General features: G+C 65.9%; 54 protein-coding genes, 6 tRNA genes and 2 pseudogenes (2 of these 62 running past the window's edge). 19 read left to right on the top strand and 43 right to left on the bottom strand.

Annotated features, from left to right (window positions below; genetic code table 11):
- On the top strand, positions 1–972 hold the 3' portion of the coding sequence (gene rnd, locus WDC87_RS01080) for a ribonuclease D (RefSeq protein WP_252744382.1). Its footprint begins 108 nt before the window's first position; 972 of the gene's 1,080 nt are visible here — the last part of the coding sequence; its start codon lies beyond the left edge, outside the window; the stop codon is at positions 970–972.
- Positions 973–1,104: 132 nt separating this feature from the next.
- Here the strand turns inward: rnd and WDC87_RS01075 are convergent, their stop codons facing one another.
- Positions 1,105–3,435: a TonB-dependent receptor gene (locus WDC87_RS01075; protein WP_252744381.1), complete on the bottom strand. Its 2,331-nt coding sequence runs from the start codon at positions 3,433–3,435 to the stop codon at positions 1,105–1,107.
- 518 nt (positions 3,436–3,953) lie between these two features.
- On the opposite strand from WDC87_RS01075, the gene WDC87_RS01070 reads away from it, so the two are divergent.
- A tRNA-Ala gene (locus tag WDC87_RS01070) sits at positions 3,954–4,029 on the top strand.
- Positions 4,030–4,091: 62 nt separating this feature from the next.
- Here the strand turns inward: WDC87_RS01070 and WDC87_RS01065 are convergent.
- Positions 4,092–4,262 carry a hypothetical protein gene (locus WDC87_RS01065; protein WP_162838143.1) on the bottom strand — a complete coding sequence of 57 codons (171 nt, stop codon included), beginning with the start codon at positions 4,260–4,262 and terminating at the stop codon, positions 4,092–4,094.
- Between the two features lie 159 nt (positions 4,263–4,421).
- Between WDC87_RS01065 and WDC87_RS01060 the strand changes: the two genes are divergently transcribed.
- Positions 4,422–4,907, top strand: a complete 486-nt coding sequence (locus WDC87_RS01060; protein WP_072169140.1) for a hypothetical protein — start codon at positions 4,422–4,424, stop codon at positions 4,905–4,907.
- A gap of 6 nt (positions 4,908–4,913) precedes the next feature.
- On the opposite strand, the gene WDC87_RS01055 is transcribed toward WDC87_RS01060, so the two are convergent.
- The gene (locus WDC87_RS01055; RefSeq protein ID WP_072169139.1) at positions 4,914–5,675 is read right to left on the bottom strand and encodes an SDR family oxidoreductase; all 762 of its coding nucleotides are present in this window, start codon (positions 5,673–5,675) and stop codon (positions 4,914–4,916) included.
- A gap of 132 nt (positions 5,676–5,807) precedes the next feature.
- Between WDC87_RS01055 and WDC87_RS01050 the strand changes: the two genes are divergently transcribed.
- Positions 5,808–6,650 (top strand): methylated-DNA--[protein]-cysteine S-methyltransferase, encoded by an 843-nt coding sequence (locus tag WDC87_RS01050; RefSeq protein WP_072169138.1) that lies wholly within the window; start codon positions 5,808–5,810, stop codon positions 6,648–6,650.
- 44 nt (positions 6,651–6,694) lie between these two features.
- Here WDC87_RS01050 and WDC87_RS01045 read toward each other — a convergent pair whose 3' ends face one another.
- Entirely contained in the window at positions 6,695–7,720 is a 1,026-nt protein-coding gene (locus tag WDC87_RS01045) for an NADP-dependent oxidoreductase (RefSeq protein ID WP_252744380.1), read from the bottom strand.
- 365 nt (positions 7,721–8,085) lie between these two features.
- On the opposite strand from WDC87_RS01045, the gene WDC87_RS01040 reads away from it, so the two are divergent.
- The 7 genes from WDC87_RS01040 (at position 8,086) to dxs (ending at position 14,567) form a co-directional block, all read left to right on the top strand.
- Positions 8,086–8,161 (top strand) — tRNA-Phe (locus WDC87_RS01040).
- A gap of 71 nt (positions 8,162–8,232) precedes the next feature.
- Positions 8,233–8,308, top strand: a tRNA-Phe gene (locus tag WDC87_RS01035).
- Between the two features lie 159 nt (positions 8,309–8,467).
- The gene (locus tag WDC87_RS01030; RefSeq protein ID WP_005417806.1) at positions 8,468–9,019 is read left to right on the top strand and encodes a lipocalin family protein; all 552 of its coding nucleotides are present in this window, start codon (positions 8,468–8,470) and stop codon (positions 9,017–9,019) included.
- Between the two features lie 141 nt (positions 9,020–9,160).
- Positions 9,161–9,637, top strand: coding sequence for an LEA type 2 family protein (locus WDC87_RS01025; protein WP_072169136.1), 477 nt, complete (start codon positions 9,161–9,163; stop codon positions 9,635–9,637).
- A 64-nt stretch (positions 9,638–9,701) separates the two neighbouring features.
- Complete coding sequence (locus WDC87_RS01020) at positions 9,702–11,492, top strand: acyl-CoA dehydrogenase C-terminal domain-containing protein (RefSeq protein ID WP_061478075.1); 1,791 nt, start codon at positions 9,702–9,704, stop codon at positions 11,490–11,492.
- A 396-nt stretch (positions 11,493–11,888) separates the two neighbouring features.
- A complete protein-coding gene (locus WDC87_RS01015; RefSeq protein WP_252745046.1) occupies positions 11,889–12,554 on the top strand; it encodes an HNH endonuclease in 666 nt (221 codons plus the stop codon).
- A 105-nt stretch (positions 12,555–12,659) separates the two neighbouring features.
- On the top strand, positions 12,660–14,567 hold the full coding sequence (dxs, locus tag WDC87_RS01010) for a 1-deoxy-D-xylulose-5-phosphate synthase (protein WP_111200650.1): 1,908 nt from the start codon (positions 12,660–12,662) through the stop codon (positions 14,565–14,567).
- 132 nt (positions 14,568–14,699) lie between these two features.
- On the opposite strand, the gene WDC87_RS01005 is transcribed toward dxs, so the two are convergent.
- From WDC87_RS01005 to WDC87_RS00995, 3 genes and pseudogenes are all read right to left on the bottom strand, one after another.
- Entirely contained in the window at positions 14,700–14,903 is a 204-nt protein-coding gene (locus tag WDC87_RS01005) for a hypothetical protein (protein ID WP_005417823.1), read from the bottom strand.
- A 174-nt stretch (positions 14,904–15,077) separates the two neighbouring features.
- Positions 15,078–15,639 (bottom strand): annotated as a pseudogene (locus WDC87_RS01000) (DUF3011 domain-containing protein).
- A gap of 132 nt (positions 15,640–15,771) precedes the next feature.
- Positions 15,772–15,978 carry a hypothetical protein gene (locus tag WDC87_RS00995; protein WP_072169134.1) on the bottom strand — a complete coding sequence of 69 codons (207 nt, stop codon included), beginning with the start codon at positions 15,976–15,978 and terminating at the stop codon, positions 15,772–15,774.
- Positions 15,979–16,379: 401 nt separating this feature from the next.
- Here WDC87_RS00995 and WDC87_RS00990 point away from each other — a divergent pair, with 401 nt between their 5' ends.
- From WDC87_RS00990 to WDC87_RS00980, 3 genes are read left to right on the top strand one after another with little or no spacing between them, the layout of a single operon-like run.
- Entirely contained in the window at positions 16,380–16,664 is a 285-nt protein-coding gene (locus tag WDC87_RS00990; RefSeq protein ID WP_072169133.1) for a hypothetical protein, read from the top strand.
- A gap of 12 nt (positions 16,665–16,676) precedes the next feature.
- Positions 16,677–16,910, top strand: coding sequence for a DUF1653 domain-containing protein (locus tag WDC87_RS00985; protein WP_072169132.1), 234 nt, complete (start codon positions 16,677–16,679; stop codon positions 16,908–16,910).
- A gap of 33 nt (positions 16,911–16,943) precedes the next feature.
- Positions 16,944–17,276 carry an SMR family transporter gene (locus WDC87_RS00980; protein WP_053499229.1) on the top strand — a complete coding sequence of 111 codons (333 nt, stop codon included), beginning with the start codon at positions 16,944–16,946 and terminating at the stop codon, positions 17,274–17,276.
- 22 nt (positions 17,277–17,298) lie between these two features.
- Here WDC87_RS00980 and WDC87_RS00975 read toward each other — a convergent pair whose 3' ends face one another.
- The 5 genes from WDC87_RS00975 to WDC87_RS00955 form a co-directional block, all read right to left on the bottom strand.
- Complete coding sequence (locus WDC87_RS00975) at positions 17,299–17,472, bottom strand: DUF1328 domain-containing protein (RefSeq protein WP_005417836.1); 174 nt, start codon at positions 17,470–17,472, stop codon at positions 17,299–17,301.
- A 94-nt stretch (positions 17,473–17,566) separates the two neighbouring features.
- A complete protein-coding gene (locus tag WDC87_RS00970) occupies positions 17,567–18,208 on the bottom strand; it encodes a LysE family translocator (protein WP_072169130.1) in 642 nt (213 codons plus the stop codon).
- A gap of 98 nt (positions 18,209–18,306) precedes the next feature.
- Positions 18,307–18,915, bottom strand: a complete 609-nt coding sequence (locus tag WDC87_RS00965; protein WP_005417839.1) for an ATP-dependent Clp protease proteolytic subunit — start codon at positions 18,913–18,915, stop codon at positions 18,307–18,309.
- A gap of 37 nt (positions 18,916–18,952) precedes the next feature.
- Positions 18,953–19,303 (bottom strand): polyketide cyclase, encoded by a 351-nt coding sequence (locus WDC87_RS00960; protein WP_072169129.1) that lies wholly within the window; start codon positions 19,301–19,303, stop codon positions 18,953–18,955.
- On the bottom strand, positions 19,303–19,614 hold the full coding sequence (locus WDC87_RS00955) for a metalloregulator ArsR/SmtB family transcription factor (protein ID WP_072169128.1): 312 nt from the start codon (positions 19,612–19,614) through the stop codon (positions 19,303–19,305). The genes WDC87_RS00960 and WDC87_RS00955 overlap by 1 nt, the downstream gene beginning before the upstream one ends.
- Before the next feature lie 86 nt (positions 19,615–19,700).
- Here WDC87_RS00955 and WDC87_RS00950 point away from each other — a divergent pair, with 86 nt between their 5' ends.
- A complete protein-coding gene (locus WDC87_RS00950; RefSeq protein ID WP_088496163.1) occupies positions 19,701–20,393 on the top strand; it encodes an aspartate/glutamate racemase family protein in 693 nt (230 codons plus the stop codon).
- 12 nt (positions 20,394–20,405) lie between these two features.
- Here the strand turns inward: WDC87_RS00950 and WDC87_RS00945 are convergent, their stop codons facing one another.
- A complete protein-coding gene (locus WDC87_RS00945; RefSeq protein WP_061478088.1) occupies positions 20,406–20,801 on the bottom strand; it encodes a hypothetical protein in 396 nt (131 codons plus the stop codon).
- 242 nt (positions 20,802–21,043) lie between these two features.
- Here WDC87_RS00945 and WDC87_RS00940 point away from each other — a divergent pair, with 242 nt between their 5' ends.
- Positions 21,044–21,559, top strand: coding sequence for a DUF3011 domain-containing protein (locus tag WDC87_RS00940; RefSeq protein ID WP_227836944.1), 516 nt, complete (start codon positions 21,044–21,046; stop codon positions 21,557–21,559).
- A 203-nt stretch (positions 21,560–21,762) separates the two neighbouring features.
- Here the strand turns inward: WDC87_RS00940 and WDC87_RS00935 are convergent, their stop codons facing one another.
- The 11 genes from WDC87_RS00935 to thrS all read right to left on the bottom strand — a co-directional run bounded on the left by WDC87_RS00935 (position 21,763) and on the right by thrS (position 30,213).
- A complete protein-coding gene (locus tag WDC87_RS00935) occupies positions 21,763–22,104 on the bottom strand; it encodes a phosphotyrosine protein phosphatase (RefSeq protein ID WP_252745045.1) in 342 nt (113 codons plus the stop codon).
- A complete protein-coding gene (locus tag WDC87_RS00930; RefSeq protein ID WP_065196606.1) occupies positions 22,101–22,301 on the bottom strand; it encodes a hypothetical protein in 201 nt (66 codons plus the stop codon). Before WDC87_RS00930 ends, WDC87_RS00935 begins: the two co-directional genes overlap by 4 nt.
- 117 nt (positions 22,302–22,418) lie before the next feature.
- A tRNA-Pro gene (locus tag WDC87_RS00925) sits at positions 22,419–22,495 on the bottom strand.
- A gap of 68 nt (positions 22,496–22,563) precedes the next feature.
- On the bottom strand, positions 22,564–22,920 hold the full coding sequence (locus WDC87_RS00920) for a MerR family transcriptional regulator (protein WP_053518690.1): 357 nt from the start codon (positions 22,918–22,920) through the stop codon (positions 22,564–22,566).
- Complete coding sequence (locus tag WDC87_RS00915) at positions 22,901–23,200, bottom strand: integration host factor subunit alpha (protein ID WP_005410432.1); 300 nt, start codon at positions 23,198–23,200, stop codon at positions 22,901–22,903. Before WDC87_RS00915 ends, WDC87_RS00920 begins: the two co-directional genes overlap by 20 nt.
- A gap of 27 nt (positions 23,201–23,227) precedes the next feature.
- Entirely contained in the window at positions 23,228–25,609 is a 2,382-nt protein-coding gene (pheT, locus tag WDC87_RS00910; RefSeq protein WP_252745044.1) for a phenylalanine--tRNA ligase subunit beta, read from the bottom strand.
- A gap of 87 nt (positions 25,610–25,696) precedes the next feature.
- Positions 25,697–26,692, bottom strand: a complete 996-nt coding sequence (locus WDC87_RS00905; RefSeq protein ID WP_072169124.1) for a phenylalanine--tRNA ligase subunit alpha — start codon at positions 26,690–26,692, stop codon at positions 25,697–25,699.
- Between the two features lie 193 nt (positions 26,693–26,885).
- Entirely contained in the window at positions 26,886–27,245 is a 360-nt protein-coding gene (gene rplT, locus WDC87_RS00900) for a 50S ribosomal protein L20 (RefSeq protein WP_005410435.1), read from the bottom strand.
- A gap of 11 nt (positions 27,246–27,256) precedes the next feature.
- The gene (gene rpmI, locus WDC87_RS00895) at positions 27,257–27,454 is read right to left on the bottom strand and encodes a 50S ribosomal protein L35 (protein ID WP_005410436.1); all 198 of its coding nucleotides are present in this window, start codon (positions 27,452–27,454) and stop codon (positions 27,257–27,259) included.
- A 266-nt stretch (positions 27,455–27,720) separates the two neighbouring features.
- Positions 27,721–28,248 carry a translation initiation factor IF-3 gene (infC, locus tag WDC87_RS00890; RefSeq protein WP_072169143.1) on the bottom strand — a complete coding sequence of 176 codons (528 nt, stop codon included), beginning with the start codon at positions 28,246–28,248 and terminating at the stop codon, positions 27,721–27,723.
- 63 nt (positions 28,249–28,311) lie between these two features.
- A complete protein-coding gene (gene thrS, locus WDC87_RS00885) occupies positions 28,312–30,213 on the bottom strand; it encodes a threonine--tRNA ligase (protein WP_005417872.1) in 1,902 nt (633 codons plus the stop codon).
- 428 nt (positions 30,214–30,641) lie between these two features.
- Here thrS and WDC87_RS00880 point away from each other — a divergent pair, with 428 nt between their 5' ends.
- From WDC87_RS00880 to WDC87_RS00870, 3 genes are read left to right on the top strand one after another with little or no spacing between them, the layout of a single operon-like run.
- Entirely contained in the window at positions 30,642–30,938 is a 297-nt protein-coding gene (locus tag WDC87_RS00880; protein ID WP_005410439.1) for a hypothetical protein, read from the top strand.
- On the top strand, positions 30,938–31,201 hold the full coding sequence (locus WDC87_RS00875; protein WP_061478092.1) for a hypothetical protein: 264 nt from the start codon (positions 30,938–30,940) through the stop codon (positions 31,199–31,201). The genes WDC87_RS00880 and WDC87_RS00875 overlap by 1 nt, the downstream gene beginning before the upstream one ends.
- A gap of 10 nt (positions 31,202–31,211) precedes the next feature.
- The gene (locus WDC87_RS00870) at positions 31,212–32,771 is read left to right on the top strand and encodes a PepSY-associated TM helix domain-containing protein (RefSeq protein WP_252745043.1); all 1,560 of its coding nucleotides are present in this window, start codon (positions 31,212–31,214) and stop codon (positions 32,769–32,771) included.
- Positions 32,772–32,808: 37 nt separating this feature from the next.
- Here WDC87_RS00870 and WDC87_RS00865 read toward each other — a convergent pair.
- The 19 genes and pseudogenes from WDC87_RS00865 to nuoF form a co-directional block, all read right to left on the bottom strand.
- Positions 32,809–33,998 (bottom strand): annotated as a pseudogene (locus WDC87_RS00865) (glycoside hydrolase family 18 protein).
- Positions 33,999–34,278: 280 nt separating this feature from the next.
- Positions 34,279–36,387 carry a polyribonucleotide nucleotidyltransferase gene (gene pnp, locus WDC87_RS00860; RefSeq protein WP_005417884.1) on the bottom strand — a complete coding sequence of 703 codons (2,109 nt, stop codon included), beginning with the start codon at positions 36,385–36,387 and terminating at the stop codon, positions 34,279–34,281.
- Between the two features lie 151 nt (positions 36,388–36,538).
- Positions 36,539–36,799: a 30S ribosomal protein S15 gene (rpsO, locus tag WDC87_RS00855; protein ID WP_005417886.1), complete on the bottom strand. Its 261-nt coding sequence runs from the start codon at positions 36,797–36,799 to the stop codon at positions 36,539–36,541.
- A gap of 173 nt (positions 36,800–36,972) precedes the next feature.
- Complete coding sequence (truB, locus tag WDC87_RS00850; RefSeq protein WP_072169119.1) at positions 36,973–37,881, bottom strand: tRNA pseudouridine(55) synthase TruB; 909 nt, start codon at positions 37,879–37,881, stop codon at positions 36,973–36,975.
- A gap of 105 nt (positions 37,882–37,986) precedes the next feature.
- Positions 37,987–38,370, bottom strand: a complete 384-nt coding sequence (rbfA, locus tag WDC87_RS00845; RefSeq protein WP_005410447.1) for a 30S ribosome-binding factor RbfA — start codon at positions 38,368–38,370, stop codon at positions 37,987–37,989.
- A gap of 132 nt (positions 38,371–38,502) precedes the next feature.
- Positions 38,503–41,151, bottom strand: coding sequence for a translation initiation factor IF-2 (gene infB / locus WDC87_RS00840; protein ID WP_053499259.1), 2,649 nt, complete (start codon positions 41,149–41,151; stop codon positions 38,503–38,505).
- Positions 41,152–41,243: 92 nt separating this feature from the next.
- On the bottom strand, positions 41,244–42,755 hold the full coding sequence (gene nusA / locus WDC87_RS00835; protein WP_005417911.1) for a transcription termination factor NusA: 1,512 nt from the start codon (positions 42,753–42,755) through the stop codon (positions 41,244–41,246).
- Between the two features lie 4 nt (positions 42,756–42,759).
- Positions 42,760–43,350, bottom strand: coding sequence for a ribosome maturation factor RimP (gene rimP, locus WDC87_RS00830; protein ID WP_005417913.1), 591 nt, complete (start codon positions 43,348–43,350; stop codon positions 42,760–42,762).
- 367 nt (positions 43,351–43,717) lie between these two features.
- A tRNA-Met gene (locus WDC87_RS00825) sits at positions 43,718–43,794 on the bottom strand.
- Between the two features lie 82 nt (positions 43,795–43,876).
- A tRNA-Met gene (locus WDC87_RS00820) sits at positions 43,877–43,953 on the bottom strand.
- Between the two features lie 127 nt (positions 43,954–44,080).
- Positions 44,081–45,541, bottom strand: a complete 1,461-nt coding sequence (gene nuoN, locus WDC87_RS00815; protein WP_049415243.1) for an NADH-quinone oxidoreductase subunit NuoN — start codon at positions 45,539–45,541, stop codon at positions 44,081–44,083.
- Positions 45,542–45,556: 15 nt separating this feature from the next.
- Positions 45,557–47,065 carry an NADH-quinone oxidoreductase subunit M gene (locus tag WDC87_RS00810; protein WP_072168485.1) on the bottom strand — a complete coding sequence of 503 codons (1,509 nt, stop codon included), beginning with the start codon at positions 47,063–47,065 and terminating at the stop codon, positions 45,557–45,559.
- 23 nt (positions 47,066–47,088) lie between these two features.
- Positions 47,089–49,257, bottom strand: a complete 2,169-nt coding sequence (gene nuoL, locus WDC87_RS00805; protein ID WP_072168486.1) for an NADH-quinone oxidoreductase subunit L — start codon at positions 49,255–49,257, stop codon at positions 47,089–47,091.
- A 7-nt stretch (positions 49,258–49,264) separates the two neighbouring features.
- Complete coding sequence (nuoK, locus tag WDC87_RS00800) at positions 49,265–49,570, bottom strand: NADH-quinone oxidoreductase subunit NuoK (RefSeq protein ID WP_005417921.1); 306 nt, start codon at positions 49,568–49,570, stop codon at positions 49,265–49,267.
- Complete coding sequence (locus tag WDC87_RS00795) at positions 49,567–50,223, bottom strand: NADH-quinone oxidoreductase subunit J (protein WP_005417923.1); 657 nt, start codon at positions 50,221–50,223, stop codon at positions 49,567–49,569. The genes nuoK and WDC87_RS00795 overlap by 4 nt, the downstream gene beginning before the upstream one ends.
- Positions 50,224–50,232: 9 nt before the next feature.
- Positions 50,233–50,721, bottom strand: coding sequence for an NADH-quinone oxidoreductase subunit NuoI (nuoI, locus tag WDC87_RS00790; RefSeq protein WP_005417924.1), 489 nt, complete (start codon positions 50,719–50,721; stop codon positions 50,233–50,235).
- A gap of 3 nt (positions 50,722–50,724) precedes the next feature.
- Positions 50,725–51,819, bottom strand: a complete 1,095-nt coding sequence (nuoH, locus tag WDC87_RS00785; protein ID WP_072168488.1) for an NADH-quinone oxidoreductase subunit NuoH — start codon at positions 51,817–51,819, stop codon at positions 50,725–50,727.
- Positions 51,816–54,050, bottom strand: a complete 2,235-nt coding sequence (nuoG, locus tag WDC87_RS00780) for an NADH-quinone oxidoreductase subunit NuoG (RefSeq protein WP_252744358.1) — start codon at positions 54,048–54,050, stop codon at positions 51,816–51,818. Before nuoG ends, nuoH begins: the two co-directional genes overlap by 4 nt.
- Positions 54,047–55,240: the 3' portion of an NADH-quinone oxidoreductase subunit NuoF gene (gene nuoF / locus WDC87_RS00775; RefSeq protein ID WP_072168489.1), read on the bottom strand. It continues 147 nt past the right edge of the window; only the last 1,194 of its 1,341 coding nucleotides appear in the window; its start codon lies off the right edge, out of view — the gene reads right to left on this strand; it ends in the stop codon at positions 54,047–54,049. Before nuoF ends, nuoG begins: the two co-directional genes overlap by 4 nt.

Genomic DNA, 55,240 nt, shown 5'->3' with positions numbered 1-55,240 from the left:
CAGTTGGCTCTGGTGCAGATGGCGGTCGGGCAGGACATCCTGCTGATCGATCCGCTGATTCCCGGCATGACCGAGGCACTGGCGCCCTGGCTGGCCGATGAATCGATCACCAAGGTGATGCACAGCGCCAGCGAAGACCTGGTTGCCTTCAAGTGGACCTGCGGCGTGTTGCCGCGACCGCTGTTCGACACACAGATCGGCGCCTCGCTGGCCGGCATTGGTGGCGGCATGGGCTACCAGAAGCTGGTCGCGGAAATCACCGGCGCGGCGCTGGCCAAGGGCGAAACGCGCTCGGACTGGATGCGCCGTCCGCTCTCGGAGTCGCAACTGCAATACGCCGCCGACGACGTCGAGCATCTGTTCGCGCTGCATGACGCGATTGATGCCAAGCTGCAGGCGCTGGGCCGCCAGCAGTGGCTGCACGACGACGGCGAGCGCCTGCTGGCCAGCGTCGCCAATGACGAGGACCGCTGGCCGCATCTGGCGATGCGCTCAGCGCAGTTTCTCGATGCTCCCGCGCAGCGCCGCCTGCTGCGCCTGCTTCGCTGGCGTGATGTGCAGGCACGCAGCAGCGACCGGCCGCGCAGCTGGATCCTGGACAACGAACTGGCCGCCACGCTGGCACGCACGCCACCGGCCGATGCCGCCGCGCTGGCCACGCTGTTTGAACAGTTCCCGAAGGCACCGCGCAAGCTCGCCGGCGCGGTGTGGCAGGCGCTGGACACGCCGCTGGCCGATGAGGCCGAGGCACCGCTGGCATTGCCCGCCAACGACACCAACAAGCAGGCACTGAAGAGGCTGCAGGACGCCGTTGCCGAGCGCAGCCGCGAGCTGGGCCTGCCGGATGGCGTGCTGGCCTCGCGCAAGCATCTGGAAAGCTACCTGGAGCGCCGCCAATGGCCGGCCGCACTGGCCGGCTGGCGCCAGCAGGAGCTGGAGTCGCGGCTGCAGGCGCTGCTGCCGGCACGTTGAAGCGCCGAGCACGGCGCCGGATTGCGGTCCGGCTACCGTGGAAGGCCATGAAAAAGGGCGACCCGGATCACCGGGCCGCCCTTTGCATTCCAGCAGTGCGATGGCGGGAAGTCCAGCCACCGTGGCAACGCCTTACCAGTTCATGTTCAGCGAGACACCGACGGTGCGCGGTTCGTTGTAGACCGCAGCCATGTAGTTCTCGATCACACCCTTAAGGTTCTTCTCGTTGGTGATGTTGCGCGCGAACAGCGCCACTTCGTAGGCACCGTAGTTGCCCGAGTAGCCGATCTTCAGGCCGCCTTCGAAATCACCCTTGGAGTTGAACTCCTTGCTGTCGTACAGCACGAAGCTGGTGTAGCCCTGCTTGTTCCAGTCGGTGGAGACGAACATGGTGCCGGCGTCGCTGACCGGGAAGTCGTAGCGGGCGGCCAGGTTGACGTTGTACTTCGGCGCGTTCGGCAGCGGGTTGCCGTCGATCTGCGCGAAGGTGTTGGCACCGACCTTGATGGTCGGGTCATTCACCGTGCACACCACCTGGCCGTTGAGGCCGCAGACCTGCGCGTAGACGCGCTTGTCCTTGATTTCGCTGTGCAGCAGGCTCAGGCCGGCGCTCAGGGTCAGGTTCGGGATCGGGCGCAGCTCCATGTCCGCTTCGAAACCATAGGCCTTGGCCTTGTCGGCGTTGAACAGCACGCCGTTGCCGTCCGAATCGTTGCCGTTGAGCTGGATGTCGTTGACGGTGTAGGTGAACGCGGTGGCGTTCAAGCGCAGGCGGTTGTCCCACAGGCTGCTCTTCACGCCTGCTTCCCAGGACAGGATGGTCTCGGAATCGGCGGTGGTGAAGTCGGCATTGAACACGGCCGAGCGGCCCTGGATGGTCGGGCCGCGGAAGCCGCGGGCGACCTTGGCATAGACGCTCACGTCCGGCGTGATCTGATACATCGCGCTCAGATCCCAGCTCGGAGTGGTGTCGGACATCTTGACGTCGGTGCGGCCCTTGTAGGTGACCACGCCAGCGGCAGTGTCAGCCGTCTTCAGCAGGCGGGTGTGCTTCTCGTCCCGGGTCTGGCGCAGGCCGGCCGTGACGGTGAACTTGTCGGTGAAGGCATAGCTCAGCTGGCCGAAACCGGCCCACGAGGTGTTCTTGTTGCGCAGGCGCACCCAGTTGTTCGGGTTGCGGGCCGCGCCCTGCAGGAACCAGGCGCGCTGGTAGAAGTCGGTGGTGTCGCTGCCGTTGAAGTAGAAGGCACCGGCCTGCCACTGCAGCGCGCTGTCGTCATGGCTGGCCAGGCGGAATTCCTGGGTCCACTGGTCCAGGTCACGGATGCGGCCCATCGACTGGCCGTAGCCGTTCGGTACGCCGTTCACCGGGAAGTTCACCGCAGCGCCGCCGTCGGTGTCGCCACGGCTGTAACCGGAGGTGGTCTCGTAGGCGGTGATCGAGGTGAAGTCGATCGCGCCGAAGTCGTAGCGCGCCTTCACCGAGCCGCCGTAGGTCTTGTAGGCCTGCGGGTTGTTGTCGGCTTCGTCGTAGGCGACCTGGTCGCGCGGCACGTCGGTCTTGTTCGAGCCCTTGGTCAGCGCACCGCGCAGGAACAGGGTCGAGGTGCCTTCGTAGTCACGGGCGTGGGCCGAGGCCAGGATCGAGAACTGGTCGCTCGGGGTCAGCAGCAGCTGCGCGCGTACGTTGCGGTCATCGAAGCCGCCCATCGCGTTCTTCTTCGGGCTGACCGTGCCGTCGGCACTCGGGCCCTTGTAGGTGTTGTCGACGTAGTCATCGCGGTGCTGGTACAGCGCCGACACGCGGAACGAAGCGATGTCGTTGATCGGGCCGCCGAAGCCGCCGTCGATCGACACGCTGTTGTAGGTCGCGTAGCTGGCGTTGACCCGACCGGTGTAGTCCTGGGTCGGCTTCAGGGTGTCGAACTTGACGATGCCGGCGGTGGTGTTGCGGCCGAACAGCGAGCCCTGCGGGCCGCGCAGCACTTCCACCTGGTCCACGTCATAGACCGGGTTGGACTTCAGCACCACGTGCTCCAGCACCACATCGTCCTGGATGATCGACACCGGCTGCGAGGCACCCAGATAGAAGTCGATATTGCCCAGGCCACGGATATAGAAGCGCGGGAAGATGCGGCCGGTGGTGGTTTCCGCATACAGGCTCGGCACGCGGCCGGACAGTGCCAGCAGGGTGTCGTCGCCGCCGGCGGTGAAGTCGCGCATGCGCTCGCCCTGCACCACCCCCACCGAAACCGGCACTTCCTGCAGGTTCTGCTCACGGTGTTCGGCGGTCACGGTGATCGTGTCCAGGCCGGTCGGGGTCGGCGCGCTGTCCTGCGCGGCGGCACCGAAGCTGCCGACCAGGGCCAGGCCGGCACAGGCCAGGGCCAGCGGATGGCGGCGGAAGGAAACGAAGGAAGACGACAGACCCGACAGGCGGCGGGAATCGGAATGGGAGGGCATGGAATGCTCTGAGGAGGCGTCCGTGCGGCCTGCGCGAGCCGGGCGGCAAAAAGGGGGGAAACTGCGCAAGCGGCCATTATCCCCCAAATTGTTACGATTTCGTTGCGCGGCACCCGAACCCGGCGAAACAAGCGGTTTCGGCACAGTCCGCCGGCACCACCTTGGGGTCAGCTCCGTTCTCCCAAGGAAAACGGATCTGATCCCGAAGCTCCTGGCAGCCGGGTCAGCGCGACATCGACCCTCGCAAGTCGCCCGCGTGCGCGCTGCGAAACCAACTCTCGCCTTTACTTCTACGGCGCCGCGGCTTCGCGCTACGGCGTCGCGGCTTCGCGGAACAACTGCTCATTGCTGCCGCCCCCGGCATTGCCTTGCGCAACGCCTGGTCTCTGTCGAATTCGCCCTGCTGCGGCAGGCCCTGGCCTGAAACGGTCCGGGACGGCGGTGGATCCCGTCCCCGCCCCGTCCCGGCCGGGCGCTTGGCAAGCGCGGCGGGCGGCGCTACACTGAAAGCCTGCCGTGGGGCCATAGCTCAGCTGGGAGAGCGCGTCGTTCGCAATGACGAGGTCAGGAGTTCGATCCTCCTTGGCTCCACCACTCTTCAGAAGAACCCGCAGATCGCCATGATCTGCGGGTTTTTTCTTTTCAGCGCCTCCGGCTCAGGCCGGCTCCTGGTCACCATCCTTGCGTTGCGGGCCGCGCGAGTGCGCATCGCGCACCTGTTGATCGCGCTGCCCCGGCCGCTGCTTGGCCACATCGTCCTGCTTCCTGTCCTGGCGGCTTTCCTGGATACCCTGCTTCGGGTCCTGATCCCTGCTTTGCTCGTTCATCGAAAACTCCCTCGCCGGCAGCAGGCCAACGTTGCCACCACGCTAGAGGTTGCCGGGTGAGCCGCGGGTCAGTCCCATGCCAACATCGTGTGCAGGAAGCGGCTTGCCGCCAGCGCCCCACGCGGCCAGAATCCGGGGCACCACGCTCACCTGTGTTCCATGCCCTCCCCTGCCCAGCACGCAGCTCACGCGTTGCCGATGCTCCTCAATGCGACCGACGGCAGGATCCAGCTCGGCAACCTGCCCGCATTGATCGGCCCCACCCTGTCACTGGACGAAGCGCGCGTCGCCTTTGCCCCTCTGGTGCGAGGGGAGCGCGATGTCGGCACCGGCTATCACTGGCTCAGCCTGCACCGGCTCAGCCTGGGCGGTGCGCCCGCTGGCATCAGCCTGGGCTTCCACGGGCAACGGCTCGACATGGTGACAATGAGCGTCGATCTGCCCGGTGCAACACTGGAAGACGGCTGGCCGACCCAGGCCGCGATCGATGCCGAAGTCGCTTTCATGCGGCGCACCTTGGCCACGGCACTGGGGCGCAAACTGGCAGGCGGCCACGCCCGCTTCAGCTGGGGCGAGGCCTGGGCCCGGTTCGACCCGAAGGGATTCATGGCCAGCAGCGGCATCCGCTACTCGCCTCGCGCGTGACGGCGCTCAGGTTCGGGTGATCGACACGCCGCCTTCAACGCGCATTGCGGTACCGGTAACGAAGCTGCTTTCATCGCTGGCCAGGAACAACGCCGCATTGGCGATCTCTTCCGGCTCGGCCATGCGCTTGAGTGCATGCAGCGAGCGCACGAAGTCGCGGGCATCGCCGGTCGGTGCGGCCTGCCGGCCCATTTCGGTATCGGTGCCACCGGGCAACAGCACGTTGCTGCGCACGCCGCGCGCGCCGTATTCGGCGGCAATCACCTGGCTCAGGCCTATCAAGCCGGCCTTGCTCGACGCATAGGCCGCCATGCCCGGGAAGCCGACGGTGTGGCCGACGAAGGTGCCGACAAACACCAGCGAGCCACCGCCGCGTGCCAGCAACGCCGGCAACTGGGCGCGTGCGGCGTGGAAGGCGGCATCGAGATTGGTGGCCATCACCTCGCGCCACGCATCCACCGGGAACTCTGCTGCCGGTGCACCGGGGCCGAGCATGCCGGCATTGTTGAGCGCGATGTCCAACCCACCGAATGACTGCTGGGCCAGTTCCACCAGCGCCGGTGCCGTGGCCGGATCAGCCACGTCCGCGGCATGCACCACCACCTCGCCACCGGCGGCGCGGATCTGCTCGGCCAGCACCAGCAGCGGCTGTGGGCGTCGTGCATTGAGCACCAGCTTTGCCCCTTCGGCAGCAAAGCGCAGCGCGCTGGCGCGGCCGATGCCAGCACTGGCACCGGTGATGAGGGCGATCTTGTTGTTCAGGCGCATGAGGGTGGTACCGGTTGTGGAGTGGCCACCACGATGCCGCGCCTCTCGCCTGCCGACACTCCGTTTCCGGGCCTCCCGACCCGGTGCAGGAAACGGAGTTTCCGTAGAACCGGCACGTGCCAGAATCCATCCATGGAAAGCGCCGCCACCACCGCTCCCGATGCCCGTGTCGAACGGGTCTGCCGCCATCTGCAGGCCAGCCTCGACGAGCCCTCGCTGCAGGCGTTGGCCGCCATCGCTGGCTGCAGCCCGACCCGGCTGCATCGCCTGTTCAAGCAGGCCACCGGGTTGACCCCGAAGCAGTACGCTGCAGCGCTGCGCGCCGATCGCCTGCGCAGCGGACTTCAGCAGAAGGAACGCATCACCGACGCCTTCCACGATGCCGGCTTCGGCTCCAGCGGACGCTTCTACGAGAACGCGCCGAAGCTGCTGGGCATGACGCCGAAGCAATGGCGTGCCGGTGGTCGCGGCGAAGTCATCCACTTCGCGCTTGCCGAAAGTTCGTTGGGCAGCGTGCTGGTGGCCAGCAGTGCCACCGGCGTCGTCGCGATCCTGCTCGGCGACGATCCGGAAGCGCTGCTGCAGTCACTGCAGCAGCGCTTCCGCCAGGCCGAACTGGTCGGGGCCGACAGCGGCTATGAGCAACTGGTGGCACAGGTGGTGGGCCTGGTCGAGGATCCCTCGCGAGGCGCCACGCTGCCGCTGGACATCCGCGGCACGGCGTTCCAGCAACGTGTATGGCAGGCGCTGCAGCAGATTCCGCGTGGACAGACGGCCTCATATGCGGAGATCGCCGCGCGTATCGGCGCGCCGCGATCGAGCCGCGCGGTGGCACGCGCCTGCGCAAGCAATCCGCTGGCCGTGGCGGTGCCCTGCCACCGGGTGGTGCGCCGCGACGGCGACCTGTCCGGCTATGCCTGGGGCGTGGCACGCAAGCGCGAACTGCTGCGCCGGGAAAAGGTCGCCAACGGCTGACGCGACCCGCAAGCCGCCGACCTTGTCCGGCACCGGCCAAGCCCTCAGTCCAGCTTCACCACCAACTTGCCGAAGTTGTGCCCCAGCAGCAGCCCGAAGAACGCCTCCGGTGCATTTTCCAGCCCTTCCACTACTTCCTCGCGGTACTGGATGCGGCCCTCACGCAGCCACTGCGCCATCTCGCGCTCGAAGTCCGGCCACAGGTGCTTGAAGTCGTGCACGATGAAACCGCGCACGGTCAGGCGCTGGCGCAGGATCTGGCTGAACAGCGCCGGCAGGCGGTCCGGGCCAGGCTGCGCGACACCACGATTGTTGTAGGTGGCGATGGTGCCGCACACCGGAATGCGGGCGAAGTCGTTGAGCAACGGCAGCACCGCGTCCAGTACATGGCCCCCGACGTTCTCGAAGTACACGTCGATACCCGCAGGTACCGCCGCGCGCAGCTGCTCGGCAAAATCAGCCGCGCGATGATCCAGCGCCACGTCCACGCCCAGCGTTCGCAGATAGGCACGCTTGGCCTCGCCACCGGCGATGGCAACTACGCGCGCGCCCTGCAGCTTGGCCAACTGCGCCACGGTCGCGCCGACCGGCCCCGTTGCGGCGGCCACCACCAGCGTCTCTCCCGGCTGCAGGCGGGCGATTTCATGAAGGCTGGAATAGGCGGTGAAGCCCGGCATGCCATGCACCCCCAGCGCCGTACTCAACGGCAGCCCGGCCGGGTCCAGGCGGCGGCCCAGCGCCTTGGCTGGCAGCACGGCGTGGGTCTGCCACCCGCCCGGCGCCAGCACCCGTTCGCCCACTGCGACCCCCTCAGCCCTGGATTGCACCACCTCGGCCACGGTCTGGCCTTCCATCACAGCCCCCACTGCCACCGGCGCGGCATACGACGGTCCCTCATCCATGCGTCCACGCATGTACGGGTCCAGTGAGAGATAGCGATTGCGCAGCAGCACCTCGCCGTCGCCCAAGGGCGGCAGCGCGGCCTGCTCCAGGCGGAAATTGGCTGCGGCGGGCGCCCCCTGCGGACGCGACGCCAGCACGATGCGGGTGGTGGTCGATGAGTCGGACATGACGACGGTCTCTGCTGTTGCCAGCATCAGGAAAGGAACGCCGACACTACGCCGCAGCGTTCCCCCATGGCGGTCACGAAAACGGCGTTCCATGTCCGGTATCGGTGCCGTCCACGCGCAGGCCGCGCCACGCCGCGTTTGTCGATCACCGTGGCCCGCTGAATTCCGCCGCACGCGATGATCACCGCGCCGCCGCGCCCGGTTGAATCGGCATCCAGCGCGCCCCCCGCTCCGCGACGGCGGATCAAGTACTTGCGCCTGCGCAGACGGCAATGTGAAGGTTTTTTGCCAAAATGCTTGCCGTAGGCGGCTGACCTCCGTAATATGCGCGTCCTTGGCAGCGACCTCGCTGCAATGAACTACGTGGCCGAGTAGCTCAGTTGGTAGAGCAGGGGATTGAAAATCCCCGTGTCGGCGGTTCGATTCCGTCCTCGGCCACCACGTTCGACAGCCTGCAGAAATGCAGGTCTTTTTTTCGGGAATCGCAGTTGATCGTGATTGCCACACAGTTTGGCCGAGTAGCTCAGTTGGTAGAGCAGGGGATTGAAAATCCCCGTGTCGGCGGTTCGATTCCGTCTTCGGCCACCATCTTTCGAGACCTGCAGAGATGCAGGTCTTTTTTTGTCCGTGCTTCGCGCACTGCACGAGTGGCGGATGCGGCGCCTGCGCACACGCCCGGTTGACGAAACATTTACACCGGCATGCGCGGCGGCACCTACGCTCCAGACTCCTGCCTGGAGCCTGACGATGCCTCTGCGCCCCGCCCTGTTCGCCTGCCTGCTGCTGGCCGCTTTCCCGGTGATCGCCACTGAACCTGTGCGCGCGGTCGAGCGCTTGGACATCGATCGCTACGCCGGCCAGTGGCACGAGATTGCGCATCTTCCGGTCTCGTTCCAGAAGCAGTGCGTGGGCGAGATCACCGCCAACTACGGACTGCGCAGCGATGGCCGCATCAGTGTCACCAACGCCTGCCGCAACGGCGACGGTGAGCGCGTGGTCGCCGAAGGCGTGGCTCGCGCGGTGGCCGGCCATCCCGGCCAGTTGCAGGTGCGCTTCGCGCCGGACTGGCTGAGCTGGGTCCCGCTGGTCTGGGCCGACTACTGGGTGCTGGCGCTGGATCCGGACTATCAGTGGGCGCTGGTCGGTGAACCGGACCGGAAGTACCTGTGGATCCTCTCGCGCCTGCCGGAAATGGATCGCGCACGCTTCGAAGCGCTGAAAGAAAAAGCCGAGGCCATGGGCTACGACCTGCGCCCGCTGCGCCTGATGGCCCCGCTTCGCGATACGCCCGCCGATTGAACCGCGTCGCAACCGCGGCGCCGCGCACGCCCGGCCCCATCTTCACGCGCTACCCTCTGCGACGGGTCGCCACAGGCGATCCAAACGACCATACGCCGTAGTATGCTTATTCAAACGCACCCCTCCAGAGGACTTGCGCCCATGCTCCACCGTTTCCGTATCGCCTTGATTGTCCTGTGCACCCTCGCCCTTGTTGCCTGCAACAACGGCATCGTCAAGCGTGTTTCGGAACCGGCGGCCAGCCTGCAGCAGCTGACCGTGCGTGCCGACGGCAACTGGACCGTGGCCCTGCGCCTGCAGAACTTCAGCTCGATGCCGATGACCTTCGATGACGTCTCGCTGGCGCTGACCGTCGGCGACAACGAAGCCGGCACCCTGCAGGCCAAGCCCGGCATCTCCATCGGCGGCACCTCCGCCGACGTCATCAATGTCGACCTCGTGCCCAGCTCGGCCGCGCGCCTGGTGGTGGCCGATGCGCTGGCCAGCAACCGCACCCTGGCCTATGGCCTGAAGGGAACGGTGGCGGCCACGCCGCAGGAAAAGAAGCAGCGCAGCTTCGACATCAGCAGCCGCAGCACCCTCAACCAGGCCCCCGGCCTGCCCGGCGTGCTGCGCTGAACCCGCCTTTCGTGGCGGCGCCCGGCGCCGCTCTCCCCTGCCCTGATCAAATCGAGACGTACCGATGAGCAGCTACACCGCCCCGCTTTCCGACCTCCGTTTCGCCCTGCACGACGTGCTCAAGGTCGAACCCCTGTTCGCCCGCCTGGGCTTCACCGACGCCACCGCCGACGTGGTCGATGCCGTGCTGGAGGAAGCCGGCCGCTTCAGCGCCACCGTGCTGGCCCCGCTCAACAGCGTCGGCGACGAGATCGGCTGCGTGCTCGACCAGGCCACCGGTGAAGTGACCACCCCGCCCGGCTTCAAGCAGGCCTACGACCAGTTCGTCGATGGCGGCTGGACCGGCCTGACCGCCTCGCCGGAGCTGGGCGGCCAGGGCCTGCCGCACACCCTGGGCGTGCCGCTGAACGAAATGATCAACGCCGCCAACCTGGCGTGGGGCAACTTCCCGCTGCTCTCGCACGGCGCGATCGAAGCATTGAAGCAGCACGGCGAGGCCTGGCAGCACGAGGCTTTCCTCAAGCCGCTGATCGAGGGCCGCTGGACCGGCACGATGTGCCTGACCGAACCGCACTGCGGTACCGACCTCGGCCTGCTCAAGACCAAGGCCGAGCCGAACGCCGATGGGAGCTATTCGATCACCGGCACCAAGATCTTCATCACCGCCGGCGAGCATGACCTGACCGGGAACATCGTGCACCTGGTGCTGGCCAAGCTGCCCGACGCTCCCCCGGGTGCCAAGGGCATCTCGCTGTTCGTCACCCCGAAGTTCAAGGTCGACCGCGACGGCAACGTCGGCGAGCGCAACGCACTGCGCTGCGGCTCGATCGAGCACAAGATGGGCATCAAGGGGTCGGTCACCTGCGTGATGAACTTCGATGGCGCGCAGGGCTACCTGGTCGGCCAGCCGCACAAGGGCCTGCAGGCGATGTTCACCATGATGAACACCGCGCGCCTGGGGGTCGGCCTGCAGGGCATCGGCCTGTCCGAGCGCGCCTACCAGAACGCGCTGAAGTACAGCCGTGAGCGCCTGCAGTCGCGCGCCCTGAGTGGTGCAAGGTTCCCTGACAAGCCGGCCGACCCGATCCTGGTCCACCCGGATGTGCGTCGCATGCTGCTGACGGTGAAGTCGCTGGTCGAAGGCAGCCGCCTGCTGGCGCTGCACGCCGCAACCCTGATCGACGTCGCCCACCATGCCGAAGATGCGGCCGAGCGCGAGCGCGCCGACACCCTGGTGAGCTTCCTGACCCCGATCTCCAAGGCCTGCCAGACCGAATGGGGCATCGAGAACACCTACAACGCCCTGCAGTGCTTCGGCGGCCACGGCTACATCCGCGAACACGGCATGGAACAGCTGGCCCGCGATGCCCGAATCACCACGCTGTATGAAGGCACCACCGGCATCCAGGCGCTGGACCTGATCGGCCGCAAGACCGCGTCCAGCCAGGGCGCCGGCCTGAAGCTGATGCTGGCCGAGATCGAAGCCTTCGCCAAGGAACACGAGGGCAACGAAGCGCTGGCCGAGTTCATTGGCCCGCTGCGCGCCAAGGCCGCCGAATGGGGCAAGCTGACGATGGATGTGCTCCAGCGCGCGGCCGGCAATCCGGACGAACTGGGCGCGGCCAGCTACGACTACCTGTTCTATTCGGGTTACGTGGTGCTGGCCTACTGGTGGGCCCGCAGCGTGGCCGCCGCCGATGCCAGCGCGCACGGCGCCGCCTTCGCCCAAGGCAAGCGCGAGACCGCGCGGTTCTACTTCGCCCGCGTGCTGCCGCGCACCCTCAGCCACGCCGCCGCGATCCAGTCCGGCGCCGCCCCGCTGATGGCGATGGACGACGAGCGATTCGGCGTCTGAGCCGGGCTGCCGCCCGGCACCCGCGGTAGTGCCGGCCGCTGGCCGGCAACCGCAACAGCAACAGCTGCATCCCGGTGGATGGCGGGGCGGTGTGGCCTGGCAGGACACGCCGTAAACCCATCCATGGGGGCTCGATGGCGCCATCCATGGCGCCAACGGTCCTGCCACCCCACACCGCCCCGCCTCTGACAGTTCCCCGCGAACTGCCGTAGATCCACGCCACGCGTGGATGAGAACCACCGGAATCCATCTGGAGAAAAGCCCCCCTTTGTTAAGGAGGGCGCACCGACAGGTGCGGGGAATAGGAGGAATGCGCGGACCTGAATGTTGACGATTTGTGTATCGCCTGTCGGCGATACACAAATCGTCAACATTCAGGTATAAGCTGTTCTCCCGATGGAGACAGACACTACACGCTTGGGTCTGATCGAAGCCGGAGCTCCGTTTTCTGCTCCGGGCGCCGAAGCATCGCCCAACGCCACGACGCTGCATCGCCCCGGTTCGGTCCGGCTGCTCTCGCTTGATGCCCACGGACGCGTACTGGACTGGATCACCTGGCAGGATGCGGCCTGCCTCTACGCCCGCGAGGCAGTGGCCTGGACGCTTGGCGATCCCTGCCTGCACATCCACGGTGGCACCAACCGCTTCGGCGGCCTGCAGAGCGGCATGGACCTGCACCCGATCATCGCTGCCCGCGGCCACGCCCGCTCCCGCGCGATCGACCCGACGCCGAACCTGACCAACCAGGCCCTGTTCGCCCGCGACGCCCATCTGTGCATGTACTGCGGCCAGCAGTTCACCCGCCCGACGCTCACCCGCGACCATGTCATGCCGCTGTCCAAAGGTGGCCTGGACTGCTGGGAAAACGTGGTCACCGCGTGCTTCCACTGCAATTCGCGCAAGAGCGACCGCACCCCGCAGCAGGCCGGCATGCCCCTGCTGGCAGTGCCCTACCGGCCCAGCTGGATCGAGCACCTGATCCTGTCCAACCGCAACATCCTGGCCGACCAGATGGCCTTCCTGAAGGCGCAGTTGCCCAAGCGCTCGAAACTCAGCACCTGAACGCCCGAACATGCAACCCTCACCGTCCTGTCACGGACGGCGGCGTTTGCTTGCCCCACCCCCGTTTGAGGGCGAAAATGGGCGTTCAGAAAAAGTGCGAACATGATGATCGACTCTGCCCGCTATCCCCGCCTCGCGCGCATCCAGACACCGGATGACCTACGCACGTTCGACGAATCCGAATTGAGGGCGGTCGCCGACGAACTGCGCGCCTACCTCATCGAATCGGTGGGCAAGAGCGGAGGCCACTTCGCCGCCGGCCTGGGCGTGATCGAACTGACCGTGGCCCTGCACTACCTGTACCAGACCCCGGTCGATCAACTGGTCTGGGACGTCGGTCACCAGACGTACCCGCACAAGATCCTGACCGGCCGCCGCGACGAGATCCATACCGTCAAGCAGAAGGACGGTGTCGCGCCGTTCCCGAAGCGCGAGGAAAGCGAGTACGACACCTTCGGCGTCGGCCACTCTTCCACCTCGATCTCGGCCGCGCTCGGCATGGCCATCGCCCGCCAGTCCGAAGGCGACGACCGCAAGGTCGTGGCAGTGATCGGTGACGGCGCGATGACTGCCGGCATGGCGTTCGAGGCGCTGATGCACGCTGGTGGCATGGAGCCGGAGCCGAACCTGCTGGTGATCCTCAACGACAACAACATGTCGATCTCCGAGGCAGTGGGCGGCCTGACCAAGATGCTGGGCCGAGCGACCGGCAGCCGTACGCTCAACGCGCTGCGCGAAGGTGGCAAGAAGATCCTCGGTGACAAGAAGAACAACCCGGCGCGTTTCGTGAAGCGCTGGGAAGAACACTGGAAGGGCATGTTCGTGCCCTCCACGATGTTCGAGGAAATGGGCTTCCACTACACCGGCCCGATCGACGGCCACGACATGCCGGCGCTGTTGTCCACCCTGAAGACGCTGCGCGCCTCCAAGGGCCCGAAGCTGCTGCATGTGATGACCACCAAGGGCAAGGGCTACGAGCCGGCAGAAGGCGATCAGATCGGTTACCACGCCGTGGGCCCGTTCGATCCGGACAAGGGCCTGGTGGCCAAGGCCGGGGCCAAGAAGCCGACCTATACCGATGTATTCAGTGACTGGCTGTGCGATGCCGCCGCCGCCGAGCCGCGCCTCTACGGCATCACTCCGGCGATGCGCGAAGGCTCTGGCCTGGTGCGCTTCAGTAAGGAATATCCGCAGCGCTATTTCGACGTGGCGATCGCCGAGCAGCACGCGGTCACCCTCGCCGCCGGCATGGCCACCCAGGGTGGCAAGCCGGTGGTGGCGATCTACTCCACTTTCCTGCAGCGTGCGTACGACCAGCTGGTGCACGACGTGGCGATCCAGGATCTGGACGTGCTGTTTGCGATCGACCGCGCTGGCGTGGTCGGTCCGGACGGCGCGACCCACGCCGGCAACCTCGACCTCAGCTTCCTGCGCTGCGTGCCGAACATGGTGGTGATGGCACCCTCCAATGAAGCCGAGTGCCGGCAGATGCTCAGCACCGGCCTGCAGCACCCAGGTCCGGCTGCCGTGCGCTACCCGCGCGGTACGGGTACCGGCGTTGCGGCCGGCACCGACCTGTCGACCCTGCCGATCGGCAAGGGCGAGCTGCGTCTGCAGGGCAACCGCATCGCCCTGCTTGCCTTCGGCAGCACCGTGCCCGCCGCCGAGCAGGTCGGCCGCGAACTGGGCCTGAGCGTGGTCAACATGCGCTTCATCAAGCCACTGGATCGCGAGCTGGTGCTGGCCATGGCCGCCCAGCACGAGGGCCTGGTCACGATCGAAGACAACGTCGTGGCCGGTGGTGCCGGTTCCGGTGTCGGTGAGCTGCTCAATGCCGAAGGCGTGCTGCGTCCGATCCTGCACCTGGGCCTGCCCGACAGCTACCAACACCACGCCAGCCGCGAGGACCTGCTGGCCGAAGCCGGTATCGATGCGGCCGGCATCCGCGCCGCCGTGCTCAAGCGTTGGCCACAGCTGGCCGCAGGCAACCCGCCGCTGAGTGCCGCGGGCTGAGGCCGATCAGGAATCCACGCATCACGGGAAGGTGCAGCCGAAGGCTCGCACCTTCCACGGTGGAAGCAGGTGGTTCCACGCCATGCGTGGATGGCCGAACCCCGCAGGCCTGCCCCAGCAGGCGCCCCACGCTCAACCGTAACTGACCGCTTCCACGAACGCCCCGCTGGCCTCCACGCGCACGGCGGCGCGCTGCCCGGTGTCGACGAAGTGCAGGCGGGCAAGGGTCTCGGCAAAGTCATAGGCTCGTGCGCCATCACGGAACTCGATCGGCTCCGGCCTATCCGGGTGCAGCACGCGCCACTGGCGCTGTTCGCATTGCAGGCGGATCAACATGCAGCTCACTCCTTGAGGCAGCGTATCGACGGCGGCGCGATGCTGATGCCGGCTACGGCAATCGACATCACCGGGTATCAGGGCACGCAGGGCGCCCTGATCACAGACGATACGTCGTTCAAAATGTGAGCTGTATCAGATTATTCTGATTTTCACGGGTTGAACCCGTAAAGCTCAGTTCACCTGGAACTGCGCCCTGCAGCCATCGCTCACCCAGATGCCGCGGCGATCCCAGCCCCAGCTCTGGCCTTCGATGCAGGCACTGCGCGAGTCCTGGCGGATCAGGCGCACGCCCCGGCGGATGCGGGCATCGCAGTACTCCTGCCGGTGGCCATTGGAATGGCAGGTGACCACATCGCCACCACCCCATCCATTGCCGTTGCCCCAGCCGCCGCCATTGCCGCCCCAGCCGCCCCAGCCGCCGCCGCGGCGGTATTCACCAACGAATTCGGCACGGCACCCCTGTGTGACCCAGACGCCGTTGCGCGACTGGCCCCAGGTCTCACCTTCCACACAGGGCGAACCGGACAATTGGCGGATCAACCGCGCGCGGCCATCCAGGCGGCACTCATTGCTGCGGTTCTGACTCGCAGCGCACGATGCCACTGCCATCGCGGCCGCCATAGCGGTCGTCGTCGTAGCCGTAGCCATAGCTCTGCGCCTGGGCGCCGCCGGCGGCCGCCAGCATCGGCAACAGGGTGCAGGCCAGGGTGCGCCAGGTGAGTGCCTTGCCCATCGAGATCTCCAGATGAATACGATGGCGCAAGCATCCGGGATTCACGGCCCGGCGCACAGAGGGAGCGGCGATGGCAGTTGTTCCCCCATTCAAACAACTCAACCGTGGCTGACTGCACCAAGGGGGCTGGCGTCACTCTCCAACGTAAAGCGCGTCTACCGTGTTGCCAAGCGCCTCGACCCGCACCGTGCTGCGCTGGCCGGTGCGGCGGTGATGCTCCAGGGCCAGCGCGGCGGCGGCATCAAAGGCGTCGGCGCCCCGCGCGTAACCCGTGGTGTCGCTCAGCTGCGGATGCAGTACGGACCAGCGCTGGGCATTGCATTGGACGGTGATGACCATCGGAGTCTCCTGCGGATGAAAGGGTGCAGTGGCAGGCAGTTGGCCGCTTGCCGTTACACCATCAGGCTAGCGACCGCCTCCGGGATGGCCTATCAGATTTGTACGAAAATGCCGCGCCCTCGCATCGGATCTCGGCTTTCCTCACATCCCTGAGTCCGTTTAGCCCGTTCATTCCGTGATCCTTGTCACGGAGTCAGGCTGGCTTCACACTACCGTCATCAACAGGGGCCCCTTCCACATGCGCACCTTCCTCCCGCACCAGCGTTCGACGTTGCTGAAGTTCTATTTCGTGGCCTGCTATCTGATCCTGATCGAAGAGTTGATCCGCGCCGCCGTGCATTGAGCGCTTGCTGACGGGCTATTTGCGACAGAAAATGTCGCTTTACGCACGGAGCTCGCGCATGAAGGTGCTTCTTCTGATTCCAGCGCTGCTGGTTCTGGCCGCCTGTGCCAGCCAGGACACGGCGACCGCGCGCGCTGATGCCGCTGAGGCGTCGCCAGCGACGCCGGTGGTGGGGGGCGACCGTGACGCACACGGCTGTATCGGCTCTGCTGGCTATCAGTGGTGCGAACACAGCCAGCGCTGCGAGCGCCCCTGGGAACTGGCGCAGGCGCAGGGCCTGGCCAACACGGCCGAGGCCATCGACGCGTACTGCGCCAAGCCTGCCAGCCCGGCGCGCAAGTGAGCACGCCCTGCCATGGCTGAGCTGACTCCCCTGCCCGATCTCGTCCGTGGCCGGTATCGCCACTTCAAGGGCGGCGAATACGAGGTGATTGATATCGTCCGCAGCAGCGAGACGTTGGAACCGATGGTGCTTTATCGCGCACTCTATGGCGAAGGCGGCCTGTGGGTACGCCCCTACCCGATGTTCATCGAGCAGGTTCCGGGCGAACACGGCCCGCAGGCGCGCTTCGCTCGCATCGACGATTGATCCGGTGCGACCCGCAGTGACCCGGAGCCCGCGATGAACCCCTATATCTACCTGGCCGCCGCCATCGTGCTGGAAGTGATCGCCACGTCACTGCTGAAAGCCTCGGACGGCATGAGCCGGCTGTGGCCGACAGTGGGCGCGCTGGTTGGCTATGGGCTGTGCTTCTACCTGCTGTCGGTCACCATGAAGTCGGTGCCGACCGGCATCGCCTATGCAATCTGGTCCGGCGTCGGCATCGTGCTGATTTCGCTGATCGGCCTGGTGGTGTTCAAGCAGCGGCTGGATGCACCGGCATTGATCGGGATAGGCCTGATCTGCGCCGGCGTACTGGTGATCAATCTGTTCTCGCGCAGCAGCGCGCACTGAAGACGCTGCTGCGCGACTGGCGCTAGCTGACCTTCTTCGCCACGCTCATGCCGATCAGGAACAGGACCACGGCGATGATGATGCCTGCCCAGAACAGGAACTTGGCGATGCCCACGGCGGCGCCAGCGATGCCGCCGAAGCCCAGCACGCCCGCGATGATGCCGATGATGGCGAAGATGATGGCCCACTTGATCATGTCGATCCTTTCCCTGCAGGGAATGCAAACGGTGCGATCAGGCTAGGCCGCCACCGATGCGGCGCTCGTGAACGGGCCGCGTGTGCGGCGTGAATCAACGCGGCCGGAAGCGCAACAACGCCACTGCGAAGGCCAGGAACACGCTTCCCACCAGCCGCTCGAACCAGCGCCGTGCGAATGGCTTTGCAAGCCAACGGCGCAGGCCGTGGCCACCGGCTGCGTACATCACGTACCAGAACAGTTCGCAGGCCGCGAAGGTTGCCACCAGCACGCTGTACTGCACGGCCTGGCTGCGCGACGGGTCCACGAACTGTGGCAGGAACGCTGCGGCGAACAGCAGTAGTTTGGGATTGCTCAGGCCGACCCACAGGCCGCCGCGGAACACCGCGCCTGCGCCATGTACCGGCGCCAGTGTGACCTCGGCAGCATCGGCCACCGCGGGTGCGGGCCGGCAACTGTCACGCCAGGCCTTGATGCCGAGCCAGGCCAGGTAGGCCACACCGAGATAGCGCAGCACCTCGAACAGCATCGGCGAGGAATGCAGCAGCGCACTCAGGCCCGCTGCGGAAGCCGCCAGCACCAGCAGCATCGCCAGCAGGCAGCCGGCCATGGCCGGCACACTGCCACGGAACCCCAGCCCGACGCTGCGGCCAAGGATGTGCAGCATGTTGGGCCCGGGCGTCCCGCACAGCACGAAGACCGTGGCCAGGAACCACCACCAGGTATGCAGGGCCATATCAGGCGTCCACTTCAGAACATCCAACCAGCATAGAGTGCGCCGGCCTGGCGCGGCACACACAGTGCAGCATGGATGCGGTGGTTACAGAGGCAGACTCAGGCCGCGAGCGCGTCGCGCCGTACCAGTACCTGGTCGATCAGGCCCCATTCGCATGCCTGCTCGGCACTCATGAACCGATCGCGGTCCAGGGTCTGTTCGACCTCCTCGAAACTGCGTCCGCAATGCCGCGCATACAGCTGGGTGATGCGCTGCTTGGTGCGCTGCATCTCCTCGGCGTGGATGAAGATGTCCGAAGCCTGGCCCTGCACCCCGCCCAGCGGCTGGTGCACATGCAGGCTGGCATTGGCCAGCGCCGCGCGGTGACCCGGCTCGCCGGCCATCAGCAGGAACGAACCCATCGACCGCGCGGTGCCCATGCACAGCGTATGCACCGGGGCCGAGATGTATTGCATCGTGTCGTACATCGCCAAGCCGCTGGAGATCACCCCGCCCGGCGAGTTGATGTACAGATGGATCGGCTTCTCCGGATTTTCAGATTCAAGGAACAGCAGTTGCGCGCAGACCAGCGCCGATACGGTGTCATCGACTTCGCCGTTGAGAAAGATGATGCGCTCGCGCAGGAGCCGCGAGTAGATGTCATAGGAGCGCTCACCGCGCTCGCTGCGTTCCACCACCATCGGTACCAGCTGCATTCTGTCCCGCATGTGCCTGCTCCCTGTAGCGTTCGATCCAGGCGCCGGCTCACGCCGCGCGCATCACCGTGCGATGGTCATCGTTGGACGCCGGCGGTATCAGCGCGCGCCGGTCGGTGAGCCGGTGCACGATGGTCAGCACCGTTCCCCCATCCTCATCACCGCGCAGCCGGAAACACACCAGGCTGTGCAGATGTGGGGGCTGTGCATCGCGCAAGCGGAATCCCAGCTCCCGCCCCTCCTCGCACAGGCAGGGCTGTGGATCGGCAAGATCGGCGGCAGGCAACCAGCGCTCACGCAGTGCCGGATCGAACAGTGCGCGCCAGACCCGTTCCGGTGGCACAGGCAACCGCTGCTCCATCACCAGCGCGGGAGCCGCTTCCTCCAGAACATCGTCCATCAGTCCATCTCCTCCAGCAGGTTCTGCAGTGCGGACATCCGCGCCGGCCAGTAGGCCCGGTACCGCTGCAGCCAGCGACCGATGTGGGCCAGCCCGCGCGGATCGACTTCATAGTGGACGAAACGTCCCTGACGCTGCTCACGCACCAGCCCTGCATCGCGCAGCACTGCCAGGTGCTGGGACATCGCAGACTGGCTGATCGCAATGCCCTCACGTAGCGCGCTGGCATGTTGCCCGCCATCGGCCAGCTTTTCGAAGATATGGCGGCGGGTGGGGTCGGCCAGCGCCTTGAACAGGGCGTTCTCGATCATGGCCTATACATTAGCGATTACTAATGTGTCGTGCAAGTCCCGCATCGGTTGTGCTGCAATGACGGCTCCCTGGCATGGAGCTGAGCATGAAGACCCTTGGCCTGATCGGCGGCATGAGCTGGGAAAGCTCCGCGCAGTACTACCGTCTCATCAACGAGGCGGTGCGGAACCGCCTCGGTGGCGCCCATTCGGCGCAACTGCTGCTGTGGTCGGTGGATTTCGCCGGCATCAAGCAGTTGCAGCACGACGGTCGGTGGGATGTGCTGGGCAACCACATGCTCGATGCTGCACGGCGACTGCAGGCCGGTGGCGCCGAGCTGCTGGTGATCTGCACCAACACCATGCACACGCTGGCCGACCGGATCGAAGCCGAGTGCCGGTTGCCCCTGCTGCATATCGCCGACCCGACCGCCACGGCGATCCTGCAGGCCGGCATCCGCAAGGTGGGACTGCTCGGCACCGCCTTCACCATGGAGCAGGCGTTCTACCGCGACCGGCTGCAGGACCGCTTCGGGCTGCAGGTACTGGTTCCGGAGGCTGATGATCGCCGCTGCGTGCACGACATCATCTACCAGGAGCTGATCGCCGGCGTGGTCAGCGAGCACTCGCGGCAGGTGTACGCCGGCGTGATCGCGCGGCTGGTCGCGCGCGGCGCCGAAGCGATCATCCTCGGCTGTACCGAGATCATGCTGCTGGTGCGCCCCGAAGACAGTGCGGTGCCGTTGTTCGACACCACCACCCTGCACGCGCTTGCGGCGGTGGACGCGGCGCTGGCCTGACCGCGCGCAGCGTCAGCCTTCGCCCTGGACTTCCAGTGCGGTGATCAGCCAGTCGACCACGGCTTGCGAATCACACAGGAAGAAGATGGCATCGCCCGAACGCGCTTCGGTCAGCAGCCGATAGACGGTAATCGCCACCGCCGACTGGTTAGCGATGAACACCTCCGGGCTGCGCGGCCCTTCGCTGTGGCCGGCCACGGCGTGCAACGCCTTGCGCGCAGCCACGGTGGCGGGCGGGTCTGCGCTGCGGGTCAGTTCCGGCCCGCGCAGGCCCCACGCAATGAACACATGCTTGCCCTTGAACGTGGTGTCCAGGACACGCACCTGCCCAGCCTCTGCGCCAGCCGAGCGATGAATGACGGTACTGCTGATCAACGCAACCCCCTGTGGTCGTCGTGGTCCGCGCATCCTCCTCCGCAAGCCGGCTGCACGCCAGTGACGGCAGCCACAGGCTGCGCCGGCATGCGTGGGAGACATGTAAGAAGGTGTAAGCCGATGCGATCGGATGTGCCGCGATGATAAGGGATGTAAGGCCCTGCATGGGCCGGTGCGCACTACTAAATCCCCACTGAGCCAGCGCCGGAACGATCCGTTCCGACGGCCTCGGGCTGGTCCATTCTTGCGGCCCATTCCCCCTGCCGAGGCTCTCCATGACCCATCGCCTGTTGCCGCCCATTGCCACCTCCGCCCTGGCCCTGCTGCTGGTGGCCACCACGGTGGCCGCCCAGGACTACGTCAGCGATCACATTCCGCCGCTGCGTTGCGAGTCGCAGTTCAACAAGACCCAGCAGTGCCCGATCGAAGGCCGCATGCGCATGGCCAGACAGCTGTCGGTCACCCGCTGCGTCGAGGACCAGAACTGGGGCCAGAGCCGCCGCATGCTCTGGGTCACCGAAGGCTGCCGCGCTGAGTTCGTGGCCGACGAACAGGGACGCGCCCGCTGGCCGGGGCGCGGCCGGGACCGTGACCGGGATGACGACGGCGAGCGCCTGGTCTGCGAGTCCTACGAACAGAAGGACAAGGAATGCCGCATCCGGGTGCGCCATGGAGTGCGCTTGGTCAAGCAGAAGTCGGTGACGCCGTGCGTCGAGGACCGCAACTGGGGCTGGGACCGCCGCGGGGTGTGGGTCAGCGACGGCTGCCGTGCCGAGTTCCGCGTGTATTGACTGCCGACCACACGCTGGCTGTGGCGGATACGCAGACACGGCCGACGTGATCGATGGACCGGGCGCATCCAGCCCAGGAGCCTTCGATGACGCCACCCGATCCTTCCTCGACGATGCTGCATATCCGCGAGGTGATGCCCGCCTCGGGTTCTCACCGGCAGCGGCATCGTGCATGGATTGGACGAAGGCGATCCGGAGCTGATCTACCGCTTTTCCGGCAGCTGATCGAGATACATGGTCACCTTTGCGTCCAGCAGGTCCATCAACGCCGGATCCATGCAGCGATAGTCGTCGGGGATGTCCAGGCAGTGCACGCGCTTGTGTTCCAGCAGGCGCGCGTACGCGGCCTGCAGGCGATGCTGGTGCTTGGCCTCCATCACGAAGACGACATCGGCCCAGCGGATATCCGCCGGGCCGATGGGGCGTCGTGCGTGCGGGCTGGTGCCGGCCGACTTCGCGTTGAAGCCGGGCCGCCGTCGCCACATGGCTTCGGCGGTCGGGCTACGCAGCTGGTTGCGGCTGCAGACGAACAGCAGGTTGATCATTCCTGTTCCTGCAGTTGGCGAGGGCTGAGGACCGGATAGGTGAAGCCCAGCTGGCGTGCACGCGCGAGCTTGGCATCCCGCGTATACAGCAGCTTCCAGTTCTTCTCGGGCTTGTAGCGGTAGGCCGTCGTGGCGCGGTCGCCACCACGGTTGCGGGCCTGGCTGCGACGCCAGGCACGGTTTCTTGCAGATTCCATGATGTGTTCTCGTGAGTACCGGGTTCAGCAGCCGCGGTAGTACGAGTGGCGCGCAGCATACACCGCACGCACAAAAAAGCCCACGCATCGCTGCGCGGGCTTCCTGATTCATCACAGTGGTCGGGACGGCCGGATTCGAACCGACGACCCTCTGCCCCCCAGGCAGATGCGCTACCAGGCTGCGCTACGCCCCGACTGATGCTGCGATGTGCCCGCCAGTGCGGCGGGCCGTGAAGTATAGCGGATTACGATGGAAATGGGATCAGCGGCGCAGCAACTGCAGCACTTCTTCCAGTTCCATGCGCACCTGCTTGATGATCTGGTTGCTCAGCGCCGATTCCTCGCGGGCATCGGGACCCTCCAGGCGCAGGCGTGCACCACCGATGGTGTAGCCCTGTTCGTACAGCAGGCTGCGGATCTGCCGCACCATCAGCACGTCATGGCGCTGGTAGTAGCGGCGGTTGCCTCGGCGCTTGGCCGGCTCAAGGCTGGGAAACTCGGTTTCCCAGTAGCGCAGGACGTGCGGCTTGACGTCGCACAGCTCGCTGACTTCACCGATGGTGAAGTAGCGCTTGGCCGGGATCGGCGGTAGTTCGCGGTTACTGCCCGGATCCAGCATAAGCTTCCACCCTCTCCTTGAGCTTCTGGCCCGGACGGAAGGTGACCACCGTACGGGCGGAAATCGGAATTTCCTCGCCGGTCTTGGGGTTGCGACCCGGGCGCTGGTTCTTGCGCCGCAGATCGAAATTACCGAAACCCGACAGCTTCACCTGACGTCCCTGTTCCAATGCTTCACGCAGCACATCGAAAAACGCGTCGACGAATTCCTTGGCTTCCCGCTTGTTCAGACCGACTTCGTCGAACAGCTTTTCCGCCATCTCCGCCTTGGTCAATGCCATTGCCTGCTACCCCCGAGTGCTGCCCGCTCAGCCGCGGATCCGGGCGTGGTGTTCACGCTCGATGGCAGCGACCGCCTCGGCCACCACCGCATCCACGTCGCGGTCCGTCAGAGTGCGCGACTTGTCCTGCAAAATCAAGCCCATAGCGAGACTCTTGAACCCCGGCTCGACGCCCTGGCCAACATAGCGGTCGAACAGGTTCAGGTCGCGCAGCAGCGGGCCGGCGGCCTGGCGGACGGTCGCGGCCAGATCGGCCCAGGCCACCTGTTCAGGCACCAGGAACGCCAGGTCGCGACGCACCGCCGGGAAGCGCGACAGCTCGCCGGCACGGGGCAGGCGACGGGCGGTCAGCGGTTCCAGATCCAGCTCGAAGGCGTAGACATCGGCCTCGATATCCATCGCCTTGGCCAGGCGCGGGTGGATCTGGCCGATCCAGCCGATCGCCACGCCATCGCGGAACACCTCGGCCGACCGCGCCGGGTGGCCGTAGGCACGGGACGACGGGCGGAACTCCAGTACCGCACCACTGGCAGCCGCCAGCGATTCCAGGTCGCCCTTCAGGTCATGGAAATCAACCTTGCGGGTCGGCAGGCCCCACTGCACCGCCTGCGCCTCACCGCAGACAGCTGCCGCGACGCGCGGCGTTTCCAGCGGTGCCAGTTGGCCATCTCCGGCCTGCTGGGCGAACACGCGGCCGAGCTCGAACAGGCGCACGCGGCCGAGCTGGCGGGCGGCGTTGCGGCCCAGCGTGGCGACCAGGCCCGGCAGCAGCGACGGGCGCATCACAGCCAGTTCGGCCGACAGCGGGTTGGCCAGCGGCACCAGGCCGTCGCGCAGCTGCCACTGGGCCAGCAGGGCATCGTCGACGAAGGCGAAATTGACGGTTTCCTGCAGGTCGCGGGCGATCAGCTGGCGACGCACGCTCAGCGCGTCCAGCTGGGTCTCGCTCGGCATCGCCACGCGCGAGGCACCGCCCGGCAGCGTGGTCGGGATCTGCTCGTAACCGTGGATGCGGGCCAGCTCTTCGATCAGGTCTTCTTCAATGGCGATGTCGAAGCGGCGGCTCGGCGCGGCGACCTGCCAGCCCTCGGCCGTGGCAGCCACGTCCATGCCCAGCGCGCGCAGGATGCGCTCGACTTCCGCATCGTCGATGGTGATGCCGAGCACGCGGGTGATGCGGGCGCGGCGCAGCACGATGGTTGCCGGCTGCGGCAGATCGGCTTCACGCACGGCCTCGGTAACCGGCGCCGGGGTACCGCCGGCCAGGTCCAGCACCAGGCGGGTGGCGTATTCGATGGCGGTGCGCGGCAGTGCCGGATCTACGCCACGCTCGAAGCGGTGGCCGGCATCGGTGTGCAGGCCCAGCTTGCGGCCACGGCCCATGATCGCAGCCGGCGCGAAGTGCGCGGCTTCCAGGAACACGGCAGTCGTCGCGTCGGTGACGCGGGTGTCGAAGCCGCCCATCAGGCCGGCAAGGCCGATCGCACGATCGGCGTCGGTGACCACCAGGAAGCTCTCGTCCAGCGCGGCATCGCGGCCGTCCAGCAGCTTCAGCGTCTCGCCCGCGCGCGAACGGCGCACGGCAATGCTGCCCTGCAGGGTGCCGAGGTCGTAGGCATGCATCGGCTGGCCCAGCTCCAGCATCACGTACTGGGTGATGTCGACCAGCAGCGAGACCGGACGCACGCCACTGCGGCGCAGGCGCTCGGCCATCCACAACGGGGTTTTGGCGGCGGCGTTGACGCCTTCGATGACGCGGCCCAGGTAACGCGGCGCTTCGGCGCCAGCGTCGAGCTGGATGCTCAGCTCACGGCTGCCGACCGCCGGAATGGCGTCAGCGGCGAAGTCCAGCACTTCGCTGCGGGTGGCGGCGGCGACGTCGTAGGCGATGCCGCGCAGGCTGAAGCAGTCGGCGCGGTTCGGGGTCAGCTTGATCTCGATACTGGCGTCCGGCAGGCCGAGGTACTCGATCAGGGCATGGCCGACCGGTGCGTCATCGGGCAGCTCCAGAAGGCCGGAGGCATCGTTGTCCAGGCCCAGCTCCTTGGCCGAGCACAGCATGCCGTTGGACTCCACGCCGCGCAGCTTGGCCGGCTTGATCTTCAGCTCGCCGATCTGCGCACCCACCATGGCCAGCGGCGCGACCAGGCCCGGGCGCGCGTTCGGTGCGCCGCAGACGATCTGCAGCAGTTCGCCCTGCCCGGCATCGACCTTGCACACCTGCAGGCGATCAGCTTCGGGATGGCGCACGGCCTCGACGATGCGCGCCACGACCACGTGATCGAGGCCTTCGCCCAGCGCGGTCACGTCTTCCACTTCCAGGCCGATGGCGGTCAGCACTGCACTCAGTTCATCGCGCGAGGCGCCGGTCGGGACATGGCTGCGCAGCCAGTTTTCGGAGAATTTCATGGTGTCACCCTGGTGGGCCCGGCGCATGCGCCTGGGCCTGCGAATTTAGGAGCAGCCGAGCATGGCTCGGCTCTACATGGTTGCGGCTTACGCGAACTGTTTCAGGAATCGCACGTCGTTCTCGAAGAACGCGCGCAGATCGTTGACGCCGTAACGAAGCATCGCGAAACGCTCCACGCCCATGCCGAACGCGAAGCCGGTGTAGCGCTCCGGATCGATGCCGACGTTGCGCAGCACGTTCGGATGGACCATGCCGCAGCCCAGCACTTCCAGCCAGCGGGTGCTGCCGTCGGGCTGCTGCCAGGCAATGTCCACTTCCGCGCCCGGCTCCACGAACGGGAAGTAGCTGGGGCGGAAACGCATCTCGAAATCGCGCTCGAAGAACGCGCGCACGAACTCGGCCAGCGTGCCCTTCAGGTCGGCGAAGGTCGAATGCTCGTCCACCAGCAGGCCTTCCACCTGGTGGAACATCGGCGAGTGGGTCTGGTCGCTGTCGCTGCGGTACACCTTGCCGGCGGCGATCATGCGCAGTGGCGGCGCGTGGTCGCCCATGTAGCGCACCTGCACGCCGGAGGTGTGCGTGCGCAGCAGGCGGCCGTCGCCGAAGTAGAAGGTGTCGTGCATGGCGCGCGCCGGATGGTGCGGCGGAAAGTTCAGCGCCTCGAAGTTGTGCCAGTCGTCCTCGATCTCCGGCCCTTCCGACAGCTCGTAGCCCAGCCGGCCGAAGATGCCGGTGATGCGCTCCAGGGTGCGGGTGATCGGGTGCAGGCCGGCACGCTCGCCGTTGCGGCCCGGCAGGGTGATGTCGATGGCTTCGGCGGCCAGGCGCGCATCCAGCGCCGCGTCTTCCAGCAGCGCCTTGCGCTCGCCCAGCGCGCGGGTCAGCGCGTCGCGGGCCTGGTTGATCGCTTCACCAGCGGCCTTGCGCTCGTCCGCCGGCAGGGCGCCGAGCTGCTTGAGCTGCGAGGTGATGCTCCCACTCTTGCCAAGCAGGGCAACGCGCAGCTGCTCCAGCACGTCGGGACTCTGTGCGGCGGCCACATCGGCCAGCGCCTGGGTGGTGAGGGATTGGATGTCGCTCATGGGGGGCCGGAACTCCAGTCGATCTGCCATCGCGATGCGCGAAGGGCCGACCCCTGTCGCCACCGCCGTCCCCGCGCTGCCGCCATGGCCTCGCCGGAACCCAAAAAAGAATGGGGAAGGACTTGCGCCCTTCCCCATGCATTGCCTTGACCTGACACCGTTCCGAGTGAACGGTTACGGCATCGGGAAGGACTTATGCCGCCAGCGCGCCCTTGGCCTTTTCGGCCAGCGCAGCAAAACCGGCTGCGTCGTGCACGGCGATGTCAGCCAGGACCTTGCGATCCAGGGTGATGCCGGCCTTCAGCAGGCCGTTCATGAAGCGGCTGTAGCTCAGGCCGTTGATGCGGGCAGCCGCGTTGATGCGGGTGATCCACAGCGAACGGAAGTTGCGCTTCTTCTGCTTACGGCCGATGTAGGCGTACTGCTGTGCCTTGATGACCGCCTGCTTGGCGACGCGGAAGACCTTGCGACGGGCGTTGTAATAGCCCTTGGCGAGATCCAGAATCTTCTTGTGGCGGCGACGCGCCTGTACGCCACGCTTAACTCGTGCCATTTTTCAGTTCCTCAGAGGTAAGGGAGCATGCGGTCCAGACGGCCTGCGTCTTCTGCACGGACATGGCCCGTCTGACGCAGATTACGCTTACGCTTGGTCGCTTTCTTCGTGAGGATGTGGCTACGGTTGGCGTGGCCGCACTTGTACTTGCCCGAGGCGGTCTTGCGGAAACGCTTGGCCGCTGCCCGGTTGGTCTTGATCTTGGGCATTGCAATGTCCTTGATGGGATATGACCCTGGTTTCTGACTGATCTGGCGGCGGCCTGGGCCGCTCTTTCCGTCCTGCCATGATCGGCGTACGACCCGTCCTGGGTGGGTCGAGCCGGGCATGATACAGGCAAAACCGCCCTGCCACCAGCCCCTGCAACCCTTTCACCGGCACTTCACCGGCATCCTGCAAAAGCAAAGGGACGCCAGCGGCGCCCCCTTACCCTGAACCATTCAGCCAAGCGCCCCGCAAGGCGGCCCGTCAGGCCTCAGGTCTTCTTCTTCGGCGCGATCATCATGACCATCTGACGCCCTTCCAGGCGCGGACGGGATTCAATGACGATGTCCTCGCCCAGATCGGCCTCGATCCGGTTGGCCATTTCACGTCCCAGTTCCTGGTGGCTCATTTCACGGCCACGGAAGCGGATGTTGACCTTGATCTTGTCGCCTTCTTCAAGGAACCCGCGCATCTTGCGCAGCTTGATCTGGTAGTCGCCCTCGTCCGTGACCGGACGGAACTTCACTTCCTTGATCTCGACCTGCTTGGTCTTCTTCTTGGCCTCGCTGGCCTTCTTCTGCGCTTCGAACTTGAACTTGCCGAAGTCCATGATCTTGCAGACCGGCGGATCGGCCTGCGGCTGGATCTCGACCAGGTCCAGGCCTTCATCTTCGGCCATGGACAGCGCTTCGTCGCGCGACAACACGCCGATCATTTCTCCGTCACTGCCGATCACGCGGACGCGCGGCACACGGATTTCCTGATTCTTGCGGTTCTGTTTGTTGTCAGGGGTGCTGATATTACGTTCTCCCAAGGGTATCGAACCGGTCCGGGTGCCTGTGCGCCCGGACCGGACCTTTGCTTACGCGCCCTCGGCCTGGAGCCGCTCGATGAAGGCCTGCAGGCTCATGCTGCCCAGGTCTTCGCCAGAACGCGTACGCACCGCCACAGCCCCATTCTCCTTCTCGCGGTCACCGATGACCAGCAGGTAGGGCACGCGCTGCAACGTATGCTCGCGGATTTTATAGCCGATCTTCTCGTTACGCAAATCCGAGCTGACGCGGAAGCCTTGCTCCGCAAGGGTTTTGGTCACGCCCGAGACGTAGTCGGCCTGGGCGTCGGTGATGTTGGCCACCACCACCTGGGTCGGCGCCAGCCAGGCCGGGAACTGGCCAGCATGGTGCTCGATCAGGATGCCCAGGAAGCGCTCCATCGAGCCGACGATGGCGCGATGCAGCATGACCGGGTGCTTCTTCTGGCTGTTCTCGTCCACGTACTCGGCGCCGAGGCGACCCGGCATCATGAAGTCGACCTGCATGGTGCCCAGCTGCCAGGTACGGCCGATCGCGTCCTTCAGGTGGTACTCGATCTTCGGGCCGTAGAAGGCACCCTCGCCCGGCAGCTCCTGCCATTCCACACCACAGGCGGTCAGTGCCGAGCGCAGCGCGCCTTCGGCCTTGTCCCAGGTGGCGTCGTCACCCAGGCGCGATTCCGGACGCAGCGCGATCTTGATCTGGATCTCGTCGAAGCCGAAGTGCCGGTAAACCGCCAGCGCCTGCTGGTGGAAGGCCGTCACTTCCGACTCGATCTGGTTTTCCGTGCAGAACACGTGGCCGTCGTCCTGGGTGAAGCCACGCACGCGCAGGATGCCGTGCAGCGCGCCGGACGGCTCGTTGCGGTGGCAGGAACCGAACTCACCGTAGCGGATCGGCAGGTCGCGGTAGCTGTGCAGGCCCTGGTTGAACACCTGGATGTGGCCCGGGCAGTTCATCGGCTTGACCGCGTACGTGCGCTTCTCCGATTCGGTGAAGAACATGTTGTCCTGGTAGTTGTCCCAGTGGCCGGACTTCTTCCACAGGCTCACGTCCAGGATCTGCGGGCAGCGCACTTCGCCGTAGCCGCTGCTGCGGTAGACCTTGCGCATGTACTGCTCGACCACCTGCCACAGTGCCCAGCCCTTCGGGTGCCAGAACACCAGGCCCGGGGCTTCTTCCTGCAGGTGGAACAGGTCCTGCTGCTTGCCGATGCGGCGGTGGTCGCGCATCTCGGCTTCTTCGATGCGCTTGATGTACGCCTCCAGCTGCTTCTTGTCGGCCCAGGCGGTGCCGTAGATGCGCTGCAGCTGCTCGTTCTGCGCGTCGCCGCGCCAGTAGGCGCCGGAGATGCGGGTCAGCTTGAAGGCCTTCAGGAAGCGCGTGTTCGGCACGTGCGGGCCGCGGCACATGTCCACGTACTCCTGATGGTAGTACATGCCCATCGCCTGGATGTCGTCGGACATGTCTTCGATCAGACGCAGCTTGTAGTCCTCGCCACGGGCCTTGAAGATCTCGATCACCTCGGCGCGTGGCGTCATCTTCTTGATGACGTCGTAGTCCTGGGCGATCAGTTCACCCATGCGCTTCTCGATCGCGGCCATGTCGTCCGGCGTGAACGGGCGCTCGGAATAGATGTCGTAGTAGAAGCCCTCGGCGATCACCGGGCCGATCACCATCTTCACGTCCGGGTACAGCTGCTTGACGGCGTGGCCGACCAGGTGGGCGCAGGAGTGGCGGATGATCTCCACGCCCTCCTCGTCCTTGGCGGTGATGATGCGCAGGCTGGCATCGTGGTCGATGACGTCGCTGGCATCGACCAGCACGCCATCGACGGAACCGGCGATGGTGGCCTTGGCCAGGCCGGCACCGATCGACTGGGCGACGTCCATGACGCTGACGGGATTTTCGAACTCGCGGCGGCTGCCGTCGGGAAGGGTAATGTTGATCATCGCATTGGCTTCGTGCGGGGCCCGCGGGGCGGGCTGGAAAGCGTTCCCGGGCCGCGGCCCGGGCAACAAAAAAGCGCCGCGAGGGCGCCTGGAACACAGGGCCTTCGGGGGCAGGTCAACAGTGGGCGGTGGTAGTGCTCATGTCGCACGCTCGGCCGGCGCTGGGCGCGGGCCACCTTGTTCCAGTCAGGAGTCTGCGACGATCTTAAACCAGCGCACCGGAAAGCCCAAGGGCTGCCGTACGGTCCGCTGAATGGCCAGCGCTGGCGGCGTGAAAACGCAATGATTACCATGTCCGCGCAGCCCGCCCCGTGCCAGCCTGCCCGCTTCCCCCAGGACCTCGTGATGCGCCACCCGCTCCGACCGGCTCCCGCCGGCCCCGCCCGTGCCCCGCGTTCGCCGGCCCACTGCCGCGGCGCCCGCCTGCAATGATCACCGTCGGCCTTTCCACCCTGGGCTTCTGCAGCCTGGGCATGCTGGCAGCGATGTTTTCGGCACTGGCCTTCTATGCCGCCTCGCCGCACTGCCGTTGGCCGCGCCTGCGCCGCGCCGGTCGCCTCGGCCGCCAGATCGGCCTGGTCGCCGCGGCTGCCGCATTGTGGCTGTGGATGGCCGAACTCGGTTTCGCTGCCGGTCTGGTGGCGATGCTGTGCACCTGGATGCTCGCCGCGATGCTGCTGCCGGCGCTGGCCGCCTGGCATCGCCCGGGCACGGAGTCGCCGTGATGTGGTCGCGCGCCATCGCCGGCATCATCGCTGGCTTCCTGCTTGCGGCCGCCGCGACCGGCCTGCTGGCCTGGCTGCCGCCCGGCCCTTGGCAGCGCGCACTGGTGCCGACCCTGATCGCCTTCATCCCGTTATGGATGCTGGCCGCCCTGTGGGCGTTCAGCTTCCGCAGCGCACTGCGCGCCTGGCTGGTTCTGGGTGGCAGCGCCGCGGCCGGCTTCGCCGTGCTCGGGCTGCTGCGCCTGGCCGGCGCGGTGCAATGAGAGCTCCCCCATGAAGTTCAGTTCGCAGACGCTGCGCACATTCACCACCCTGCACACCTGGGTCGGCCTGGTCGCCGGCTTCGGCCTTTTCGTGGCCTTCTATGCGGGTGCGCTGACCCTGTTCCATCACGACTTGCCGCTGTGGCAGACCCCGGGCGCAGCCACCGCCTTGCCGGCGGGCCTGGACGATGCGCAGTACCTGCTGGAAGACGTACTGGCGACACACCCGGAGGCCCGCCGCCACGTTGGCATGACCTTCCCCGGCACCGAACACCCGCAGCCCCTGGCGTACTGGCAGGCCGATGACGGCAGCTGGCGCTACGCCTGGCCGGGCCAGATCGCCGGCAGCCCCTCGCCGCCGCAGACCGGACTGGCAGAACTGGTCAACGAACTGCACTACAGCCTCGGCCTGCCGGTGGCCGGCATCTATGTGATGGGCATCGTCAGCCTGCTGTATGGCATGGCGCTGCTGAGCGGCCTGGTGATCCACCTGCCGAGGCTGTTCGGCGACCTGTTCGCGCTGCGCCCGGGCCGCAACCTGAAGCAGCTGTGGCAGGACGCGCACAACGTGATCGGCGTGCTCAGCCTGCCTTTCCACCTGATGTTCGCAGTCACGGGCGCCCTGCTGTGCCTGGTGTTCGTGCAGATGGCCCTGCTCAATCCGCTGATCTACGACGGCAAGGCGCTGCAAGCGGTACCGACCGCGATGGACACTGCGCCGGTGCGCGATGCCAGCGGGATTCCGGCGCCACCGGGCAGCCTGCGCGTGCTGCATGCGCGCGCACTTGAAGTGGCCCGCGCGCAGGGCGTGGCCAACTTTGAACCGGCCTACCTGAAGCTGGCCAATGGCGGCGATGCCAACGCCACGATCGAGATCACCGGCGAGGCCAGTGGCACCCTCGGCCCGCTTGGTGCCGTGGCATTGGACGTCGCCACCGGCAACCTGCTCGCGTCGCAGCTGCCGGGCCAGCGCGACGCCAACCACGCCACGCTCAGCGCCGCCTACGCGCTGCACTTCGGTGAGTTCGGCAACGGCGTGGTGATCTGGCTGTACTTCCTGCTCGGCCTCGGCGGTGCGTTCCTGTTCTACTCCGGCAACCTGCTGTGGATCGAGTCGCGGCGCAAGCGTCGCCAGCCGCAACAGCCACGTGCCGGTGTGAACATGGCGCGGGCCACGGTCGGCGTGTGCATCGGCCTGTGCGTGGCGATCTCGATCGCGTTCGTCACCGCACTGGTGCTGGAGCGGCTGGCACCGTCGGCGGTCGACCACGGCATCCGCTGGGCCTGCTTCGGCAGCTGGGCAGCCTGTGCGCTGTGGGCTGCACTGCGCCGTCCCGCGCAGGCCGCGCGCGAACTGCTGTGGGCCGCAGCGATCAGCACTGCACTGGTGCCGGTCCTGCACGGTGCACTCGATGGTGACTGGCTGTGGCGCGCCGCCGGGCGTGGCCAGTGGCCGCTGTTCTGGATCGATGCCATCGCGCTGGCCATGGCCTTCGGCTTCGCCCGCCTGGCCGTCGCCAGCCAGCGCCGCGCCCGCAACGGCGATCCGAACAGCGTCTGGGCGAACTGAAGCGTCGCCGGGCATGAGCCCGGCGCCAGCACGCGACTCAATCGCCGATGCGCGCCTTCTGCCACGGGCCGAGCATGGCGTTGAGCAGGCTGGCCTGCTCGTCGTCGCCGGTCAGCTCCCACATGAACACCCCGGCCAGGCCCTGCTCGCGGGCGAACTGCGCACGCAGCCCGATCGAGCGCGGGTCTTCATAGCTGATGAAGACCTTCTGTTCGGCGTTGTACAGCCACGGGCTCTGCGCCTGCGGCTGCCAGTGCCTGGTCCAGCCCGGCTGGTCGAGATAGCGCGCCTTGATCACCCGCCAGTCGCCGGCGTCGGCCGGTGTGCTGTAAGGCTGATACAGGCCATCCGGTGCATCGCCGGTGACCTTGAAGCCGCGCCCGTAGAACGGCACGCCCAGCACCAGCTTGTCGGCCGGTACACCGTGCTCGCGGTAGTACTGCACCGCGCCGGCCACGTTGTTCCAGCGGCGCAGCTCCGGCGCCAGCGGATCGGCCGGCACTTCATGCAAGGGCGCATTGAAGGTCGACACCGACGAGAAGCCGGTGCCCATGTCGTAGCTCATCAGGTTGATGAAATCGAACACCCTGGCCAGCGCCGGCAGGTCGTAGCTCGCCGCCGGATCATAGGGGCCATCGGTCTGCAGGCGACCGGCGGCCAACGCGGCGGTCAGCAGCATCGGCTGGCCAACCTTGCGACCGCGCGCATCGAGTGCCTGGCGGAAGGCCTGCGCAAGCCGGGTCAGGTTGGCGCGATCCTGCGGGCGGTGTGCCAGCTCCTCCGGCCCACCACTGACCGGGAATTCCCAGTCGATGTCCACACCATCGAAGCTGCCTGCATGGCGCTCGAAGAACAGCGCCATGCATGAGTCGACCAGGCGCTTGCGGCTGGTTTCGGTCAGTGCCGCATCGGAGAAGCCGCCTGCGCCCCAGCCGCCAATGGAAATCAGCGTGCGCAGGTGCGGGTGCGCCTTCTTGAGTTCGGCCAGTGCGGCGAAATTCTTCGGCGCTTCGCACCGACCGTGCAGCGGCCGTCCTCGATGGTGGAGAACGCGTAGAACAGGTGGGTCAGGCGCTCGGCCGGAATGCTCGACACCGGATAGCGCTCGGCCGATCCACCAGGGTAATAGGCGCCGAAGATCGGCTGCTGTGCGGGCGCTGCGTGCGCGGCAATGGGCAAGGCACCGGCAATCAGCACGGCAAGGACGGCCACGGTCTGGCGGAACATGGGATCTCCCGGTTCAAAGGCGCCGCCACGTTAGCAAACCGATAGGGCTGCGGTACGGATGTCGCGGCATGTCGTCCCATGGACAGGCGCGATCCGTGCAACGGTGACAGAACGATGGCTGCGTGGCGGCGATCATGCACTGCAGCAGGACATGCAGCGACCTGGATGAGCGTCTCTTCACAACATCGAGGCAAAGAAAAAGCGGGCCGAAGCCCGCTTTCTCATTTGCGAAAGCGTGAGGACCAACGGTCCTCACCCACCGCACGAGCAGCAGTACCGATTATTCGGCGCTGGCGCCTTCGCCTTCTTCGACGGCCTTCATCGACAGGCGGATACGGCCCTGCTTGTCGACTTCCAGCACCTTGACCTTGACCACATCGCCTTCCTTCAGCTTGTCGCCGACCTTCTCGACGCGCTCGCTGGAGATCTGCGACACGTGGACCAGGCCGTCCTTGCCCGGCAGGATGGTGACGAACGCACCGAAGTCCATGATCTTGGCGACCTTGCCTTCGTAGATGCGGCCCGGCTCGACGTCCGAGGTGATCTGCTCGATGCGGGCCTTGGCAGCCTGGGCAGCGATGGCGTTGACCGACGCGATGACGATGGTGCCGTCGTCCTGGATGTCGATCTGGGTGCCGGTTTCCTTGGTGATGGCCTGGATGGTCGAGCCACCCTTGCCGATCACTTCGCGGATCTTGTCCGGGTGGATCTTGATGGTCAGCAGGCGCGGCGCGTAGTCCGACAGCTCCTCACGCGGAGCGGTCAGGCCGTGGGCCATTTCACCCAGGATGTGCAGACGGCCAGCCTTGGCCTGCTGCAGGGCCTGCTTCATGATCTCTTCGGTGATGCCTTCGATCTTGATGTCCATCTGCAGGGCGGAGATGCCCTCAGCGGTACCGGCCACCTTGAAGTCCATGTCGCCCAGGTGATCTTCGTCACCCAGGATGTCGGACAGGACCACGAAACGGTCGCCTTCCTTGACCAGGCCCATGGCAATACCGGCCACCGGTGCCTTCACCGGCACGCCGGCGTCCATCAGGGCCAGCGACGAGCCGCAGACCGACGCCATCGACGAAGAACCGTTCGACTCGGTGATTTCCGAGACGACGCGGATGGTGTACGGGAAGGCTTCCAGCGACGGCATGACAGCCAGCACGCCGCGCTTGGCCAGACGACCGTGGCCGATTTCGCGGCGCTTCGGGCCCATCATGCGGCCGCACTCACCCACCGAGAACGGAGGGAAGTTGTAGTGGAACAGGAAGTTTTCCTTGTACTCACCGGCAACGGCGTCGATGACCTGGCCGTCACGGGCGGTGCCCAGCGTGATGGTCACGATGGCCTGGGTTTCGCCACGGGTGAACAGCGAGGAACCGTGGGTACGCGGCAGCACGCCGGTCTTCACGGTGATCGGGCGGACGGTGTCCAGCGCACGGCCGTCGATGCGGACCTTGGTGTCCAGCACCGAGTCACGCATGGTGCGGTATTCCAGTTCGCCGAATTCCTTCGACAGCTCGGCCGGGTTCCAGCCTTCGGCGGCCACGCGGCCCGCCAGGGCTTCGAACACGTCCTTCTTGATCGCCGAGATGGCGTCACGGCGCTGCAGCTTGTCGCGCACCTGGAAGGCTTCGCCCAGGCGCGGGCCGATGGCTTCCTTCAGCGCGGAGATCAGCGCGTCGTTCTTGGCCGGGGCTTCCCAGGTCGACGGCTTGGTGCCAGCTTCGACGGTCAGCTCGTTGATCGCGTTGATGACCTTCTGCATTTCGCGGTGACCGAAGGTCACGGCGCCCAGCATCACTTCTTCGGACAGCAGCGCGGCTTCGGATTCGACCATCAGCACGGCGTTGGAGGTACCGGCGACAACCAGTTCCAGCTGCGAGTCAGCCAGTTCGCTGACGGTCGGGTTCAGGATGTACTCGCCGTTCTTGTAGCCGACCTTGGCAGCGCCGATCGGGCCCATGAACGGGGTGCCGGCCAGGGCCAGCGCAGCCGAGGCGCCGATCAGGGCCGGGATGTCGCCGTCCACGTCCGGGTTCAGCGACATGACCGTGGCGATGATCTGCACTTCGTTCTTGTAGTCTTCCGGGAACAGCGGACGGATCGGACGGTCGATCAGACGCGAGATCAGCGTTTCCTTCTCGGTTGCACGGCCTTCACGCTTGAAGAAACCACCCGGGATGCGGCCGCCGGCGTAGAACTTTTCCTGATAATCGACGGTCAGCGGGAAGAAGTCCTGGCCTTCGCGCGCGCTCTTGGCGGCGACGGCGGTGACCAGCAGTACGGTGTCGTCCATCTTGACGATGACCGCGCCGCTGGCCTGGCGGGCGACTTCGCCGGTCTCAAGCGTGACGGTGTGCTTGCCGTACTGGAAGGTTTTGGTGATTTTTGCCACGGAGGGTGTCCTTGGGGATGCTGTCTGCGAATTTGGACCGTCGGCGACCCTTGCCGCCAGCGGGTGGCCGGATCGTTCCGGCCTGAATCGGGGATTGCGGTGCTACAAAACAAAACCGCGGCGCATCGCTGCGCCGCGGGGGATTCGTTGCTTAGCGACGCAGGCCAAGCTTTTCGATCAGGGCCTTGTAACGCTCGACGTCCTTCTTCTTCAGGTAGTCGAGCAGGCTGCGACGGCGGTTGACCATCTGCAGCAGGCCGCGGCGGCTGTGGTGATCCTTCTTGTGGGTCTTGAAGTGGCCGGTCAGCAGTTCGATGCGGGCGGTCAGCAGGGCAACCTGGACTTCCGGGGAGCCGGTGTCAGCGGCGCTGCGCTTGTTGTCTTCAATGACCTTCTGGGTGTCGATCGACATTTCTTTTTTCTCTGTGATGCGTGGCCGGCAGGAACGCGCTTCGCGCACCGCCAGGCTCGCCGTGGACTACGAGGATGAAACCTGCGCGAGGCAGGTTGCCGGAAAACGGCCGCGAAATTGTAACGGCCAGGGGCTTCCGGGACAAGGACCGGGGCTGAACCACCCTGCCCCGGTCAGAGGTTGAAACGGCGCTGCGGGGCCAGCAGGCCACTGTCGTCGACCTGGCCCAGGCCTTGGACAGCATCGTCCGGACCGAACACGGCCACCAGGCCATGCGGCCAGGACATGTCACGCTGGCGCTGGCCGACGCAGAAACGGTGAGCCTGGGCGGCGTCGAGGTCGACCCGCGGATACTCGGCCAGGCCGGCCGCCAACGGCAGCAGCAGCGCGTCCATGCCCGCCTCGTCGCCGGCCTCGGCCATCACCCGCAGCTGGTCCAGGGTGACCATCACCGGTTCACGGAACGGCTCGACCCACAGCCGGCGCAGCGCACTGATATGGGCGCCGCAGCCCAGGCGTTCGCCGAGGTCGCGTGCCAGGCTGCGGATGTAGGTGCCGGAGCCACAGGTCACGCGCAGCCGCAGCCGTTCCGGCTGCTGCTCGAGTACCTCGATGGCGTGCACCTGGACCTCGCGCTCCGGGGCCTCGATGGCCTCGCCGCGGCGGGCCTTCACATACAACGGTTCACCGCCCTGCTTCAGCGCCGAATAGATCGGAGCCCGCTGGCGGATGTTCCCCGTCAGTGGCGCCAGCGCAGCCTGCAGGGCCTCGGCGCTGATCGCCGGCACCGGGCGCTGCAGCAGTACCTGGCCCTCGGCATCATCGGTGTCCGTGGTCTGGCCGAGCACGATCTCGGCATCGTACGCCTTGGCCGAACCCAGCAGCAGGCCGGCGATCTTGGTTGCCTCGCCGAAGCATAGCGGCAGCAGGCCGGTGGCCAACGGGTCGAGGCTGCCGGTGTGGCCGCCCTTCTGGGCACGGAACAGGCGGCGCGCCACCTGCAGGGCGGCGTTGGAGCTCATGCCGGTCGACTTGTCGAGCAGCAGGATGCCATCCAGGCGGCGGAACTGAATTCGGGTCATGACAGGATGTTGTAGAGCCGAGCCATGCTCGGCTGCAGCGGCGCGGCCCGCACAGGCATCGCGTTGCCGGAATGGAAAGACGCCGGGCATGGGCCCGGCGCTAGCTTATTCTTCGTCGCTCTCGCGACGCTTCTCCGCGGCCAGCGTATCGGGCAGGTCGCGCAGGATGTTGTCGATGTGCTCACCACGGTCGACCGAATCGTCGTAGTGGAAATGCAGCTCCGGCACGTGGCGCAGCTTCATCGCACGGGCCAGGTCCATGCGCAGGCGGTAGCCCAGCTCCTTCAGGCCGGCCACGGCTTCAGCCGAGCGTTCCGGCATCAGCGCGGTGACGAACACCTTGGCATGGGCCATGTCGCGGGTGATTTCCACGTCGGACACGCTCACCGAGGGCAACCCGTGCTCGCGCACGGCGTTGTGCACCAGGGTGCCGAGCTCACGGCGCAGCTGGGCGGAGACACGGTCGGTTCGATGGAAAGTCTTGGGCACGAGGAGCTCTTGGTTCAGTTGTCGCCCGACCAACGGTCGGGCACTACCTTTGATTCGATTGTCGCCCGACCAACGGCCGGGCGCTACAGGTACATGGTAGGGCCCGACCGTTGGTCGGGCCACCTTGCAGCATTACAGGGTGCGCGGCACTTCGATACGCTCGAAGCACTCGATCTGGTCGCCTGGCTTGACGTCGTTGTAGGCCTTCACCGCGATACCGCATTCGGTACCGTTGCGGACTTCCTCGACGTTCTCCTTGAAGCGACGCAGCGATTCCAGCTCGCCCTCGAAGATCACCACGCTGTCGCGCAGCACGCGGATCGGCTTGTTGCGCTTGACCACGCCCTCGATGACCATCGAGCCGGCAACGGCGCCCAGCTTGGAGCTGCGGAAGACGTCGCGGACCTCGGCGATACCGATGATCTCTTCGCGGATCTCCACGCCCAGCAGACCGGATGCCACCTGCTTCACCTGATCGATCACGTCATAGATGATCGAGAAGTAACGCAGGTCGACGCCGTTGGATTCGATGATGCGACGGGCCGAAGCATCCGCACGCACGTTGAAGCCGATGACGGTGGCCTTCGAAGCAGCCGCCGAGTTGGCGTCCGATTCGGTGATGCCGCCGACGCCGGAGTGGATCACGTTGATGCGGATGTCTTCGTTGGACAGCGCGACCAGTGCCTGGCTCAGGGCCTGCACCGAACCCTGCACGTCGGCCTTGATGACCAGGTTGAGGACCTGCTGGCCCTCGCCCTTGCCCAGGGTCGCCATGATGTCTTCCATGCGGCTGCCAGCGGTGGCGACCAGGCGCGACTCACGACGCTTGGTCTCACGCTGCTGCGCAACATCCTTGGCCAGGCGCTCGTCCTCGACCACCACGAAGTCGTCTCCGGCTTCCGGCACACCGGACAGGCCCAGGACCTGCACCGGGATCGACGGGCCGGCGAACTCCGGCTGCTTGCCGGTTTCGTCGAACAGCGCACGCACGCGGCCGTACTGGATACCGCACACCAGGTAGTCGCCCTTCTTCAGGCGGCCCTGCTGCACCAGCACCGTAGCGACCGGGCCGCGGCCCTTGTCCAGCGACGATTCGATCACCACGCCCGAGGCGCGGCCTTCGTCGACGGCCTTCAGTTCCAGCAGTTCGGCCTGCACCGACACCGCGTCCAGCAGGTCGTCGATGCCCAGGCCGGTCTTGGCCGAGATCTCCACCATCTGGATGTCACCACCGAACTCTTCGGCCACGACCTGCTCGGAGAGCAGCTCGTTCTTGACCCGCATCGGATCGGCACCGGACTTGTCGATCTTGTTGATCGCCACGATCAGCGGCACACCCGCCGAACGGGCGTGCTGGATCGCTTCCTTGGTCTGCGGCATGACGCCGTCGTCGGCAGCAACCACCAGCACCACGATGTCGGTCAGCTTGGCGCCGCGGGCACGCATCGAGGTGAACGCGGCGTGGCCCGGGGTATCCAGGAAGCTGATGACGCCCTTGGGCGTTTCGACGTGATAGGCACCGATATGCTGGGTGATGCCGCCGGCTTCGCCGTGGGCAACCTTGGTGCGGCGGATGTAGTCCAGCAGCGAAGTCTTGCCGTGGTCGACGTGACCCATGATGGTGACCACCGGCGGGCGCTGCACGGCTTCGCCCTGGTTTTCACCGGTCGAAGCAAGCAGCGCGTCTTCGGCATCGTTGTCGTTGGCACGGATCGCCTTGTGGCCGAGTTCTTCGGTCACCAGCGCAGCGGTGTCGTGGTCGATGGACTGGGTGATGGTCGCCATCACGCCCATCTTGAACAGCGCCTTCACCACCTCGCCGCCCTTCAGCGCGAGCTTCTGCGCCAGGTCGGCCACGGTGATGGTCTCGCCGATCGCGACTTCACGCACGACCGGGGCGGTCGGGCGTTCGAACGCGTGCGGGCCGGCATTGTTGCCACCACGCGACATGTCGCGACGGCCACCGGACTGGTTGCGGCCACCCGGACGTCCACGCGAATTGCTGTTGTTGCTGTTGCCGCGACGCGCACGATCGGCGGCCGACAGGTGCATCTGGCCGGCGAAGCGGTCGCCCGGGCCACGCTCGTTGCGCGGCGCGCTGCGGTTGTTGCGCTCGTCGTTGCGCGGCGGCGGCGGCGGAGCACCACGCGGCGCAGCCGGGGCGGCGGCCGGGGCGCGCGGCGGGCGCGGCGCGGTTTCGTCGATCGGAGCACGCTTGGGCTTGCTGGCGGCCAGTGCCTCGGCCGCCTTGGCCGCAGCCGCAGCTTCCTCGGCAGCCTTCTTCTCGGCTTCGGCGCGTTCCTTGGCGGCGGCCTCTTCCTCACGGGCACGGACGATGGCCTCGTCGCGCAGACGATCCTTCTCGGCCAGGGCCTGCTGTTCGGCGAGGTTGCGCGCACGCGACTCTTCCAGCTTGCGCAGGATGTCGGCGCGCTCTTCGTCCGGCGTCATGGCGCGAGCACCATCCTTGACGTAGGTACGCTTCTGGCGCACCTCGACATTCACGGTCGTCTTGCTGCGACCGGAATTGACCGTCACTTCCTGCTGCTTCCGGCGGTTGAGCGTGATCTTCTTCGCAGACTGATCGGTCTCTTCCGGGGCCTGCTCGGGCTTGCCGTGCGAACGACGAAGGAAGCCCAGGAGCTTTACCTTCTCGGAGCTGGTCACGACCTGGTCGGGACCGCTGAACTTCATGCCGGCACCGGCCAGCTGTTCCAGCAGTTTTTCGACCGGCGTGTTGACCAGTTCGGCAAGCTTGCGGATGGTGGTTTGCTGCGACATTCGGATCCTATGATCTTGTGGGCGCCCCCCCGCATCTGGAGGTGGCGCGGATTCTACGCCCTGAGCGGCTCAGGGCCCTGTTCATTGCCGGCTCATTCGCCGCGTTCCAGTCGGGCGATCTCCTCGGCACGGGCGGCCAGGATCAGCGCAGCGGCGCGCGCCTGATCCAGTCCTTCGATGCCGAAGTCCATGACCTCGTCGGCGGCCAGGTCGGACAGGTCCTCGCTGGTACGCACGCCGTGGCCGGCCAGCGCATATGCGGTGGCTTCGTCCATGCCCTTCAGGGACAGCAGGTCCTGCGCCGGCTGGCCGTCTTCAAGGCCTTCCTCGACTGCCAGGGCCTCATTGAGCAGCGCATCGCGGGCACGAGCGCGCAGCTCTTCGACGATGTCCTCGTCGAAACCTTCCACGGCCAGCAGTTCGCCGACCGGGACATATGCGATTTCCTCGACGGTGCCGAAGCCTTCGCTGACCAGGATGCCGGCGATTTCCTCGTCCACTTCCAGCTTGTCCATGAACAGCTGGCGGGCGGCAGCCTGCTCGGCCTCCGACTTGGCAGTGACCTGGTCCTGGGTCATCACGTTGAGCTGCCAGCCGGTCAGGCGGCTGGCCAGGCGCACGTTCTGGCCGCCCTTGCCGATCGCCTGGGCCAGGCGGTCTTCGGCAACGGCCAGGTCCATCGAGTGCTTGTCCTCATCGACGATGATCGACTGCACTTCGGCCGGCGCCATCGCGTTGATGACGAAGTTGGCCGGGTTGTCGTTCCACAGCACGATGTCCACGCGCTCGCCATTGAGCTCGTTGGACACGGCCTGCACGCGCGAACCGCGCATGCCGATGCAGGCACCGATCGGATCGGTGCGCTGGTCGTGGGCCAGCACGGCGATCTTGGCGCGGTCGCCCGGATCGCGGGCGCAGGCCTTGATTTCGACCAGGCCCTGGCCGACTTCCGGCACTTCCAGCTTGAACAGCTCGATCATGAACTCCGGCGCGGCGCGGCTGATGAACAGCTGCGGGCCACGCGGCTCCGAGCGCACTTCGGCCAGGTAGCCGCGCACGCGGTCCCCGGCACGCAGCACGTCGCGCGGAATGCCCTTGTCCTTCGGAATGAAGCCTTCGGCATTGCCACCGAGGTCGACGTAGATGTTGCCGCGCTCGGCGCGCTTGACCACACCGGTGATCAGCTCACCCACGCGATCCTTCCATGCATCCACGACCTGCTGGCGCTCGGCTTCGCGCACGCGCTGGACGATGACCTGCTTGGCGGCCTGGGCAGCGATGCGGCCGAAGTCCGGGTTCTCGATCTGCTCTTCGATGTAGTCGCCGACCTCGACGCCTTCGGCCTCGTCGACGGCGTCCATCAGGCGGATCTGGCGATCCGGGGATTCCATGACCACGTCATCAGCCACCACTTCCCAGCGGCGGAAGGTTTCGTAGCTGCCATCCTTGTGGTCGATGACCACGCGGGTCAGCACTTCCTCCTCGGGATAGCGCTTCTTCGCTGCCGAGGCCAGGGCGGCCTCGATGGCATCGAAGATCACTTCACGCGGCACGCCCTTCTCGTTGGCGACTGCGTCGACTACCAGCAACAGTTCCTTGCTCATTGGCTCACTCCGCGCGCGGCTTCTTTGCCGCCGGCTCGTTGGAAGAAGAATTCGTGTTCGGCTTCGGACGCTTCGGTGCCGGACCGGTCGGCTTGCTCGGGGCCAGCCCCAGCGCCACCCAGTCGGGCATGATCCGTGCCTTGTCGATGTTGTCGGCCGACACGACCACTTCAGCCTTGTCGACGATGAAGGTGATGGTGCCCGCGGCCTCGTCGATCGCTTCGATGCGGCCCTGCAGGCGACGGCGGTTGTCCTGCGGCAGCTTCAGCGTCACCTTGGCCGATTCACCCTGGTGGCGGCCGAACTGCTCCAGGTTGAACAGCGGGCGGTCCACGCCCGGCGAGGACACTTCCAGCGTGTAATTGCCGCTGATCGGGTCTTCGACGTCCAGCTGCGCCGAGACTTCGCGGCTGACCCGCTCGCAGTCGTCGACATTGATGATGCGCTCGGGCTGTTCAGCCAGCGGCACGTCGATGTAAAGGCGCAGGGTCGCACCGCCGGGGGCCGGCAGATACTCAACGCCCAGCAGCTCCAGGCCCAGCGACACAACGGTCGGGGCGAGCAGATTCGCGATGTCGGTTGCCTTGTCGCTCACAGCCTGCCTTGATCTCTATGGTTGGGTGCCGGCCTTGGCCGGCGTGGAAACATGACGCCCCGGAAACGACAAAGGGCCCGTTGGGCCCCTTTTCCGGAAAGACTCCGGTGACTGGATTCCGGTTGCAACCTGCATTGCCTGCCGGTCGCGGCCCTCCTTCCGGGTCCGGACTCCCGCTGGGAGTACCGCCTTCAGGGGTACTGCTAGGCCGCTGATGATAGCGGCTGCACCGCGCTGGTGCAAGGTGCGGGGCCGGGTCAGATCCCTTTTCCATACCGGAAGTCGAGCATGGCTCGACTCTGCAAGAACGGAACCCGCCCAAAGAAAAACGCCCTCGAAGCGGGACTTCGAAGGCGATCTCCTTACTTGGTAGCGGGGGCAGGATTTGAACCTGCGACCTTCGGGTTATGAGCCCGACGAGCTGCCAGACTGCTCCACCCCGCATCAGAAGCGGAATTATGAGCGATGGCTCCAAAAACTGCAAGCTTTCCCTCATTCATCAAATCGGTTCGCGCCGATCCGAAGTTGGTAGCGGGGGCAGGATTTGAACCTGCGACCTTCGGGTTATGAGCCCGACGAGCTGCCAGACTGCTCCACCCCGCACCGGAAGTGCTTGAACTGCTGCCCTGCTCTTTCGAGGAGGGCTACCGCAACGATGTTCTGGCTGAACCGCTGCAGTGACAACTCAGGCTGCGCATATTACACGAATCGCGCAGCTTTGTGTCAACTTTTATGCAAGATGCGCAAATGCCTGCTGGCACCAGACCATGATCGGGTTCCAGGCCAGGCCCAGGGCCAGCAGCGCCAGGGCATTGACGCCCAGCACCACACCCAGCACGCGGTCGTTGTTGCGCGGCATGGCCTCGCCCACCGGCTCATCGAAGTACATGACCTTGATGACGCGCAGGTAGTAGAAGCAGCCGACCACGGCGCACAGCACGCCCAGGATGGCCAGCCACAGCAGGCCGCCGTTGACGGCCGCGCCCAGCACCGCCAGCTTGGTCCAGAAGCCCAGGAACGGCGGGATGCCGGCCAGCGACGCCATGATGCACAGCACCAGGCCTGCCATCCACGGGTTGCGGGCATTGAGGCCCTTGAAGTCCTCGATGTTCTCGGCTTCAAAGCCGGCACGCGACAGCGCGATGATCGCGCCGAAGGCGGCGGTCGACATGATGGCGTAGGCCAGTGCGTAGAACAGCGCAGCGGCATAGCCCTGTGCGCCACCACCGGCGATGCCCATCAGCAGGAAGCCGATGTGCGAAACGGTGGAGAACGCCAGCATGCGCTTGAGATTGCTCTGCGCGATGGCCATCAGGTTGCCGATGACCAACGAGACTGCGGCCAGGCCGGCGATCAGCAGCTGCAGTTCCGTCGACAGCGGGCCCACGCCCATTTCCAGCAGGCGGTAGGCCATGCCGAAGGCGGCCAGCTTCGGCGCCGAGCTGATGAACAGCGCGATCGGTGCCGGGGCACCCTGGTACACGTCCGGCAGCCACATGTGGAACGGTGCCGCACCCAGCTTGAAGGCGACGCCGGCGATCATGAACACCGCACCGGTGATCAGCAGCACGCGCTCTTCCGAGTGCGGGATGGCGTCACGGATGACGTCCAGGTGCAGGCTGCCGGTAGCACCGTAGATCAGCGACATGCCGTACAGCAGCAGGCCAGAGGCCAGCGAGCCGAGCACGATGTACTTCATCGCCGCTTCCGAGGCCAGGCCGTTTTCGCGGTTGCTGGCGACCAGGGCGTAGGAGCACAGCGCCAGCAGTTCCAGGCCCAGGTAGACCATCAGCAGGCTGCCGGCCGACACCAGGATCATCATGCCGGCGGTGCCGAACAGGATCAGCACCGGGATCTCGCCCTGGAACAGGTTGCGGTCACGCAGATAACGCCAGCCATAGACCAGGGTCAGGCCGCTGAGCAGCACGATCCCGGTCTTCATCACGTCCGCGGCGGTATCGCGCACGAACATGCCATGGAAGACCTCGCCCTGCCCGCCCACGCCGGTGGCCAGCATGAACAGCACCACGGCCAGCGCAGCGAGCGAGAACAGGTGGGTGACGATCTTGTTCCGGTTGCTGACGAACAGGTCGAGGATCATCAGGGCGAAGGCGCTGCCGATCAGCACCAGCTCGGGAGCGAGCGGTGGCAGGTCAGCGGCGGTCAATGGCAGCAGCGGCGAGGTGGTCATCATCAAATCCTGGAATTACAGCAGCTTGCTGGATGCGATCTGCATCGCCAGCTTCGCGATCGAGGGCTCCATCAGGTCGGTCAGCGGCTTGGGATAGATGCCCAGGGCCAGCACGCCGATGGCGAACACGCCCAGCACCAGCCATTCGCGGCCGTTGATGTCCTTCAGTTCGGCAACATGGCTGTTGGCCACTTCACCGAAGAAGATGCGCTTGTACAGCCACAGGGTGTAGGCGGCGCCGATGATCAGGGTGGTGGCCGCGCCCAGCGCGATCCACGGATTACGCTGGAAGGCCGAGAGGATGACCATGAACTCGCCGACGAAACCGCTGGTACCGGGCAGGCCCGCGTTGGCCATGAAGAACAGCATGGCGAAGGTGGCGAACCACGGCATCACGTTGACCACGCCGCCGTAATCGGCGATGCGGCGGCTGTGCATGCGGTCGTACAGCACGCCGACGCAGGAGAACATCGCGCCGGACACGAAGCCGTGCGAGATCATCTGCACCATGGCGCCCTGCAGGCCCAGGCGGGCGGCATCGGCGTTGCCGGCTTCACGCACCAGCCACAGGGCAATAAAGGTGCCCAGGGTGACGAAGCCCATGTGCGCGATCGACGAATAGGCGATCAGCTTCTTCATGTCGTCCTGCACCAGGGCGACCAGGCCAACGTAGATCACCGCGATCAACGACAGCCCGATCACCAGCCAGGCCCATTCCTGCGAAGCGTCCGGGACGATCGGCAGGTTGAAGCGCAGGAAGCCATAGCCACCGATCTTCAGGGCGATGGCGGCCAGGATCACCGAACCGGCGGTCGGCGCTTCCACGTGGGCGTCCGGCAGCCAGGTATGGACCGGGAACATCGGCACCTTGACCGCGAAGGCGATCAGGAACGCGAAGAAGATCCAGGTCTGTTCCTTGGCCGACAGCGGCAGTGCATACAGGTCGGCCAGCTGGAAGCTGCCGCCCTTCATGTACAGGTAGATCAACGCCACCAGCATCAGCACCGAGCCGAGGAAGGTGTACAGGAAGAACTTCAGCGCAGCGTAGATGCGGCGCGGGCCGCCCCAGACACCGATGATCAGGAACATCGGGATCAGCATCGCCTCGAAGAACACGTAGAACAGCATCGCGTCCGTCGCCGCGAAGATACCGACCGTGACGCCTTCCAGGATCAGGAAGGCCGCCACGTACTGGTTCACGCGCTTGTCGATGGCGCTCCAGGCGCCGATCAGGGCAAGCACGCTGACCAGGGTAGTCAGCAGGATCAGCGCCACGGCAATGCCGTCCACGCCCAGGTTGTAGCCGATCTTGTACGCCGGGATCCACGCATGGGTCTCGACGAACTGCAGACCGTCGATGCCCGCGTTGTAGCCGCTCAGCAGCGAGAGGCTCGCCACGAAAGTCAGCACCGCTACGCCCAGCGACGCCCAGCGGGCGGTCTGCGCATCACGGATCGCGAGGATCAGGGCGCCACCGATGATCGGCAGCCAGATGAGGACACTGAGTAGAGGCCAGTTCGACACGTCTTCTTATTCCGTACAGGTCATCAACGCAGGTAATGCATCAGCACGCCCAGCAGGGCAATCAGGCCGATGATCATCGCGAAGGCGTAGTGATAGAGGAAACCGGATTGGGTACGACGCAGCACGCCGGCTGCGACATCCACAACACGTGCCGAGAGATTGACCACGCCGTCGACGATGTTGCTGTCGATCCAGCGCGAGACCTTGCCCAGCTTGACGCTGCCACCGGCAAAGCCATCGATCCACAGCTTGTCGAAGCCGTACTTGTTTTCCAGCACCGACACCAGCGGAGCGAAGGCCTTGCGCGCCTTGCCCGACAGGTCCGGCTTCCACAGGTAGAACAGTACGGCCAGCAGGAAGCCCGCGACGGTCAGCATGAACGCCGGAGCCATCATGCCGTGCAGCGCGAAGGCGATCGGGCCGTGGAACTCCTCACCCAGGAAGCCGATGGTGTTCTTGGCCGGATCGTAGAAGTCGACGATGCCGGTGAAGAACGTATGCGCCTGGCCCTTGATGGCATCGTGGGCATGGTGGCCGGCCCAGTCGGTGCCGTACAGCATCGGACCGATGCTGAAGAAACCGATGGCGATCGACGGGATGGCCAGCAGGATCAGCGGCAGGGTCACCACCCACGGGGTTTCGTGCGGCTCATGCGGACCACCGTGGCCATGGCCGTGGTCATCGTGATGCGCATCGCCGTGGTGGGCGTCGGCGGCGTGGTGATCGTCATGGCCGTGACCATGATCGTCATGATGCACGTCGCGGAAACGCTCCTTGCCGTGGAAGGTCAGGAACAGCAGGCGGAAGCTGTAGAAGCTGGTGACGATCACGCCACCCAGCACTGCCCAGTAGCCGTAGGTGGCCACCCAGTTGTTGGACAGGTGCGCGTGCAGCTCGGCGGCCTCGATGATGGTGTCCTTCGAGTAGAAGCCGGAGAAGAACGGCGTACCCACCAGTGCCAGCGTACCGATCCACATGGTGATGAAGGTGATCGGCATGTACTTGCGCAGGCCACCCATCTTGCGCATGTCCTGCTCGTGGTGCATGGCAATGATGACCGAGCCGGCACCCAGGAACAGCAGCGCCTTGAAGAAGGCGTGGGTCATCAGGTGGAACACGGCTGCCGAGTAGGCCGACACGCCCAGTGCAACCGTCATGTAGCCCAGCTGCGACAGCGTGGAGTACGCGACGACGCGCTTGATGTCGTTCTGCACGATGCCGATCAGGCCAGTGAAGAAGGCGGTGGTGGCACCGATGAACAGCACGAAATTCAGCGCGGTCTGCGACAGCTCGAACAGCGGCGACATGCGGGTGACCATGAAGATGCCGGCGGTCACCATCGTCGCGGCGTGGATCAGTGCCGAGATCGGGGTCGGGCCTTCCATCGAGTCGGGCAGCCACACGTGCAGCGGGACCTGGGCCGACTTGCCCATGGCACCGATGAACAGGCAGATACAGATGACGGTGGCGATCGACCAGATCACCGGCTCGTTCAGCAGCTGCATGCCCAGGAGGGTGCCGTCCCAGATCTGCAGCTGGGCGCGCGGGTCGGCCAGCATGCCGGCCTGCGAGAACACCTGCGAGTAGTCCAGGGTGCCGAACACCCACAGCACGCCGGCGATGCCGAGCAGGAAGCCGAAGTCACCGACGCGGTTGACCAGGAACGCCTTCATGTTGGCGAAGATCGCGGTCGGGCGCTTGAACCAGAAGCCGATCAGCAGGTACGACACCAGGCCCACCGCTTCCCAGCCAAAGAACAGCTGCAGGAAGTTGTTGCTCATCACCAGGGTGAGCATCGAGAACGTGAACAGCGAGATGTAGCTGAAGAACCGCTGGTAGCCCGGATCGTCCTGCATGTAGCCGATCGTGTAGATGTGGACCAGCAGCGACACGAAGGTCACCACCACCATCATCATCGCGGTCAGCTTGTCGACCATGAAGCCGACGTGGGCCGAGTACTGGCCGACTTCGAAGAACGTGTAGATGTTCTGGTTGAACGGCTGCGCGCCGCCCCACATCAACTGGTAGAACGTGTACATCGACAGGCCGCAGGCCACCGCGACGCCGAGGATGGTGATGGTCTGCGCGCCGAAGCGCTTGACCTGGCGACCGAACAGGCCGGCGATGATGCTGCCGAACAGCGGTGCGAGCACCACTGCGATCAACAGACTCTTGGAGAGAGTGATTTCCATCTGTGGATCAGCCCTTCAACGAATCGACTTCGCCGACATTGATCGTGCGGCGGGTACGGAACAGGGTCACCAGGATCGCCAGGCCGATGGCGGCTTCCGCGGCGGCGACGGTCAGGATGAAGAACACGAACAGCTGGCCGGACGGATCGCCCAGCTGGCGCGAGAAGCCGACGAAGTTGATGTTCACCGACAGCAGCATCAGTTCGATCGACATCAGCAGGACGATGACGTTCTTCCGGTTGAGGAAGATGCCGGCCAGGCTGATGGCGAACAGCACCGCGCCAAGCGCAAGGATGTGGCCAAGGGTAATCACGGCTGGGTCTCCTCGCCGGTGGCCGGCTTGCTGTTGCTGTGCACGACCGGTGCTTCGGCACCCATCTTGACCATGCGCAGGCGCTGGCCGGCCTTGACCATGGTCTGCTCGCCCGGGTTCTGGCTCTTGACGCCGGTACGGCGGCGCAGGGTCAACATCACGGCGGCAACCACGGCCACGGTCAGGATGACGGCGGCGAACTCGAACGGCAGCAGGTACTCGGTGAACAGCGTGCGTGCCAGCCAGGTGATGTTGGAACTGTCGGCGGCGACCGCAGCGGCGTTGTCGGCCGGGAACGGCGTGACCGAGCGTGCCTTGACGCCGATCAGGATCAGCATCTGCGCCAGCATCGCCACCGCCACAATGAGGCCGACCGGCAGGTAGCGCACCCAGCCCTCACGCAGCTTGGTGGGGTCGATGTCCAGCATCATCACCACGAACAGGAACAGCACCATCACCGCGCCAACGTAGACCAGCACCAGCGCCACGCCGAGGAACTCGGCGCCCACCAGCAGCCACACGCAGGCAATGGAGAAGAAGGTCAGCACCAGGCAGAGCACGGCGTGAACCGGGTTGCGCACGCTGATCACCGCACCGGCCGAAACCGTTGCCGCGATGGCGAACACCCAGAAAGCGATATTTACCCAATCCATCTCTCGACCTCAGCGGTAAGCGGCATCGGCGGCACGACGCTCGGCGATCTCGGACTCGAGACGGTCGCCAAGGGCCAGCAGCTGCGGCTTGGTAACGATGTTTTCCCCACGGTTCTCGAAGTGGTACTCGAGGATGTGGGTTTCGACGATCGAGTCCACCGGGCAGCTTTCTTCGCAGAAGCCGCAGAAGATGCACTTGAACAGGTCGATGTCGTAGCGGGTGGTGCGGCGGGTGCCGTCCTCGCGCTTGGCCGAGTCGATGGTGATGGCCAGCGCCGGGCACACCGCTTCACACAGCTTGCAGGCAATGCAGCGCTCTTCGCCGTTGGGATAACGGCGCAGGGCGTGCAGGCCGCGGAAGCGCGGCGACTGCGGGAACTTCTCCATCGGGTACATCATCGTGTACTTCGGCTTGAAGCTGTACTTCAGCGTCAGCCAGAGGCCGGCCAGCAGTTCGAGCAGCAGCAGGCTCTTGAAGTAATGGGTAATCCTGTTCATCACTTAGACGCCCTTTTGAATCACGCCGAAGAACACCATGACGGCGGTAACCGCGATCCACAGAATGGCCAGCGGGATGAAGACCTTCCAGCCCAGGCGCATGATCTGGTCATAGCGGAAGCGCGGGAAGCTGGCACGGAACCAGATGTAGGCACTGGCGAAGAAGAACACCTTGACGAACAACCACGGTGCACCGCCCTTCCAGATCCAGTCGACCAGCGGCGAGACATTGCCGAAATCGACCCAGCCCTGGACCGGGCTCAGCCAGCCGCCGAGGAAGAAGATCGAGATCAGGAAGCTGATCAGGATCATGTTCGCGTATTCGGCCAGGAAGAACAGGGCGAACGCACCGCCGGAGTACTCGACCATGTGGCCGGCAACGATTTCCGATTCGCCTTCCACCACGTCGAACGGCGCGCGGTTGGTTTCAGCCACGCCCGACACCCAGTAGATGACGAACAGCGGGAACAGCGGCAGCAGGAACCAGTCGAAGAAGCCGGAACTGCCAGCCTGCGCAGCGACGATGTTGCTCAGGTTCAGGCTGCCGGCGGCGATCATCACACCGACCAGGGCGAAGCCCATGGCGATTTCGTAGCTGATCATCTGCGCCGAGGCGCGCATGGCACCCAGGAACGCGTACTTCGAGTTCGATGCCCAACCGGCCAGGATGATGCCGTAGATGCCCAGCGAGGTCATCGCCAGCAGGTACAGCAGGCCGGCGTTGGCATTGGACAGCACGATCTGCGAATCGAAGGGCACCACCGACCAGGCCGCGAAGGCCGGGGCCAGGGTGATCAGCGGGGCCAGAAGATAGATCGCCTTGTTGGCGCTGCTCGGCTGGACCACTTCCTTGAACAGCAGCTTGAAGACGTCGGCGAAGGCCTGGAAGATGCCCATGCCCACGTACATCGGGCCGTGGCGGACGTGCATCCAGCCGATCAGCTTGCGTTCCCAGACCACGTAGAAGGCCACCGAGATGATCACCGGCACGGCGATCACCAGGATCTTCAGGATGATCCAGATCAGCGCGCCGATGTCACCGAGGCCCAGCAGCCACTGGTGCAGCGGGTCGACCGCGTTCAACAGCAATTCGTTCATGCAGCCACCACCGATACGCGAGCGGCACCCAGCGGCGCGGTCGCGCCGTGGCCCGATTCAATCCAGACCGAACCCGCAGCGACGCGGGCGTCGACCACCACCGGCAGGGTGGCCTTGCCGGCGTCGGTGCCGACCTTGGCCATCTGCCCTTCCTGCAGCTGCAGGCGAGCGGCATCTTCTGCGTTCAGCACGATGCGCGGGGCGTTGTTGAGCGGATGCGACTGCAGTGCCGGCGCGCGACGGACCACCGCATCGGTGCGGTAGATCGCGGCGGTCGAAGCCACTTCCAGGCCTTCACCGGCAACTGCCGGCTGCGCCGAAGCAGCGACGGTGACCGACACCGGGGCCAGGCTGGCACGCAGGCCGGCCAGGTCGGTGAAGTCGAAACCGGCCAGGGCCATGTCGCCGCCCAGTGCGCGCAGCACGCGCCAGCCTTCGCGGGCCTCGCCCGGCAGCTTGCCGCCGGCACGGGCCGACTGCTCGCGACCATCGAGGTTGGTCAGGGTGGCATCGATTTCCGGCAGCGCACCGATCGGCAGGATCACGTCGGCAACGTCGCGGGTCGAGGCGCAGGCGAACTGGCTGAAGGCCACCACCTGGGCACCGGCCAGCGCCTTGCGGGCGGCCGGGGCGTCGGCGAAGTCCAGGCCCGGCTCAAGGCCGTACACCACGTAGGCCTGGCGCGGCTGCGCCAGCATCGCGGCGACGTCCTTGCCAGCCGGCAGCACGCCGGCGCGGGTCAGGCCAACGGCGTTGGCGCCCTGCGGGATGCGGCACAGCTTGGCACCGGTAGCGGCAGCGAAGTCACGCGCGGCAGCGCGGATCGCGGCAGCCTGCGGGTGGTTCTCGGCGATGCCACCAACGATCAGCACGGTGTTGTTGCCGCCCTGCACTGCCGAACGCAGCTCGGCGTTGGCCAGCGCGTCGACGAACTTCGACGGGGCAACGATCTGCTTGCCGGCGACACTGAAGGCGAAGTCGAAGTCCACCGGATTGACGACGTGGATCTTCGCGCCCTTGATGGTCTGCGCCTTGCGCAGGCGAGCGTGCAGCAGCGGCAGTTCGTGGCGGATGTTGCTGCCCAGGACCACGATGCGGTCGGCGCCCTCGATCTCGGCCAGCGGCAGGCCGAACACTTCGGCGGTTGCGGCGTCGGAGAAATCGCGGTTGTTGATGCGGTGGTCGATGTTGCCCGAGCCCAGGCCCTTTGCCAGGCGGGCCAGCAGTGCGCCTTCCTCGTTCGAGGTCGACGGGTGCACCAGCAAGCCCAGGTTGTCGCCCTGGTTGGCCTTGAGGATTTCGGCGGCCGCGGCCAGGCCTTCGGCCCAGCTCACTTCCTTCCACTCGCCGTTGACCTTGCGCAGCGGCTTGACCGCACGGTCTTCGCTGTACAGGCCCTGGTGCGAGTAGCGGTCACGGTCGGACAGCCAGCACTCGTTCACGGCTTCGTTGTCGCGCGGCACGGTGCGCAGCACTTCGCCGCGACGCACGTGCAGGAACAGGTTCGAACCCATCGCGTCGTGATAGCCCAGCGACTCGCGCGCGGTCAGTTCCCACGGGCGGGCGCGGAACTGGAACACCTTGTTGGTCAGCGCGCCGACCGGGCAGACGTCGACGACGTTGCCGGACAGCTCGGTGGTCAGCGGCTTGCCGTCGAAGGTACCGATCTGCAGGTTCTCACCGCGGTACATGCCACCCAGTTCGTAGGTACCGGCAACGTCGGCGGTGAAGCGGACGCAGCGGGTGCACTGGATGCAGCGGGTCATCTCGGTGGCAACCAGCGGACCCATGTCCTCGTCAGGCACCACGCGCTTGCGCTCGTTGAAGCGGCTGACCGAACGGCCATAGCCCAGCGACACGTCCTGCAGCTCGCACTCGCCGCCCTGATCACAGATCGGGCAGTCCAGCGGGTGGTTGATGAGCAGGAACTCCATCACCGAGCGCTGGAACTTCAGCGCCTTTTCGCTGCGGGTGGCGACCTTCATGCCGTCCATCACCGGGGTGGCACAGGCCGGCGCCGGCTTCGGCGACTTCTCCACGTCCACCAGGCACATGCGGCAGTTGGCGGCGATCGGCAGCTTCTCGTGATAGCAGAAGCGCGGAATCGGAATGCCGGCCTTGTCGGCCGCCTGGATGATCATCGAGCCCTTGGGCACGACCAGCGACTTGCCATCGATCTCGATGGTGACGTGATCGGGTGGGACGCTCGGATTTACGGGTTGCGCGCTCATGCAGCGGCTGCCTCCACCTTCTTGCCGTCAACCATCGAATGACCGTTGACGATGTAGTACTCGAACTCGTCCCAGAACTGGCGCAGGAAGCCCTGGATGGGCCATGCAGCCGCTTCGCCGAACGCACAGATGGTGTGGCCTTCGATCTGCCCGGCCACTGCCTTCAGCTGGTGCAGGTCTTCCATCGTGGCCTTGCCGGCGACGATGCGCTCCAGCACGCGGTGCATCCAGCCGGTGCCTTCACGGCACGGGGTGCACTGGCCGCAGGATTCCTTGTGGAAGAACTGGCTGATGCGGCAGGCGAACTTGACGCAGCAGACGCTGTCGTCGAGCACGACGATCGCACCCGAGCCCAGGCCGGAGCCCAGCGCACGGATGGTGTCGTAGTCCATCGGCAGGCCCTTCAGCTCGGCCGCGGTCAGCACCGGCATCGACACGCCGCCCGGGATCGCGCCCTTGAGCTTGCGGCCCGGACGCAGGCCACCGGCCATTTCCAGCAGGTCGTCGAAGGTGGTGCCCAGCGGCACTTCGAAGTTGCCGCCGTTCTGCACGCAGCCGGACACCGAGAAGCACTTCGGGCCACCGTTGGCGGTCAGGCTCAGGCCCTTGAACCACTCCGGGCCGTTGCGGATGATCGCCGGCACTGAACCGTAGGTTTCGGTGTTGTTGATCGTCGACGGCTTGCCGTACAGGCCGAAGTTGGCCGGGAACGGCGGCTTGTAGCGCGGCTGGCCCTTCTTGCCTTCCAGCGATTCCATCAGCGCGGTTTCTTCGCCGCAGATGTACGCGCCGGCGCCCAGCGCGCCGTAGATGTCGATGTCCACGCCGCTGCCGAGGATGTTCTTGCCCAGCCAGCCGTTCGCATAGGCGTCGGCCAGGGCCTGCTCGAAGTGCTCGAACGGCTCGTGGTGGAATTCACCGCGCAGGTAGTTGTAGCCCACGGTCGAACCGGTGGCGTAGCAGGCGATCGCCATGCCTTCCACGACCGAATGCGGGTTGTAGCGCAGGATGTCGCGATCCTTGCAGGTGCCCGGCTCGGATTCGTCCGAGTTGCAGAGGATGTACTTCTGCATGTTGCCCTTGGGCATGAACGACCACTTCAGGCCGGTCGGGAAGCCGGCGCCACCGCGGCCGCGCAGGCCCGAGGCCTTGACCATCTCGATGACCTGCTCCGGCGTGATCTTCTCTTC

Origin of the sequence: Stenotrophomonas maltophilia group sp. Smal12 (assembly GCF_037079935.1) — a bacterium.
GTDB classification, from domain to species: Bacteria; Pseudomonadota; Gammaproteobacteria; order Xanthomonadales; family Xanthomonadaceae; genus Stenotrophomonas; species Stenotrophomonas sepilia.
This window is presented reverse-complemented; position numbering and strand designations above follow the sequence as displayed.

Coding starts and splice junctions, on each gene's coding strand:
- WDC87_RS01075 (WP_252744381.1), bottom strand. CDS start 3,435: ATGCCCTCCCATTCCGATTCCCGCCGCCTGTCGGGTCTGTCGTCTTCC.
- WDC87_RS01065 (WP_162838143.1), bottom strand. CDS start 4,262: ATGAACGAGCAAAGCAGGGATCAGGACCCGAAGCAGGGTATCCAGGAA.
- WDC87_RS01060 (WP_072169140.1), top strand. CDS start 4,422: ATGCCCTCCCCTGCCCAGCACGCAGCTCACGCGTTGCCGATGCTCCTC.
- WDC87_RS01055 (WP_072169139.1), bottom strand. CDS start 5,675: ATGCGCCTGAACAACAAGATCGCCCTCATCACCGGTGCCAGTGCTGGC.
- WDC87_RS01050 (WP_072169138.1), top strand. CDS start 5,808: ATGGAAAGCGCCGCCACCACCGCTCCCGATGCCCGTGTCGAACGGGTC.
- WDC87_RS01045 (WP_252744380.1), bottom strand. CDS start 7,720: ATGTCCGACTCATCGACCACCACCCGCATCGTGCTGGCGTCGCGTCCG.
- WDC87_RS01030 (WP_005417806.1), top strand. CDS start 8,468: ATGCCTCTGCGCCCCGCCCTGTTCGCCTGCCTGCTGCTGGCCGCTTTC.
- WDC87_RS01025 (WP_072169136.1), top strand. CDS start 9,161: ATGCTCCACCGTTTCCGTATCGCCTTGATTGTCCTGTGCACCCTCGCC.
- WDC87_RS01020 (WP_061478075.1), top strand. CDS start 9,702: ATGAGCAGCTACACCGCCCCGCTTTCCGACCTCCGTTTCGCCCTGCAC.
- WDC87_RS01015 (WP_252745046.1), top strand. CDS start 11,889: ATGGAGACAGACACTACACGCTTGGGTCTGATCGAAGCCGGAGCTCCG.
- dxs (WP_111200650.1), top strand. CDS start 12,660: ATGATCGACTCTGCCCGCTATCCCCGCCTCGCGCGCATCCAGACACCG.
- WDC87_RS01005 (WP_005417823.1), bottom strand. CDS start 14,903: ATGTTGATCCGCCTGCAATGCGAACAGCGCCAGTGGCGCGTGCTGCAC.
- WDC87_RS00995 (WP_072169134.1), bottom strand. CDS start 15,978: ATGGTCATCACCGTCCAATGCAATGCCCAGCGCTGGTCCGTACTGCAT.
- WDC87_RS00990 (WP_072169133.1), top strand. CDS start 16,380: ATGAAGGTGCTTCTTCTGATTCCAGCGCTGCTGGTTCTGGCCGCCTGT.
- WDC87_RS00985 (WP_072169132.1), top strand. CDS start 16,677: ATGGCTGAGCTGACTCCCCTGCCCGATCTCGTCCGTGGCCGGTATCGC.
- WDC87_RS00980 (WP_053499229.1), top strand. CDS start 16,944: ATGAACCCCTATATCTACCTGGCCGCCGCCATCGTGCTGGAAGTGATC.
- WDC87_RS00975 (WP_005417836.1), bottom strand. CDS start 17,472: ATGATCAAGTGGGCCATCATCTTCGCCATCATCGGCATCATCGCGGGC.
- WDC87_RS00970 (WP_072169130.1), bottom strand. CDS start 18,208: ATGGCCCTGCATACCTGGTGGTGGTTCCTGGCCACGGTCTTCGTGCTG.
- WDC87_RS00965 (WP_005417839.1), bottom strand. CDS start 18,915: ATGCGGGACAGAATGCAGCTGGTACCGATGGTGGTGGAACGCAGCGAG.
- WDC87_RS00960 (WP_072169129.1), bottom strand. CDS start 19,303: ATGGACGATGTTCTGGAGGAAGCGGCTCCCGCGCTGGTGATGGAGCAG.
- WDC87_RS00955 (WP_072169128.1), bottom strand. CDS start 19,614: ATGATCGAGAACGCCCTGTTCAAGGCGCTGGCCGACCCCACCCGCCGC.
- WDC87_RS00950 (WP_088496163.1), top strand. CDS start 19,701: ATGAAGACCCTTGGCCTGATCGGCGGCATGAGCTGGGAAAGCTCCGCG.
- WDC87_RS00945 (WP_061478088.1), bottom strand. CDS start 20,801: ATGCGCGGACCACGACGACCACAGGGGGTTGCGTTGATCAGCAGTACC.
- WDC87_RS00940 (WP_227836944.1), top strand. CDS start 21,044: ATGACCCATCGCCTGTTGCCGCCCATTGCCACCTCCGCCCTGGCCCTG.
- WDC87_RS00935 (WP_252745045.1), bottom strand. CDS start 22,104: ATGATCAACCTGCTGTTCGTCTGCAGCCGCAACCAGCTGCGTAGCCCG.
- WDC87_RS00930 (WP_065196606.1), bottom strand. CDS start 22,301: ATGGAATCTGCAAGAAACCGTGCCTGGCGTCGCAGCCAGGCCCGCAAC.
- WDC87_RS00920 (WP_053518690.1), bottom strand. CDS start 22,920: ATGCTGGATCCGGGCAGTAACCGCGAACTACCGCCGATCCCGGCCAAG.
- WDC87_RS00915 (WP_005410432.1), bottom strand. CDS start 23,200: ATGGCATTGACCAAGGCGGAGATGGCGGAAAAGCTGTTCGACGAAGTC.
- pheT (WP_252745044.1), bottom strand. CDS start 25,609: ATGAAATTCTCCGAAAACTGGCTGCGCAGCCATGTCCCGACCGGCGCC.
- WDC87_RS00905 (WP_072169124.1), bottom strand. CDS start 26,692: ATGAGCGACATCCAATCCCTCACCACCCAGGCGCTGGCCGATGTGGCC.
- rplT (WP_005410435.1), bottom strand. CDS start 27,245: ATGGCACGAGTTAAGCGTGGCGTACAGGCGCGTCGCCGCCACAAGAAG.
- rpmI (WP_005410436.1), bottom strand. CDS start 27,454: ATGCCCAAGATCAAGACCAACCGGGCAGCGGCCAAGCGTTTCCGCAAG.
- thrS (WP_005417872.1), bottom strand. CDS start 30,213: ATGATCAACATTACCCTTCCCGACGGCAGCCGCCGCGAGTTCGAAAAT.
- WDC87_RS00880 (WP_005410439.1), top strand. CDS start 30,642: ATGATCACCGTCGGCCTTTCCACCCTGGGCTTCTGCAGCCTGGGCATG.
- WDC87_RS00875 (WP_061478092.1), top strand. CDS start 30,938: ATGTGGTCGCGCGCCATCGCCGGCATCATCGCTGGCTTCCTGCTTGCG.
- WDC87_RS00870 (WP_252745043.1), top strand. CDS start 31,212: ATGAAGTTCAGTTCGCAGACGCTGCGCACATTCACCACCCTGCACACC.
- rpsO (WP_005417886.1), bottom strand. CDS start 36,799: ATGTCGATCGACACCCAGAAGGTCATTGAAGACAACAAGCGCAGCGCC.
- truB (WP_072169119.1), bottom strand. CDS start 37,881: ATGACCCGAATTCAGTTCCGCCGCCTGGATGGCATCCTGCTGCTCGAC.
- infB (WP_053499259.1), bottom strand. CDS start 41,151: ATGTCGCAGCAAACCACCATCCGCAAGCTTGCCGAACTGGTCAACACG.
- nusA (WP_005417911.1), bottom strand. CDS start 42,755: ATGAGCAAGGAACTGTTGCTGGTAGTCGACGCAGTCGCCAACGAGAAG.
- nuoN (WP_049415243.1), bottom strand. CDS start 45,541: ATGACCACCTCGCCGCTGCTGCCATTGACCGCCGCTGACCTGCCACCG.
- nuoL (WP_072168486.1), bottom strand. CDS start 49,257: ATGGAAATCACTCTCTCCAAGAGTCTGTTGATCGCAGTGGTGCTCGCA.
- WDC87_RS00795 (WP_005417923.1), bottom strand. CDS start 50,223: ATGGATTGGGTAAATATCGCTTTCTGGGTGTTCGCCATCGCGGCAACG.
- nuoI (WP_005417924.1), bottom strand. CDS start 50,721: ATGAACAGGATTACCCATTACTTCAAGAGCCTGCTGCTGCTCGAACTG.
- nuoH (WP_072168488.1), bottom strand. CDS start 51,819: ATGAACGAATTGCTGTTGAACGCGGTCGACCCGCTGCACCAGTGGCTG.
- nuoG (WP_252744358.1), bottom strand. CDS start 54,050: ATGAGCGCGCAACCCGTAAATCCGAGCGTCCCACCCGATCACGTCACC.